This window comes from Cytobacillus kochii, assembly GCF_020171845.1.
Classification (GTDB): Bacteria; Bacillota; Bacilli; order Bacillales; family Cytobacillaceae; genus Cytobacillus; species Cytobacillus kochii.
In genome coordinates, this window is sequence record NZ_JAIVAM010000017.1 from 1 (window position 1) to 56,228 (window position 56,228).

Here is a 56,228-nt window from a genome sequence, read left to right on the forward strand (position 1 = left end):
TTTGAGTAGTTTATTAATCTTATCTGGTTCGTCTGGAAATAAATCCTGTTTCATAGCATTAAATAAAGCCATTTGCTCTGATTTGGTTAGTTCGCTGAACTCTTCATATACATCTTTCCGCATACTTGAACGCCTCCTTAAACCCCATTTATCAACCCTTTATAAGTATGGTCAAGAAAGCAACAATCTATACGAAAACAGCCTAAAACTAAAAGATTAATCGTGCGATTCCACATGTATAAACTTACGATTTTACAAGTAATAAAGTTATTGAATGTCTCTCCATTTAATTATGGTTCATCTAAACGAAAAAAAAATCCATATCTCTGGTATAGTACGAAATTGTACTTCTGTATCGTATTAGCTTTTATTGAACGGTCTTACTTACTGTCTTATTGGTCATTAAATGAGCACAAATAATTTCCGCATAATTAACAACAAGATACTCCACTTTCTTTTTGAGGAATATCGGCAGATTCAAACAATTTTTGCAATCTGATTCAAAGGCACTAATATTTTTCTGACTATCCCTCTTCGTTAGCTCAAAGGTTCTTTAAGTATTCAATTTCGAAACATATAGAGTTTTTTTTGCCATTTCTACTCAGAAATCACCATTACATATTTCTTCTTAACTACCGGAGAACTTCAATCCTTTATCAAAAAAGAGGTAACAATTTCTCGACTCGGTGTTATAAATTCATTATTCATAGTAATTTTCATCATCGTTAAACCTTGTATCGTCGCAAAATAGAAAAGCGCCATTTCCATGGGATCTCCCTTTTTAAATTGATCTAATATCTGACCTTTTTCAATTAATCGGGCAGTTTGATTGAACATAGCTTTACTCTGCATATTAAGCTGCTGTATTTGAGGAGACAGATTCTCTATTGTTGAGGATTGGTTCATAAGCATTTGAAAATAGGCATACTCATCATCATTATCTAAATCATTTAATATTTCCAATGTTAATTGAAGAATTAACTCAACTGGGGATTCATTGCTTTGAAACTTTTTTATAATTCTTTTTAACCCTTCCACAGCGTAAGTAACTAATTCATTAAATAAGTCTTCTTTCTTTTTATAATGACGATACATTAACCCAATGCTAATTCCCGCTTCTTCTGCAATATCCTTCACACCTGTAGCAGCAAATCCTTTCTTTGCAAAAAGCTTTATTGCTGCAGTGTGGATTTTATTTTTTGTCGCAATCCTCATTGCCTCATATTGCTCTTCTGATCTAGGCAATCTTCTTCTCCCCTTTTTGACCATTCTGTTTCCTGATAATAAGTGCTTTAATCTTTCACATATTTCAAAGACAAAAGATGATGAATACCATTTTTCTTAGATATTTTTTCTGGCATAGACTTTCTCTTGTATTCTTTAAAACCCAACTTTTCATATAACTGTATTGCCGGGATATTAGTATCTGCTACTTCGTCAATCACATAATCATCATATAGTGTGTTATCAATGATATGATGAATGATTTGAGATGCCACACCTTGACCACGAAATTTCTGAGCGGTTCCAACAAACTCAATCGATCCAGTGTTTGTTGGTAAGTGTTCGTAAGGAGCTTCAAATTCCTTTTTCAAAAAAACACTGGCTATGCTTCCTTTAAAGAAACCTAAGTGCTTTCTCAACTCTTTTGAATTTAACCTCACAGAATTACTTTTTCTATCTGTACAAGCCGCAAAACCAGCAATTTCACCATTTACTATTGCTACATAAAATTGGTCTAAAACAAACATATGAGCAAAAGCATTGGCTATAATTTTTTTATCCTTTGAAAAATAACCAAGCCATTGCGTAAAGCCTTCCGCGAAGATTTCTCCCATCTGTTTTCTTACATTTAAATCAGTTTCAGCAGCAGGAATGATTTTAAGATTTTGATAAATTGCCCCCATAGAATAACACCCCTTTTTTAATGAGTGAATATATTTTCATTATAAAACAAAAAGGCTACATTGTGAATCCCATAATCTTGTGGATTTACGAAGCTTTGCCCCCTTTGGCTAACTCTTTTTCTAAAAGGGTTTTTGTCTTAAAAGATTATTCCGTTAAAGAGACAGATTCTTCTGGAATCTTGTATAATAAAATCAATAGTTTTTTTCAATTAAAGATAGAGGGTATAAAAATGGATAATGAAACCGCTAAAAATATTAGAGAAAGTTTAACGGCTGATTGTACAAAGTGCTTTGGACTTTGCTGTACAGCACTTAATATCGTAGCATCAAGTGATTTTCGGATTAACAAACCGGCAGGTACTCCTTGTAGGAATTTGCAGTCTGATTACAGTTGCCAAATTCATAGTCAGTTAAGCGATAAAGGATTCAAAGGCTGTACAGTATTTGATTGTTTGGGTGCTGGACAAGTCGTTTCTCAAGTTACTTTTAACGGTCAGAGTTGGCGAGAAAACCCTGACATTGGGGAGAAAATGTTTCAAGTGTTTCCCATCATGGAGCAAATTCATGAAATGATTGCCTACGTGGCAGAAGCTCTGTCTTACGATATACCGGATAATTTAGCTGATCAGTTGAGGAAACAGTTAAAGGAATTGCAGGATTTAACGAAGTTGGACGCAGATAATTTATTGTCACTTGATTTGGTGATTTACCGATTTTCTTTAAATGAACTGCTTACTTCAGCGAGTGATTTTGTTAGGAGAAATACCATTGATAAAATGCCTGGTGATCGAAAAATTAGAGAGTTTGACCATGGAAGAGCTGATTGGATGGGCAAAAAATTAAAGGGAAAAGATTTAAGAGCAACTGATTTTAGGGGAGCCTATTTAATTGCTGCGGATATGAGAAATACGGATTTAGGGGCAGTCAATTTTATTGGTGCGGATTTGCGAGATGTTAATTTCAGTGGCGCTGATCTGTCAACCAGTATGTTTTTGACCCAAATGCAAATTAATTCGACCAAAGGTGATGTAAAGACCATATTACCCTCTCATATACATCGACCTTCTCATTGGATGAATTAATCTTGTTCATGTTTGTTTATTAACAGAGCCTTTTTGAAGATGGTTTTACTATCAGTCTTATTCAAGAAAATGGCGCTTTATCGGAAGAACACTACATAAATGATCAAACTTTTTTATAACAAATACTTCAAAAAAAAGCCCATTTTGATCAATCTTTATTTCAAAATAGGCTTTTTAAGTTAACACAAAATATGGTTTTCGAGATATTTCTTGATCAAACTTTAATCTAAACCACCAGATATATTTTAATCTAGATACAGGCTTTCTATTTCAATATGTGTACTAATAAAGTATATACACTAAATTAATTTACCATTGTAGGTTCGACAATATCTTTTCTTCGATAAACGTTCAGAATAAGGCCTAGTAGTGCAGAGTAAACTAGCAACATGCTTCCTCCATAACTAATAAACGGCAGGGGTACTACCATAATTGGGACGATTCCAAGACCCATTAGAATGTTCCAACAGGCTGGAACAATAAATAATGCAGCCCCACCGATTACTAATAATCTGCCGAATACATCCTTTGTTTTAAAAGCATTTAATGAAATCCGCAAAATAAATACAAAGAGAAGTAGACAAAGGATTATTCCGAATGCCCAGCCAAGAGCATAGACAAGAAATGGGAATACCAAATCTGTATGTGCTTCAGCGAGCTTTAGATCATTGTAAAGTCCCTTGCCGAACCAACCAGCCTCTGTAAGGATATCTTTCAGTGGTATGAGGGTATCTGAGAGAAAGCTATTAGGGAAATAAAGGATCATTGTACTAATGAAAATGATACCTATAAGCAAATTACCCACGGCTACTTTAATGGCAAATTGTTTATGAACATAAGAAAAAACATACATCGCTAATACGCAAAAAAAGTATATTATACTAAACATAAATTGTGGGACCATGATGTAGAGAATGACTGGAGTCCAAAATAGGATTAATAGCATTCCTTGTTTTTTCCAACCCTTAAACTCATTGATTTTGGCAAAAATGCCGGCCCACGCTAAGAAAAATAAAAATAAGGATATAGCTGGACCATCAATCGTCATACCCCCGAAAGAAATCCATCTTTTTGCTCCGTTAAGCTCCATGCCAACTAAAAAAGTTGCGAAAAACAGGATTAAGCCACCTCCATAAAAATACATCCACAAATTTTTCAGTTTCCTGTAATCAAAGAATAGAAATCCTATGAGAGCAAGAATTGCAAGCACGAGCCAGACTACTTGTTTTTTCATTAAAGAAATGCTAGGTTCTGAAAAACCACCAATCAGTGGAAGAAAACTAATGCCCGCAAGAATGACAAATAAAACAATAAGGAGCCAATCCGTTCTCGGTTTATGAAGATGATTCATGTTTTTACCAACGGTAGAGGGATCTCCCATTTCCTCCATTGCCTTTTTATCCGCATCCTTTATAGATACTCCCCTCTCTTGAAAGGATTGGCTGAGCTCTTCCATATGATTACTAAGCTCCTTTTTGATCATACTGTGAGCTTCCTTGGATTTCACTTGAGAGATGACTTTACTTAAATATTCCTCAAATTTGGAAGAACTCATAAAGAAGCCTCCTCAATTAAATAGTTCAGTGATGCGCATTGTTTAGAACCTCTATACTCCCAAGAAGCTACATATTTTTTTCCTTTTGTAGTTAGAGAATAGTATTTCCTGTCTTCAATCCAGTTGGAAGTAATGATTTTCTTATTTTCAAGTAGATGTAAAAGGATATAAAGCTGGCCTTCATTGCTTTTGAAGCTAAGCTCTTTTTTTCGAAATAGTTGAGTGGAAATATCGTACCCATGCTTAGCTCCATCTTGCAGTGACTCTAATATATTTTTTAGGGTTTCTACTTTCCAGTAATGAAGTTCTAGGTGAGATTGTTTCCTACGGATCGTTTCTTTCACCGCATTTTTTCTCTCCTCGGAAAAAGAAAGACCTGCAAAATCTTTTTTTATAGAATTCTTTAAGTTATAGAATGGATCGTCCATGATTAAACCTCCTTTTTCATCTTGTTCTTTAATAATTCTCTGGCATGCTTTAATCTAGTTTTTAATGTATTACGATTGACACCCGTAATCTTGCTGATATTTGCTAATGAAAGCTCCTCGTAGTAATGTAAAAAGGCAACTTCCCTGTATTTTACTGGTAAATCCATCACAGCGCTTGTTAAACTGTCCGCTACATTTCTTGAGATTATTTCCTCTTCCACATGTTTTGACTTGGATGGGATATGGTCCCAAATTTTATCGCTGAATTTTATTTTACGATAATGCCAACTACGCAAGTAATCCTTACAATGATTAATGGCAATTCGATATAGCCACGTTTTTATTGATGACTTATGATTAAACTGACCTAGTTTTTCATAGCACTTAATAAATATCTCTTGTGTTAAATCCTCAGCTGTCGTTCGATTCTTCACATATGAAAAAACAAGATGCAGTACATCATCGCTGTAGTTATCCATTAATTGGCCGATAATTTGTTCAGTATTTTCTATATTATTAACATTTATTGCTATTTTTTCATCAGCCATCTAAGCTTCACCCCTATCACCCATTTTAGACGAAGCAAGTATCATTTTGGTTTGGAAAAATTTAAGGGAAAGTAAAGGAAATATTTATGTTTATATTGGAATTGAAATTTTAAACCTTCATCTTTGGCGTTTGAATTATTTGTACGACTGTACTAAAATAAGTACATGCGTAAAAAAAGTAAATCAACTAACCAAAAAGAAATGTCATTCATTGAAAAAGCCCGTAGAGCTCAAATTGTGGAATGTGCAATTGAAACAATTGCAGAAATAGGTTACGCTCAAGCCTCTTTAGGAAAAATTGCAAAACGTGCAAATATCAGTAAGGGGGTTATTTCTTATCACTTTGCAAATAAAGAGGAATTATTGGAGCAAATACCTATCGAATACTATTTAGCTTGGCAAGCCTATATTTCTCCAAGAATAGAAGCTCAAAAATCTCCTAAAGAAATGCTTCAGGTGTATATTGAATCCAACCTTACATTTATAGATGAAAATCGTCAGCATGTGTTCGCTGTTATAGAAACGGTTTCTAATAAGAGAACTACTGATGGTAAACTTCAGTTTGCAGCAGACCATGATGAAGCTATTTTACTTCCAATTGAAAATATTCTTACCCTAGGGATGCAAAAAGGAGTTTTCAGAGAATTTACCAGATCATCAGCAAGGGTGATGGCGTTAACAATAAGAAGTGCCATTGACGGGTTCACCCTTGAATTAACGAGGAAGCCTCATTTGGATGTTCAGCAATATACGAGAGAATTGGTTACAATCTTCGATAAATCAACTAAAAAGTAAGTGGTCACTTAGGAGGATGATTATGATTTACTATGAGGTACTTTGTTATAGTTGTAGACAAGTATTCAGAGTATACGAAGGTTCACTAAACTATAAACTATTTAAGGAAAATAGGAGTAAAATTTTTTGTTGCGAAGATTGTAGTCATAAGATACGCATTGATGCTATCAAAAATTTCTTTAGGTAACCTAAAGGGACTTTCCTTGTCTTAGAGGCGGAATGAGAAGATACGTCAAACTAATAACTTCCATATTTAGGAAGAAAAAAAGACTAGGACTCTAACATTCCCCTAGTCTTTTTGGTATTTGTAGTTATGGTTCTATTAACATAATCAGTCGAAACATTTTCAAATCACGGGTTTGTGCTTTTATTAATTCCTAGAATATATTTTATACTAAGTAAGTCACTTTTTTGAAATAAAGGTAAATTTAAACATATTCAATGATAAAAATAGTTTAATATTTAATCAATGACAGTAATCCTCTTTTCATAATATCTTACACTATATACCCCGTCTTCATTAACAGAGGAAGAGGTATTTTTGCAAAATATAAAATTAAAAACATCTTACTAATAAACCGTCCGTACTTTTTGGAATAATAATTTCCCTACTGATTTTTTGTATATAATTTAATAAACATTTGTATTCAAAACGTACTTTTATAAACGTAATGTGGTTTTGATTTAAATGATTAACATTTAGCGGAATAGATGATTTTTCAATAGATAAAGTGTTCACTAAAAATAAGGAGATATGGCATGTATTGGAATGAAGCTAAAAAGCTTTATTGTTCCATCAACTTAATATCTTCACCGTTTTTAGACTTAACACTAAGCCCTTCCCCTTTTGTTAATTTTGCTCTAGACGTTAATTCTCCAAATTGAGTAAATCTAATCTTTTCTCTATACTCCTGGGTTGCCCTTAATGTTAAACTTTCTTGCCTGTTTCTAAGACCTGTTACGTAAAGAAGGAGTGAGTATGCCTAACAAAATAAATTATTATTAGCACCTCATTCACTTCCTTGCTGCTTCTTCTTTTCCTTTGCAAAAATATAAAACAAGTACAATCCAATGAGGCTATAAGTAATGAACATGCCAATGATTAGCTTACTAGATTCAGATAGCGCCGTTTCCTTAAGTAAAATATCTGGTAAGAACAGTGCGAGTAAAACAACTGGAATAATGATCGTTTTGCTCCATATGGAGAAGGCGATGATGAGTATGAATATAACGCTCCCCAACACAATACTGCCGATTTCTCCAAAGTTGACGATCGGTGTGTCTATCATTGTATCCAAAAATAGTACTAATAGATAAAACAGCATGCTAACGATGATTGGTAACGATAAGATGATTATTTCCTTTGTGACGGATGTCTGTTTTCTTGACGTATATTTGAATACAATGGAAACACCCATAATAAATAGCAAGGTATAAACAATGATTCCAATGATATTAAATAGACTATAAGCGAGTACTCCGTTATCAAGTAAATCTCCGAATATGGTAAAAGCAATCGGTCCCAGCAAGACAAGTGGAAAGTACTTTGCCCATGACGCAAGATCTGGTTTCATTTCACCTGAAATACTCTCCATATAGGCACTTGGGGAGTCTCCTACAATTTGGTCAATCGATTTACCATTTGCTTCTGCTTCTATTAGATGATCTTCGAGTTCTGTAGTAATCTCCTTAATTTCGTTGAGGTTTTTTCCACTTGATAGTAAATAGATATGCAAGTCCTCAAGAAATTTTCTACTCTTCTGTGTTAATGCCATCAGTTCCACCTCCACTATTCCATTTCTTTTTTTAGGACGGCATTGACGCTTTTCTCTAGCTGTTGCCACCTCAGGATAAATTCTGCTAATGCCTGCTTGCCTTCTTTTGTAAGAGAATAGTATTTTCGCTGTGGTCCAGCTGTCGATGCTCTGCGAACAGAAGTGACTAATCCTTCTCTTTGCATGCGCATGAGTAGCGGATAGATCGTCCCTTCACTCACCGCATCAAAGCCATAATCACCTAGCCGTTCAGCCATTTCATAGCCATAGCACTCATTACCATCAATAATCGCTAACAGACAGCCATCGATAATTCCCTTCATCATTTGTGTTTGCGACATTTCTTTTCCACCCATTTCACTATCTTGTTTTACAAGGTATAGGAACAGTATAAAAGATACTATCTTGTAAAACAAGGGTTATATTATTTATTTTTCAATAAAAGCGTCTCTAAATCAAACGTTTGTTAAACAATTACCCTTTTTCCCTCTATCTATACAGATATCAATTGGATATTATATTACAAAACTTGGGCTATCGTATCTAAATGAAAAATTAGGTCCTTCTGACATTTATACATAACCAATAGAACGATACACTTTTAGTACGTGCAATTATTAAAGGAGATGAAGGATATGAATGGAAAGAAAAAACGGTCCCTCAGTGTGGCGATACTTATGACTGCCATGCTTATGGCTCCAGGTGCAGCATTTGGACATGGTTATGTCGAGCAACAACCTTCTCGTGCCCTTCTATGTGCACAAGGTGTCAATGAAAATTGTGGCGGAGTTCAGTATGAACCACAATCAACCGAAACAACAAAAGGTTTTCCTGAAGCAGGTTTAGCAGATGGCCAATTTGCTTCTGCCAATGGGATATTTCCTGAATTGGACGAACAATCCGAAACGCGATGGGCAAAAGTCGATATGGATGCAGGGGAGCAAACATTTACATGGCATTTAACTGCTGCTCACTCAACAGCCAAATGGCATTATTACATAACAAAAGAAGATTGGGACCCTAATGCACCCTTAACACGGGATCAATTTGAATTAACCCCTTTCTTTGAAGAAAATGATCATGGGGCAGTCCCAGGCTCAACCGTTTCACATGAAGTAACCGTACCTGAGCGTGAAGGCTATCATGTGATCTTAGCTGTATGGGATGTGGCGAATACAAGTAACGCCTTTTATCATGTGATTGATGCCGAATTCTCTGGTGAAAATAATATACCTACACCCGAACCTGATCCTGAGCCAACACCTGAACCGGAAGAACCAAGCACAGACCCAGAACCCGAAACTCCTATTGAAGGCGATACTTGGCAGACAGACACTATTTATGTAGAAGGGGATCGTGTAATTTATAACGGTTTAACATATGAGGCACAGTGGTGGACAAAAGGGGATCAACCTGATAAATCGAGTGTGTGGCAACTTATCAGCGAAGCGGAAAACCGTGAATGGAATAGCGAAGTCATTTACTATGGTGGTGACCAAGTACTGTTTAATGGGCAACTTTTTAAGGCTAAATGGTGGTCAAAAGGGGACGTGCCAGGTGAATCTAGTGTCTGGGAAGAAATTTAAGTAGGTGAATCACTTATTGCTCTCCTAATTATACAAGAGAAGTTGTGTGGGCAGTTCTCATTTGCCCACACTTCTTTTTTCATTTGGCGAAACCGCCTATGTGGACATCTCATTCCTCTTATCTACCAGCTTGCACTGTCTCTCTTCCTTCATTATGGGAGGATCCTTATAATGAAAATGAAAAGAACATAAAGACTAACCACTATCCACGCCCACATTCTCCTAATTCCAGCTGTATATTGAAGACCTATACCCACGAGGATAAGTTCCCATATAAAGAATACTTCGAGTAAATGTAGCGGACTTGACACGTCACTGTTAAACAAATAACCAATACTTGTTACCATAATTAAGCCATCACTACCAACTAGGGCTTGAATAATGACATTCAAGACATCACCAAAAGTCGTTACAATGACAATATATGTATACATGGAAAATAATTGTGTAAAGGTTGCACCTGTTTTGACCACTTTTGTTATGACCCAAATTATTAAGCTCACAACTGTTATAAAAAATATGGGACCAAATAAACTGGCAATAGAGATTGGTACGATACTTAGCCACATACCTCCCATTTCATCCAAACCGACTTCAGAAAATATACTGGATTCTACGTAAAATGCACCGAAAAACATATGAATAAAGGATAAAATAAAGACAATAAATAAGGCACTTTTCACCTTTGGTGTTTGCTTTAACTGTTTAAAGAGCATAGACGGCTCTGATACTAGTGCTTTTAAATCGTTCCACATCACGGTTCCTCCTCTAACAAAAAGAAGTGCAGCTTATCTACTACACTTCTTCTAATTATTCATAACGCAATGATTCAATAGGGTCGAGCTTTGATGCTTTACTTGCAGGTAATATCCCAAAGATGACACCGATTAGCATAGAGAATAGCATGCCTCCAGCAATAACTTGCCAGCTCATGAGAGACGGCCAATCCGCAAATAGACTAATTAATGTTGTCACACCCCAACCAAGCAGAATACCGACTACACCACCAATGAAAGTAAGTGTAATTGACTCTATGAGGAATTGAGTTAATACTTGCTGTCTCGTTGCGCCTAACGCTTTTCTTATGCCAATTTCACGCGTACGCTCTGTGACAGAGACAAGCATGATATTCATGACGCCAATTCCACCGACAAATAATGAGATCCCGGCAATACTACCAATAATCATCGTCATAATTGTTGTGACCTGACCGAGTCCTTCAGCGATTTCTTCCATATTTAACACTTGGTATGCTTCTTCCGTGTTATAGCGATTGTTCATTAGAGAGGCTGCTTTCTCTCCTGCCTGCTGTAGATCATCTGCCGAATCAGTCTGTAATGTCACTTGCGATATATCACTACTGCCATAAATCGTTAACCAAGTCGAACTAGGCAAGTATACTTCCATACTACCGAAGGAGAAAATCCCTGTTGGTTTTTCTAGCACACCAATAATTTCAACCGGTTGAGCACCAAGGCGAATCACCTCACCCACTGCTGCTTCTCCTTCAAATAGCTCTTCCTGAAGTGATTGACTAACAATAACTGCCCGTTTTCCACTTAAGAAATCTGCTGTTGTAAAACCTCTTCCATCTGATAGATTTAACGGGTTCAATTGAAAATAAGATTCGTTAATCCCCATTAAAGTTGCTTCTATCTGCTGATCTCGAAACTGAACAGGGCCGAATTCTAAGCTTGACGCAACGACCCTTTTCACTTCATCAATTTCCTCTAAAGCGCGAATATCCTCTTGTGAAAAAGCCGAGGCATACAATGCATTGGGATTGGCCATTATCTCTTCATCTGACGGTTGATAAAATAAATCAACCGTATTTCCCGGGCCTGTGAGTTGTGATTTCAACATGGCTTCCCCGCCCTGACCAATAGCAACAACAATAATAACAGAGCCAACACCGATAATGATCCCTATCATTGTAAGAATGGAACGCAGCTTATGTGCCATTAACGAACTAAGTGCCATTTTTATACTTTCAAGAAGGCTCAAAGTCATCGCCTCCCTACTTGGCGCTCATTTTCGACAATGATACCATCGCGGACGAGAATTCTACGACTCGCATAAGCGGCGATTTCCGGTTCATGTGTTACCGTTACAATCGTAGTACCTTCTTTATTTAGTTGGGTAAAAAGTTCCATAATATTTTCACTCGTTTTTGTATCGAGCGCGCCAGTCGGTTCATCAGCCAAGATCAACTTCGGTTCGTTCACAAGTGCACGGGCGATGGCTACCCGTTGCTTCTGTCCGCCTGATAACAAACTCGGAAGCTGTTCCATCCGGTCTTCTAAACCTACCTTAATGAGCGCCCGCTCAGCTTTAGCCATTCTTTCCTTCTTATTCAGACCACTATAGATCATCGGTAGTTCAACATTTTTTAAAGCCGTCAGCCTTGGTAGTAAGTGAAATTGTTGAAAAACAAAACCAATGGACCGATTTCTAATTTTCGCTAGTTCCACTTCAGAATATTGCGATATATCTTCACCGTCTAGTTGATAGGTTCCATTCGTCGGTCGGTCTAGACAACCAATAATATTCATTAATGTCGATTTTCCAGAACCAGACGGACCCATAATTGCGAGTGACTCTCCATTTTCAATCGTTAAGTCAATGCTTTGTAAAATATCGACCATTTCATCGCCTATCTGGTAAGATTTTGTGATTTCTCGTAAATGAATCATTCGACTTCCACTTCCAAGCCATCACTCAATTCATCAGAAGGATTAGTAATCACATCATCTTCAGCTATTAAACCATCTAATATCTCTATCTTTTCACCAGTGGCAACGCCTACACTCACGTCTTGACGATGAGCTTTTCCATCTTTTAAAAGATATACATAAGATTCACCATCGGCAGATAACACAGACTCAGATGGGACAGTAAGTGCCTTCTTACTACTTGTCTCCACTTCAATAATTAATTGGAATCCTGTGCGCAGTTCAGTAATATCATCTTCAATTTCAACTGTCATTCCATATTGCGCTGGGGTCGCTTCACCAGCAACAGACTGGTTGTTTTCATCTGGCATTAAACCGATGAAATTAACCTTCCCCTTCCATTCTTTATCAGGTAATACATCTGTCCGAATCGTCGCTTTCATCTCTTTCTCGACCTTTAAAGACTCAAATTCTGATAAAACCCCTCGGGCTACCATTTCATCCGTATTACCAATATGGATGACTGGCTGCTGAGTCATTGAATCCGTTGGTTGGTCTTCATTCACTTGTAAAATTGTTCCGTCTAATTTACTTTTTATCTCTAAATCTTTTTGTTGTGCTTCTATTTCTTTCTTTTCTAGAAGTAACTGACGAACATCTAAATTTGCCATTCTTAAATCTAATTGCAGTTGATCTCTTTCCGGTGCTATTTGCTTAGTGGCTTCTTTTTTGCCGACTTGATCACGCAATTCCTTTTCTTGGTCTGAGAGTCGATCTAATTGTTTGTCCACTTGATTGATTCGTAAATAACCAGATTCAATCTGTAAACTCAACCTTTCAAGCTCCATCGCCACTCGTGTATCATCATACTTGGCGACAGCCGTACCTTTTTCAACAGCATCGCCTTCCTTTACAAGGATTTCAGCAATTTCTTCGCCTTCTACACCAGGATACACTTTCTGTTCATTTTTCAAAGATAATGTACCTGGCACAATTAACGTATCTGTAATTACTTCATTCTCAGCATTTGCAGTCGTTACAGAAGGTCCTTTCGCAAAAGCTTGATGATAGACGCTAGCGCCTATCATCACCAAAACTACACTTATCACTCCAACAATGATCCAAGTTTTTTTCTTCATATTTATCTTAGACCGCCGTAGAAGTAACTAATGCGAAAATCATACTAATAATAAAGAAGGCAATGGCCACACCGTATGCAACACCTTTACTTAATCCCGCCACTTTATGCAAACCTAAACCGACAAGGATTGTTTGCCAGATGGAGAAAACTTCAATACTCGCCCAAACACTCGTAGCTTCTGCATTTAATACAGATGCTAAACTCGTCACATTTAACTCTGGGTTGCCACCAATTATCATACGAATGACACCATTCAAGATGAGTCCAATGACACTGATAACCAGAATGTATGTATTCATTGAGAAAAGCTGCTTAAATGACATATCAGAACTGGCAATTTTACAAATTAATAGATAAATAGCTGAAGAAATTAATACCGTAAAAATGGGTGTAATGATGCCCATAATTACAAACCCAATCAGTGAAATCATATACACCATGTCTTGCTCAGCTGAAGATAACTCATCAATTCCAAGATAAGCCGGGTCCATCGATAAAGCCATAATAATCATACCGACCGTAAATAATAAAGTTACGAATAATAGTGGTACCCAAATTTTTGGACGTTGCTTAATCCGCTCAAATTGCTCTGATGGATTGGCAATCATCCCAAATAAACGCGGTTTCTTTGGTTCCTCCACCTCATGCTTTAATTCAGCTTCCATAAAAAAATCTCCCCTTTTTATAAACTTGCTACAATAATGTATACGTGGTGGCAATTGTAAAGTTTCATTTTTTTGGTAAATATTTTTAATAAAGACGCTGAATATTAACCTATGTTTCGCTCATATCATTAGCAAAGAAATAAAATTGAATAGAAGGAGATTGAAATGGAGTGGAAGATAAGAGAGAACGCTTAAAAGAAGAGCCATTTAGTTTTCAAATAATGAAAAATCAATCAGTTGTGATTTCCTACAACCATAAAGTCATAAAAACAATCAATGGAAAAGAAGCGGCGAAGTTCATAAATAAGATCGAGAACGAAGAGGGAAACATTCAATTATTGTTGGCAAAACTCACAGGTAACTTTAAACGAGGAAATGAAAGGTTGAGTAAGGAGCATCCAAAACAGCAGTAGGGTAACGCCCTTTTTAGGGTGCCTGATGAGATGTTTCATCAGGCACTCTATTTAAAGGATAAGCTTACTAATATAGAAAAGCTTGATTCGAGTACATGAGTTTTTTGTGGCGCTCTTATTGTTCATGCCTAATTTGAGAGCGCCGTATCTAGTTTTACGATGGCATCAATGTCCCATTCTGATTTGAGAGACCGCAATTCACTTCCATGTAATACTCTTAAACCGGATCCCCCGTGCAAGAGCAATGTTTCACATTTTTACATAAAGACATTTAACCTCATTATTGCTCATCATAGTATTCCCCGGCAGTTTGCTCAGCATTAAATGTCCAATTTACACGAAGTTGATCACCTTGAAATTGATTTTGATCTTGTCCATTATCAACAAATTCGAATAACACAAACATTTTTTCTTTCTCCCCTGCTAGGATACCATCGGGTATTTGTCCACCGCCAACGAATGTATCGATAGCCGTTAAATCTGGCTCTGTATTCGATAATTCTGCCAATGTAGTTTCGACAACAGGGACTGTTGCGCTGCTTGTATTATACATAATCGTTACTTTGATATGTTCAGCGAAGTCTTCTACATTATCCCCATTTGCATCCACTACAGAGTAATCTGTTTGTAGCAGAACTTTATGAATATCTAATGTACCATTATTCTCTAAAGTGAATTCTCGATAGATTTCATCACCTGGCTTGATATTATCAATATTCACAACAAAATCCGGATTTACAGCTAAATCTAGTGTTCCTGCTGCAAAAGTATTTTCAGTGGCAAAACTATCACTAAAATAAGCATAAGTGCCTCCGGTAATTAATGATAATCCAAGTGCAGCTGTCATCAGATTCTTTTTTGTTAACTTAAAATTTAATCCCATGTAAACATTCCTCCTAATATATGTTTCACTTCCCCTTAGTAGAGAAGAGAATTACTGCGTATATACCTCTTTTGGTTTTCTCTCCCCTGGTTGCACAAAGGCAGAGAAGAGTAAAATGATGCCTGGAATAATCATTAATAATGCGGCTCCTGCTTTTGTTTGTGCGGTATGCAGAACATAGCCTAGATAGGGGATAGTCACACCTGCATATTCCCCAACCACATGATGTGCTGGGACTTCCCATCTATCAACAGCGTCATTATTATCACCTTTAGTCTTATACGTAATTGCCCCATCTTTTAAAGATGTTTCTACTATTCTATGTGTGATAAGGATCTCATCAAGTTTGAAAGTAATAATATCTCCTGTTTGATAGGTTTGATTTTCTTCTGTTCTGTTAATCGCTATCACTGAACCTGTTTTAAATAATGGCTCCATTGATCCAGAAAGCACTGTTTTAACCTGGTATCCAAAGAGATTGGGTTCATTACCGGTGAATCGAGCAAAAAGCATAATAAATAATAAAACACAGATAAGCAGAAATAGTAGATTACCAATTAAGCGCAGTGTCCATTTTGCTAGACTTAACAATATGAATGACTCTCCTTTCATAAAAAACTTCATCGTTTTTCTCTGCTACCAATAATATAACTGAAATATCTGATAAATAAATTGGGTTATTTTTATCTGTAAATAGACCTAATAAAGCGTGCGATTCCTATAGAAGATGATAGAGTTGAGAGTCCAAAGTCGGGTTTTATTAACCCAATCGCTAACATATTGACGTAGTATTAAATTTTCAGAATAATTGTAATTGTTTACAGAAAATGAATATGAGGTGATTGTTTTGAAGAAGAAAAATTTTACTAAGAAAGTGATTTTACCCACTGCATTAGCCTTGTCCGTCACATTCACGGGGTTTTCTCCATTGTCCACATATGCAGCGATTCAAACAGAGACCAATGAAGTCATCTGGCAAGCACCGAAAGGATTAAATAAAGAGGAGGTTGTACAAGCTTATTTACAGGACCAATTAAAAGATCAGCCCCAACCTAAAGCGCGTTCAAGTAAAATGAATGTGAATCAATTTAAGATCATTGATGAACAGGTTGATAAACAAATAGGAACAACTCATATGAAAACCGTTGAGCAAATTAACGGGGTCCCAGTTTACGGCTCAGGCCAAACAATTTCACTAGATGAGAACTTAAATGTTTATGCTTCTATCGGAGAAGTAAATAACGAGTTAGTAAAAGTAAATATCAATACAACACCTACTATTACTAAGGAAGAGGCAGAGTCTCAGGCGAAAGCTGCGATAGAAAATGAAATTGGTGCGATAAAAGATTATGATGGCATTGAAACAGATCTGATGGTATTTCCAAAGAATGATGAATACCATCTGACCTATTTAGTTAAAGCCTCCACTTCTATTCCTGAGCCTGGTTACTTCCATTATTTTATTGATGCGCATACGGGTGAAGTACAACATCACTTTAATGCCCTTCATTCTGCGGAGCCGGAAACAGAAACTGTCAGTGCTCGTGGATTAGACTTATTAGGAAAAATGCAAAATTTCAATGCGACAAAGAATATGGAAACGGGTAAAACCCATTTATATTCATTAGAAACTGTCAAAAATCGTTCAGTACCCATTCATACGTATGATGCACAAAGAATGGGTGAAACGCCTTTTATCCTTTTGTCTGCCTTACTAGGATTTACAGGTTTTGAAGTAGAGACAGCGTCTAACTTCTTCTACGATCCAGCAGCTATTTCTGCCCAACAAAACTCGATAAAGGTAAACAAATACTATCAAAACGTACATGATCGTAATAGCTTAGATAACGATGGTATGAAGATTATTAGCACCGTGCACATTGGTGATAAGTGGAATAACGCAGCGTGGAACGGGAAACAAATGCTTTATGGAGACGGTGATGGTTCATACTTCAGTTCACTAGCAGGGGCACTTGATGTTGCAGGACATGAAATGACACATGGCGTGATAACAAATACAGCTAATTTAACGTATGAAGGTGAATCAGGCGCACTAAATGAATCCATTGCTGATATTTTCGGTGTGTTAGCAGAGAATCATTCCAAAGCTGAAGAAGATAAAAATTGGGTAATAGGGGAAGATGTATACACTCCTAATATCCCAGGTGATGGAGGGCTTCGCTCCCTAGAGAACCCGAAAGACAACTCACTTCACCCGAACTATGGGATGAAAGATAATGCTTATCCTGACCATTATGATGATCGCTATTTAGGAGAGTTAGATAAAGGTGGCGTCCATATTAATAGTAGCATTAACAATAAAGCAGCCTACCTTATTGCAGAGGGTGGAGATCATTACGGTACGACAGTTAATGGAATAGGATCAGATAAATTAGGCAAAATTCTTTATAAAGCATTAACAGTCTATTTAGTACCATCATCTAATTTTTCCGAGATGAGAGAAGCTATGGTGCAATCTGCACGTGATTTATATCCTGATAGAAATGGAGAACCTTCCGCTGAAACAGCTGCTGTAATGGCTGCCTACGATTCAATTGGAGTATTAGAATAAACATTGAATCTTGTAAGCTGAGTGGTAATCATAACGAACAAACACTATGAATAATAGTCTTTGTTCGTTTTTTTGTGGAAATGACTAGCGTTCAAATTGCGTTGTGCCTTAGGGCCATTTTAGGTTCCCACTCATATTTGGGGGGTTTTCTGATTTATAGACTGGACCTAGAATAGCTCACACACCCTATTTGCCTGGCTTTCGTTTCCGGATTTGAAATTCGAATGACGTGCAAAACGCTTTTGCTGTTCGGCTTTCATTTCGAGTTTTTCCTCTGAGTGACCAATCTTTTTTCTGTCTTTCCTGCGTATACGCCTCTTGGATGTAATTACCTACCTTTTGCTCTCTTTTGCGCGTATATACCTAATGCACGCAGTTCTTTACCTTTTCTTACTCTTTTTTGCGTGTAAACCCCTCTTGCACGCAATTCTCTCTCTTTTTTTACTCTTTTTTGCGCGTAAACGCCTCTTGCACGCAATTCTCTCTCTTTTTTTACTCTTTTTTGCGCGTAAACGCCTCTTGCACGCAATTCTTTACCCTTTTCTTGCTCTCTTTTGCGCGTAAACACCTCTTTCACGCAATTCCCTATCTTTTTTTACTCTCTTTTGCGCGTAAACCCCTCTTTCACGCAATTCTCTATCTTTTTTTACTCTCTTTTGCGCGTAAACCCCTCTTTCACGCAATTCTTTACCCTTTTCTTGCTCTCTTTTGCGCGTAAACCACTCTTGAACGCAATTCCCTATCCTTTTTTACTCTTTTTTGCGCGTAAACCCCTCTTTCACGCAATTCTCTCTCTTTTTTTACTCTCTTTTGCGCGTAAACACCTCTTGCACGCAATTCCCTATCTTTTTTGCTCTTTTTTGCGCGTAAACCCCTCTTGCACGCAATTCTCTCTCTTTTTTTACTCTCTTTTGCGCGTAAACACCTCTTTCACGCAATTCCCTATCTTTTTTGCTCTTTTTTGCGCGTAAACCCCTCTTGCACGCAATTCCCTCTCTTTTTTTACTCTTTTTTGCAACGCGTATACAAGACTTTCGCTCATTCTCAGCTGTGTTCCTCCTGTTTACTATTTTCTTGTTTATAACCTAAGAATATTTCTCTACGCCTATCAGACAAAACACCCATTAAAGTTAGAATATTAAAAATAATATACCAATTCAATAAATCTATATTACAATTGTATACATTAATCATTAAATAGATCTAGGGGGTAAGTACCATTGTCAGTAGGCCATATTATTAAATTTTATAGAGAAAAAGAAGGTATGACTCAATCACAATTAGGTGACGGTATTTGTACCGCAACACATGTGAGTAAAATTGAGAATGGTAAAACCGATTATTCATTAGAAATTATTCAATTGTTTTCGCAAAAGTTACAAATTGATTTACAAAAAGAAAGTGAAAAGTTCGAGGAAATCGAAAAAACATTGCATTCTTTCAATGAAGCTTTGATCTTGAATAAGATTAAACAGGTAGAGTCTTACCGAAGAATTTTAAATAATATACCGTACTTATTATCTACAAAGTATGCCTATTTTTATCAACTGGTAATGTTACGATATTGGTTCGTAAAGGAAGAGAAAAAGGACATTGATGCCCTCTTAGGTTCTTTAGACAAGGTAGAAGCATGGATGAATCCTTATGAAAAAAACTTTTTACTTCATATGAAAGGATGGCATCTCATCCGCTATTCTTCTAAAAAAGATGATCATTATGAAGCCATGGCTATTTTCAATAAAATCCAGATTGCCTATTACCCAAATGAGGAATTCTATTATCATTTAGCACTTGCTTATCAATATGTAGGCAGACAAGTAATGGCATACATGTATGCAGAAAAGGCGTTAAAATACTATAAAGAAATCAATAATTACGCTGATGCAATTAAGGCGGAGTCCTTATTGTTATTACACATATCTGAAGACCCTTATATCGATGTGAAACCTATGTATAACCGATTAATTTATGCGTGTGAATTAATTAATGATAATGACAAAAAAGGGATGTTACTGAACAATCTTGGAAACACGCTTCTCAGAAGAAAAGAATATAATGAAGCTTATCAATACCTGAAGGAATCTATACGCCTATGTAATAAAAAAGGTAAAGTCTACATTCATCGCCTTTTCAATTATATTCTCGTTGCAGTTGAAGGCCATTTAAGTAGTAAAAAAACCTTAAGAAAAAATATTATCGAAGGACAAAGAATAGCACTAGAACTAGAAGAAGATGTTTTTATACACCTTTTCAAATTATTGGAGTATAAATTAGAAGATGAACAAGACAAATACCAACTATACTTAGCAGAAAAGGCATTCCCATATTTCAAAGAACATCAACACTTTGCCTTAATGAAGTCATCTTTGAAGGAATTAGTCGAGATGAACCAAATGAATTCTTCCCCTCAGCTAACAAGTGAATTATTAGAAGAAGCTGTTCAGCTTATTTAATTTTCAAGTGGCACTATAACTGTAAAAAATTTCATCTCCTGGTATCTTATCAAGCTGCACGACAAACAAGAGATTGAAAGTTTTAATAAACAAAGGAAATGAAGTATTTTAAACGAATACCTAAAAAGATAAAAATATACAACACTTCTATTCCATATAGATTATTTTGTAGAAAGTGAGACCCCCATTATCTTTCTATTATTCGAAAGGAGTTTGAAGCATTCTTGCATAATCCAATTTGATTTACCCCTAAAAATCCAACTTTAGATGAACAAAACTTGGGGGAAATAATCATGTTTCGAAACAAAAATTTTGCTTTATTAGTATTCGGGCAGTCTCTTGCGAATATAGGGGATATTCTTTATATTACATCTATCATTAGTATGATGTATCAATGGACAGGGTCAAGCTTTTATACAGCATTTGTTCCTTTTACGATAACATCAGCTATGTTTCTATCAAGTTTACTTTCACCGCTTGTGATGAATCGTTGGAACTTAAAATGGTTACTCACCTTTTCACAAGTGGGGAAAACGATCATTATTATCCTACTCACCCTTCTTGTAACTGAAATGGTTGCTGTACCGTTGATCATTGTCTTTATACTCATTGCTGGCATCGGGTTGCTCGATGGCTGTGCGAATCCGATCAGCCAAACATTGATTCCTCATTATGTTAAGAGTGAACAATTAGTGAAAGCAAATGGGTTTTTCGATACGGTTACACAAATCATTCAAGCTGGCATGTGGTTCATCAGTAGTTTGTTGCTCATTCGTATTGGCAGCAACAGCTTATTGTGGGTAGTGATTGGTTTATTCTTCTTATCTAGTTGTTTCCTTTCTTTTTTAAACAGCGTACAAAGCTCAAACGACAAACAACCGTCTCCGTTTGCCGAAATGAAAGAAGGTTGGCACATCCTGTATCGAACACCGATATTGCGAAAAATGGCCTATATTGAAGGGCTTGATTCCATCGCTGCTACAGTATGGATCGCTGCTATTCTCTATGTATTTGTGAGTGAAAGGCTACAAGCCGACCATCAATGGTGGGGCTGGATAAATGGCGCTTTTTTCCTTGGGCTCATTCTCGGCAGTCTTTATTGTATGAAGTATACAAAACTAGTAGAAAACAAAATACAAAAGGTGTTTCTGCTAGGGGCCATCGCAGCGTTTTTTAGTACTTTCGTATTCGCTTTTAATACGCTACCCGTTCTTGCACTTATCCTTGCCTTTTCATTTGGTGCTTCTATGCAAATAAAAGGCATACCGCAACATACAATGATTCAAACGAGTGTGTCACTTACACAGTTATCAAAGGTCTACGCCGCACTAGGCGCTTTGGGCACAGGTATTTTCGCCCTTTCCTCTTTACTGATGGGATGGCTCGCTGAAACATTTAATGTTCAGCTTGTTTTTCTCCTATCTGCCGCTTTAATGGCCGTGATAAGTATTTTAATAAAAGTTAATCAACAGGTTTTTGTTAAAGGAAATGTGAAACAAACGTAAATGATGAAATGAAAACTTCCCATTAATCGTAAGGGAGGTTTTCTTCTTTTTTTAACTGTAATAGAACGAGAGATTTGACCAAAATTTAATAATTATTTTAAACCATAACCGCTTGTACAAATAAAGCAAAGACAACAAATAAATGAACAACCGCCAATATCCCAATATATAAACCATTTAGCGGAAAGAATAATAAGTGAATCAATATAAGTAAAAAGCACTCCACTGCAAACAAGATAACAGTCAGCCCTATTCGATTGGCTAGCTTCTTTTCATTCCTTACTCTCCCCTCTTTATAACCAGCGATAAAACTGACACTACCCTTACGCTGAATTAATACACCAATGACCACTAAAATACTACAAAGGAATAAAGCAAGAATGATCTCCACCAACCTATGTGACCTCCTACCTTCTATCTATTTTTTAAAAAAATGTATAGGAAAAAGTTTAATTCATGATAAATGAGCCTAAATAGAAACTATATATTTTTGCTAGGGAGTGTGCATATATCGTGTTTGATCTTTTTGATTGGCTTAGACTTTTATTATCTGCCATTATCATTTTGCCATTAACAACAATCGTTCGAGAGTTTGGGTATTACCTAGCAGCGACCATTTTAGGGAGCAAAGAAAAGAAGTTAGTGATTGGAAGTGGGCCGGTATTATTTAAAATACCTACTATCGAAGTGAGAAGATACTTCTTTATGAATAGCTGGATGGAGTATGAAGAATTAAATCCGAGCGGACGCTTTTGGCACGGGTTCATTTATGCTTCTCCTATTTTAACGACAGGTGGTTGCGCGATTATTGCTAATTCGCTTGTATTAGAAGGGGTCTTACCAAATAATATTTTCTGGCAAACATTTATCTTTTATTGCTTTTATTATGTATTTTTTGATATTGTCCCTGTTTATTTGCCAGATGGTCAACCTACTAACGGTCGGGCGATTTTTGACCTTATTTATTACGGGGAGCGCTCCGATTATTTAAGACAGAAAAATAGCCAAAGTAATGAGCAACGAGCTTACACTGATGAACAAGAAGAAACAATGGAGAATAGGGATCGAGATGAAAAAGAACATAGTGACCATACCCAGCCTTAATAATTTCCTTAAGCTGAAGCTGAATCTATCTCACTGTTTTCTACACGTTTACTTAGTTGATGATAAAAAATATTGACCGCCGTGAAATAAATCATAGCACCCATTACCAAAAATATAATGAGTTGGATAACCTTTTCTTCTTTTAATAAATGTTCTGTATGATAAACAAATTGTAATTGCTCGTTCAATGAAATGGGAGAGGTAAATATCGATAAAATAAAACCTAAAATAACGAAAATGCCATAAATATTTAAAGCAAACCTTATCGTTAATTTTTTATCATACACGTTTACCTGCTGTTCCTGTGGTCTTGTGCCCATTTAACCTCCCCTTTCATTCATCATGATTAACACTAGAAAGAATATAAAGAAGCATATCGGTAAAAGAAAACTTAAAAGCGTTGTCTTCGTTTGATAGTTTTCCTGCTTCCTTTTTAACAAACGATCGATAACAAAAAACAACCATGCGGCAATTAAACTAATATGTAGGAGAACGAGTCCAAATATAGTATGGAAGAGAAAGGTAAGGATGATAGCTAACTTATTTTTCTTTTTAGCAAGTAAACTGGCAAGCCAATCACTAACGAGAGAAGTCGCTATTCCATAGATATAAATGACTGGAAGACTATACATCATAACAAACCCAAGGAATTCTATGAAATAGGAATGATCTCCTACTGTAGAAATGAGAGTTAAGGTCAGTGGATAAAGCACGCTTGTAATGGAAGCCGCAATCAATTTTCGTCGAAACATATTGCCACCTCTCATGCAATTGGATACCCTAATTATAACATAATTTTGAAAAATATATGAATTTTACCATTATGAACTTGCGATTCGATCAAGCTTTTTCAATCCCGATTGTTCAAACTCATTGGCTTCCGTCTTTAATCGGTTGATGTCATCCTGTTGATCTAATCCCGTTTCTAAAACTTCTTTCTCTAATTGATGTACCTCCGCCTTTAATGAGAAAGCTGTAGAGAGGTCGGCACTCGCCCCTTCAAAGACGGATAACATACTTTCAGTTAGATTTTCAGGTGGCGGATATTGGCTGTATAAACTTGCTAGCTTCGTTGCCTCTTCATATAAAATTTCTAGTTCCTTTAACATCTCTTCTGCTTGATTATCTTCCTTTGCTTCTTCATATGCCACTACATGAGTTTGATAGGACGATTGTTTAGCTAACATTTCTTCCTTAAATTCTTCAAAAGCGGCTTTCTTTGTGCATCCGAAAAGTAAAACTATCATGAAAATGAACAGACTATATTTAAGCTTCAATTGTATCCCCCTTTGGCAAAATATAAGTACTACAGCTCCAATGCGTATGATGAATCATTCCTTGCCACTGTCGTTTTTCTAACTCTTTAGCAATGAGGCGATTGAATATGCCATGTCCGACTAAACAGATCGATCCTTTTTCTCGCGCTTCATTTATGAGAACATCAGTCGCGGCAATAGCTCTCTCTTTAGCTTCACGATAAGACTCACACCCATGCTTGGCACCTAAAAACCATGCGATTCTTAAAAAGAGTGTCCAATGATTTGGCTTTAACCTTATAAACTTACTTAAGTAAATATGAGGAAGCTCTGCCTCCCGAAAAAGAGCATCAGCTGCATAATTTTGATTGCCAGCTAAATGATGAAGAGTCGCCGTCGCACGTAACAAATCACTCGTCAGCAATGTATGTGCTTTTTGAACCTTTTCGATTGTCAGTGCTGGATATTGTTCCATTGGTTCTACTCCCGATTCATCATAAGCTTCTACCCACGAACGATACTGCTGCCCATTTATTCGTTTATTCTCTTTATGAATGGAGGCGCCATGCCTGATTAAGTTAATTTCCACCCTTATCACTTCTCTTTCCTTGCCTAACTCTACCTATGTCCACCTTCTCATAGGGATCATTCGCATAGTTAAAGCCTCTTATTAAAAAGTTAAATGATACATTCTCTTCTTAAAAATATTCTATTTAGTAAACACAAATTCCTTTTCTTTTTATTCAAAATATATTGAATAAATAATTCTAAAAATATAGAATATAGACAATCTACTTATCCATTATAAGGAAAGGAGCCAATTCATGTTACATACGCGGACATTTAAAATATTATGGTTAGGAAATTTAATTTCTGAATTTGGTGGTGCTATCGGGGGGATTATAAATGGCTTACTACTATATGAACTGACGGGTTCAAAGGAATGGATGGCAACAATGTGGCTTTGTTACTTCCTGCCATCACTATTTGTTCAAAGCTTGAGTGCCCCTTTTTTAAACAATATCAATAAAGAGAAAGTGTTATATATTATCCAACTCTTCCGCTCAGCTGTCTATCTTTTACCTCTATTAGGGAGCATAGTAGGCATAAACGATATAACCATAGTAGTGCTCGTGATTCTGCAATGTACAATCGGTATATTGCAACCCATTTATGCTAGTATTTCATTCTCATTAATCCCAGTATATTGTGAAGATAACAAGCTTGTCTCAGCCAATAGTTCGCTCGATGCAACGATAAGATTAATGAGCTTTATCGCACCAGGAATGGCTTCTTTCTTATTACTCTTCTTACCTTTACACTGTCTTTATCTACTCACAACATTGCTCTTTCTTCTTAGTGCTTTTTCACTTCACCAATTGCCATACTCAACAGCAAGTTCATCAGTCAACAAAAATAAAAAAAGTTGGCGCTCAGCATTCATAGGAGGTTATCAAACCTTCTTTTCCTATCCTTCTTTATGGAAGTTAACCCTTCTCTCTTCAGCGGTACAGTTTGCTGTAGGAGCAACAATGGTGATAAAGATCCCATTTTTTCGTGAAGAATTAAGCGGCACTTCATGGGAGTATGCCCTATTTGCCGCTGCTTTTCCATTTGGTTATGTACTAGGTACGTTCTTGTTAGCGAAGTTGCCTAAAAACGATGTAACGCTGTACCTCGGTTTGTTTGGGGGCGGACTCTCTTTTATGCTTTTGTCTCTTACACCATCCATAACCCTTGCATGGGCTTGTGAGCTATTCGGCGGCTTATTATTCCCATTATTTAACGCACAGGGTGTAGCAAAATTCCAAAGAGTGGCTCCGAGGGATCAATTAGCAGAATTAAGTGCCATCCGCCTCCTTTTTTTAAGAGTAACGATGCCTTTAGGGATTTTATTTGCCTCTTTGCCATTACCAACCAGGAACATTTATCTTTATATTGGTGGGCTCATTACCTTTTTAGCGATTGGTTCCTTCTTAAAAAGCACCCGTGTTTCTAGCAAACACCTTACAGCTTAAGCTTTTTTTCTAATTTATAAATCACTTGCCTTGCTCCAAAACGATCAATATAACAATCAATAGTGAAACCAAGTTTTTCTAAAAGTTGACACGACCGCTTGTTAGCTACTTGTGTTTCAGCGACAACCTTTTGCTCGTTAAGATTAGAAAAAGCAAACACCAACACTTCATGGATGGTCTCTCTTGCATACCCTTTCCCCCAACCATCAGGGAAAAATTGATAAGAGATTTCTATATCCGCCTCACAATGGTGGGGGGTAAGAGCGATGAATCCTAAGTGATGATGTGTATGCTTTTCTGATACGATTCAATAATACGATGATAAGTTCATCAACATATTCTCCATTTGCTCCTTTACTTCTTCAATTGTCCTTAACCCGCCAAGATACTCCCGGACCTTAGCATTCCGATACAATTTCACCATTGTAGGAAGATGCTTCATAGAGAGCGGAGTTAATACACATCTTTCAGTCAATAACGTCTTCATTTACTAATCTCTTCAATCATTTCTACACGATTGCCGAACGGATCTCTAAATTCAAAGCGGTCAAAACCTGGAATAGGGACACCCTCTATTAAACTAATGTTTTGCTGCGATAATACTTCCTTCCAAAAGGATAGATTATCTACTTCATAAGCGATATGTGCCTTTGTAGTCGTTCTGTCAAATCCATTTTCAGTGCCAACATGGACGGCACGGTCACCTACTTGTAACCAAAAACCACCTCTCCCTTTCAATGAAGCTGGTTTTTCAATCTCCTTTAATTGCAGAACTTCGCAATAAAACCGCTTGCCTTTTTCTTCTGCTCCTTTTGGAATTGTTAATTGTACATGATGAATCCCTATAATCATAATTTACCTCCTTTATCATTCTTCTCCGAAAGAATAGCACCATTAGGAAAGTCCATTTTTCTTCGTAAAAACGATGAGCTGCTTTTTCGTGACTAGAGTGATTCAAGACAGATATAGTCGGTTCCATGTTTCACCAATTGCATTAGCTTTCCTCCATACCCTTTTGAACGAACAGTTGCATCCGTGACGCATTCTGACATATACACCTGCTTGCCTCAACCTGACCATGCCATCAGTCTTATCCCTTCTTTTATTAACTTTATATTTCTACTTTTAGAAGAATATTCCTTTCATCTAACGACATAATAAAAAGAATCTAATTACAAAAGGAGCTGTTCACTATGCGTAAAAAAAGAAGAATAGTCATATTACTTTTCATTTTCATCTATATTGGCCTTGTATCAAATGTTAGTGCCCTTACCTTCGACACCTTACCCGTCGAGCAATCATCTCAACGTTGGTCCGTGGAAATAAGTGAGGGTGTGGACGATAATTCAAAACAGCAATCCAAGTTCGGTCATTATGATACACGGTCTCTAAAAGTTGAAAACATGGGAGAGAACAACCTCATAACTGCTGAAATTTCAATGTACCGAAATGAACCAAAATCCACAACAAAGTATGCCCTACAAGGTTGTCCGGAAGCATTGGATTGCAAGCAAATTTCAGAAGATCAAAAGCATACGCTTGCCGCACAATTAAATAATGGCTCCCCATATAATTTCACAGACTTTATCCTAGCTGAAAAAGCAACAGAACTTGAAGTTGAAATCACCTGGACAGAAAAAGGCAATGAAGGACGTCCACTGAAAGAAAGATTTGTTTTTTCTGAGGAATAAATGAGAAAGAAGGTTATTCTTTGCTGATAAAGAGTAACCTTCTTTAGAAATACAATATATGGAAGCACTATTTGATACACTGCCAGGCTGAATCCAAGTATACTGGCTTTTAATTTCGAGGGATGATTTGTTTCCTTTTTTTAAAAAATCAGTGCTTTTGTACTCCTTGTTTATACGACTTATACTGGGGGGTATTTCCAGCTCATGATACCAATCGGTTTTATACAGACTCGAAAAAGTGAGCGTGCTATAAAATCAAAGAAGTAGAAAAGTAATCGCTAGTATATGTAACAAAATGAATTACTTACTCCATATCCGCTCGACACTATATCCATCCTTCTTTTCACTTAATCTATAAACATCAGGATTCGATAATTCTTTCCATTCGTCAAACCCGAATGAAGCATGATACTGTTTTAGTAGTAGAGAAATAATATTTCCGTGGGCTACGATGATTGTGTGCTCGGCCTCACTGCTTCGGATTTCCTCTACGACTTGAGAGATTCGGTCCATCGCTTGTCTGCTTGATTCACCACCAGCAAAATATAAATCTAGATCATCGAAAGTGGCCTTTAACTTATCTTGCCAATCATCTAAGCTTGTTGTACTCAGCACACGTTCGGATAAACGTTTATCCACTTCCACTGTAACGCCGATTTTTTCGGCTAACGGTTCAATCGTTTGTGTCGCACGTAAAAATGGACTAGAGAGGATACGATCAATTGGCCTGTCTTGAAAGAATGCCTCTAACTCTTCGGCTTGTTGCTGACCCCTTGTGGTTAGTTCAGCATCCGGTGCTTGTCCGGTTGCTTGGCAATGTCTGACGATATAGATTTCTTTCACTTTATTCCCCCCCGATTACTTTTGTCATCTTCACAATTTCTTGCGAATATCCGATATGTTCGTAAAATTGGACGGCACGTTGATTGTCGGAAAACACATCTAGAACGAGGACTTTGATTCCTCTTTCTTTTGCCCAAGTTTCTGCAAAACGCATCAACTGCTTACCAACTCCTTTTCCCTCACCTTCAGCAGTGACCGCGATTGCAGATATATACGCTAGCTTTTCTTTTGAAAAATAATCCTCTTCTTCCTTACATTCAATATATCCTAAAAACACACCTTCTCCTTCTGCGACAAATATATTATCACTATTCTCATCAATGGAGGCCTGTGCCATTTCCAACTGTTTTTGCTGCATCTGCTCGGAATCACGGTGTGCTAGAAAAGGAATCTCACTCAAACGAGTTGATAATTGCAAGATTCTTTGTTTATCTTGTTGATTGTACGCCCTTATATTCATACTGTCCTCCTGTTCATATATTCCTCCTGTAATAGACCCATATGGATCATATCAAACCATTTGCCTTCTCTAAATAAACATTGCCTCACACGACCTTCTTCAATAAACCCTAATTTTTCGTATACATGCTGCGCTCTCTTATTTAATGAAAATACCCTCAATGAAAGGCGGTGAAGATTTAACTCCATAAAAGTATATTCTAAGAGGATTTGAACGGCGCTCGTACCAACACCTTTACCCCATTCATTTTTTTCACCAATATCGATTATGAGTTCAGCATTGCGATTTTTCATGTCCATATTCACTAATGAGATCATGCCGATTGGACGTTGATGACTCTTCTCCTCAATGATATAGCATTTAGAATCCGTCGCCCCTAGAATGACTGTCTCAATGAACTCCTTTGTTTCTTCATATGTATATCTATCTAAATCTAAACTCGTAAAAGTCATCACATCTAAATCATTTCGCCATTTATGATAAATGGGTATATCATCCACAGTCATCTTTCTTAAAAATAAAAGTTCATTTGCAAGCATTCCTTATCACACCTTTCATCCTTGACTTTGTTCAAGTATACCGTAACATTAAATATTTTTACTATAAATTACTTTTCTGGAAACAAAAAAAGACAAAGACGTTTTGAAAACGCCCTTGCCCCACTATTTAATATACATAATCCGGATAATCAGTAATAATGCCATCCACTTTCATTTCTTTTAAGAATTGTGCTGCTTCAGGTGTACGAACAGTCCAGGACTGGATTTTCATTTTGTTTTTTCTCACCTTTTTGACGAGTTCTTCATTCACAAGACCGATACTCGGGTTAAAATAATCAGCATATTTCCGAAATGCTTTGAGCGCTTCATCACTAACATCGTTAGGAGAGGAAGTTAATACGCCAATAGGCATTCTTGGTAATAATTTATTTGCCAGTTTCATAGATTCGAAGTTAAAGGATTGGACAATCACTTCTTCTCTTTTCGGTTTATCCATCTTCCGTTTCTTTAATGCTTTCGTCATTTGCTTCTCGATACCAGGATATAACTCGGGCGCTTTCAGTTCAATGAGAATACCGATTTTTCCTTTATAACGATCGAGGACTTCATCGAAACTAGGAATTTTCTCTCCTGCAAATTCCTCCCCTTTCCAGCTACCAGCATCTAGTTGTCTTAACTCCTTAAAATCGAGGTCACCTACTTTGCCAGTTCCATCAGTTGTGCGGTCGACTGTCGTATCATGTAAAATGACTAACTTGCCATCCTTACTTCTTTGCACATCAATCTCAATATAATCTGCACCCATCGCAACTGCTAAATCAAATGCTGCGATTGTATTTTCTGGTGCATAGCCCGAAGCTCCCCGATGCGCTACGTTCGCAATTTCTTTTTCTTTCCTACTTGCCTCAGCCTCACCAAAAGGCAAAGTCACAAAAATCACTGTCGCTAGTAAACAGAAAAGCAATACTTTCTTCAAATTCCCCAACTCCTTTATTTTATCTTTCGAATCAAATGATAAAGGAGGAACTTGAAGAGAATATAAAAAGGGTGTGTAGAAGATATAATATTAAAGTAAAAATATTCAGTCTTATTTACTTATAATTTTTTACAAAGAGAGTAAGTAAAAATACATAGAACGGAGAAAAGGAGAAGTCTTTCACCCTAAAAGGCAGCTTCCCATCATTCTCCGTATCATCTAATCAATCCAATAACCTTCTTCTTAACTTCTCTATAACCTCGCTCTCAACTGAGCATTCCTTCATAAGATAGTCCTCGATTGTATCATGTTTAGAAAATATGGCTTTATAGGCTTGTTCAAGATAGGCTTCTCGTACTTCAAGCACTGGTTGAATATCTGTTTCCTTCAAACGGAAGAGGCTAGCTATCTTTAGTGCTTTTGCGGTTTTCTTCATTCTGGGCGCAATCAATTCATTGGATTGAAGGTATTCTTTCATGACCATATCGTATGGAACATCCGCTGTTAATTGAATTAATGATGACATAAAACCTGTCCGGTCTTTACCTCCTGTACAATGAATAAGCAGTGGAGCGTGCTCCTTTTCCACTATCAGGTCAAAGATTTGTTTAATTTCCCTTTGGCAACCGAACGCCATATGCTGATACATTTTAAGCATCAACTCTTCAAAGTTCATATGCCTCGCACCGGTTAGTAAAAATTTAAGCATCCCTTTTCGCGTTAATTCCCAACTAGGGTCTTGAATAGGAATTTTCACTACTGAGAGATGTTGTTCTTCATGAATTTTCGCTCGCTTTGATTCTCCTTCTGACACCGTTCTTAAGTCACAGATTGTTTTTATATTCAACTTTCGAAAAAGATTCATATCCGCTTCAGTCAAACGAGACAGTTCATCTGATCGGTAAAGCAGACCTGATTTCATTCTTAGTCCGTTGCTCGTAACAAGTCCTCCGATATCTCTGAAGTTATATACCCCTTCTAGTCGTTCCCATTCCATCGTCGTCATCAATTGTTCTCCTAACTACGCTTTTAATAATTCATTTTAACATCTTGAAGTTTAAGAAAACAAAAAAAACCGACTATAAGCCGGCTTCTCCTCAAATCACTCTTTATCTTTTATTTGCAAGTAATCACTATTATTGATTGAAATGGTATATTTACCATCGCCATACTTAAGCATGGCTTTCTCTACTCTCTGTTGTTCATCATATTCATCCTGTTTTTCTGTAAAAACGATATTATTTGGTTCTTTTTCAGAGTTAAGGTCACCAACATCTGATACAACAAGCTCGGCATTACTGTTTTTACTCATGTACACATTCACTGCAGAACTGTTATTCACGTCCCAATCTGCTGTTAGTTGACGAGGCTTCATCGTAATTTCGTTATAATTCCCGTCAATTTCTAGTGTCACATCTTGTGGAATCACGAGTGTCGGATCCAAAGTACTATAATTTTGAAACATTGCGATTGACTCACGTGGTAGTTCCTTAAATGCAATGTATAAGGTATCTCCCTTTACAGTAGTTGTCATATAATCTTCAACATCCGTAATTAATGGTTTTTTCTCTAATTGGGTAGCAGTGTACGTACCAAATACAGACAGTTCCTTTCCTGTCGATCCTTCCACACTTATACCAGTTGAGCCTGAATCAACAACGACTCTTTTCACATCATTATTCATAGCAAAATCGAATGTTGGTAAATCACCTGTTCTATGTTCAAGGTCCATGTTGGCACTCACTTTATCAACAATACCTGTCATACTAAGAAGTGCAATGGTAATACCAACTGTTCCTAACACACCCACAAAGAAAATGCTAAAGATATCATACTTTAAGTAAGGCTTTTCTTGTTTTGAGAAGAATAAATATAGCAAGATTTCGCCACCTAAAATAACAAATATAATCGGCCACCATGAAATAAGTATACTCGAGACATCCAACTTAAATATTTGTGAAAGAAGCAAATATACGCCTAAAAATAAAAGTGATGCCCCCATTGAAAAGGTTCCTACTCTCCATGTCCTCATTTTTTCTTCACCCCTTCTTCATTTTTTTCTTTTCTTTTGTTCCAGATAAGAGCTTTAACCCGCCACCAATTAAAACGATACATACAATAGCTGTTTGGAAATAGCGATTAAACCAGTACCAGACGTCAATATTCAACACTTCAATAATACTTGGTGCAAAAGCCGGCAATAAGACATTTGTTGTCAAATAATACAAACCAACTACAACCAACCCTATGCCTAACCATTTTTGATGATTTTCAAAATAAGAAACAATCGGTACATCTTCTAACTCTTCTTCTCCATAGCGTGAGGATTTTTGTAAACCGTCGAAAAAGCTATAAAACCATATAATTGGTATGAGAAACAGGAAAATCCCTAAACGCAGAACGTCCAAAATATAGATAGAGAAAAGAAATGCAGCCATTAATTGAATCCCTCTTCGCTGTAGTCCTAAATACAAATGACCTGCCCCCGGGAAAATAGATAAGAAAGTAGCAAGTCCTTTACTTTTACGGCCCTCTTCTCTTCCTCTTTCTATATCTTCTAATAAAGTTCTGTCTACGAGCTCTTCCCCTTTTTGCTTTTTATTTAATTGTTGAATCGCATCAAAGAAACTGTATACCCATATTACTGGGAATAGTAAAAGAAAGACCATAAATTCTCCACGATCAGTTAAAAAAGCGACAAACAAAACCATAATACAGAAACCAAGTGAAGCCGTTAGTAAGGTAATCCCTCTATTCATTAATCCCAAATGAAAATGTCCCACTCCTGGAATAAAAGATAAAAGAATAGTACGGAACCGTTCATAATCCAGTTCTTCTCCAACTTTAGAGGACGGGTCTTGTTTATTCTTTAGCAACTTTGAAGCCATAATAGCTGTATCGACGAGATTAATAATATAAAGAATGACACCAGCAAAGACAACAAGTATAATTTCGCCTCCTACCCCAACCGAAAGCATGAAAAACGTAAAGGCAATAAGGGCAAATTCACCTATTAGATAGGCCAACCCGCGGAGGAATACGCCTAAATATAAAAGACCTCCTCCAGGAAAAAAACCTAATAAGAATGCCAATAAAGGGTTTTTCATTTTTTATCCTCCTCCTTCTTTGTATCCATCCAAGCAAATGTTTTATCCATAATTCCTTCTGTTATAGATGCTTTATCTTCTTTAAACTGTTTACTCTCCACATCACCAGCATATTGTGTGAGCGTTTGGAAAAAGCCCGTTGACATAAGTATTAAAGTCATCGCTGCCGCTATCCCATAATGAAAAATTGTTTTTTTATAGAACGCTGTGGCTTTACGAGAGAAATTGTCATTCTTTGTATCTTGTTTATTAATTTCATTTGGCAATTGGGCCATAATGTTGTCGGTAAAAGCTGTTCCATCTATAATATCTGGGAGTTCCTCTGCCTCAATTGCCGTCAGATAGACCTCCAAGCATTGATCGCAGGTATAGAGGTGGTCCTCATAAAGAATTTTATCTTCACCATCTAATTCATTCTTCACATATTTCGTCCATTGTTCATAACTGTAATGTTTCATGAAAAATCGTCCTCCTTCCAATGCTTTTTCATCCATTGACGTGCTCGGTATAATTTTGTTTCGATGGTCTTCACCTGCACATTTTGCTCATCTGCCATCTGTTGATAGGTTTTTTCGTTTATATAAAAATCATAAATGACATGTCGATAGCCTTCTGGCAATTGATGGATACGTTGTCTTACTAACTCAACCGTTTCTTTCCTCAGGAACTTTGTTTCAATATTACCATGTGAAGATTCCCTTCTATCAAAATCAATCACATCCATTATGTCTTCACGCTGTCGTTCTTTTTTTCTTTTCATATCAATGGCGTGATTGACGGCGATTCGTTTCATCCATGTTTTAAAACCTTGATCCTCATATTGGGGGAGAGAGTGATAGATTTTCAAAAACACTTCTTGTGCGGCATCTTCAGCAGCATTCCGATCACGTAATACCGCAAACGTAACTTTAAAAAGTTCATTGCGGTATTTTTCGACAAGTAATCGGAAAGCATGGTCGTTGCCATCTAATATTTTTTGGATAAGAACTTGGTCGCTAATGTCACTCTCCCCCTTTCTTTTTAGCTTCCATCATAATAGACGTTAAACAATCATCTTTCCCCTACACAAAAGATAAAAATAATTTCACTAGCTTTATTCAAGCAAAAATTAGCCTGCTTGACTATACTTATATTTTGCAAAATACGGGGTTCTAGACATTTTCAATCATGAATATTACTTTATCTTCATATTCTTATCTATGAGGTGAGAACAGCATGAGAGTAGCTTATACAAGTTCCGACGTAGATTTAATGGCAAGGATGATGAGAGCCGAAGCTGAGGGTGAAGGAAAGCAAGGAATGTTATACGTAGGCAATGTAATCGTTAATCGTGCAATCGCTGACTGTCTTGATTTTAGAGATGTTCGAACAATCGAGGATGTCATTTATCATGTACAAGGTGGTAATTATTCATTCGAAGCTGTGCAGAAGGGGAACCTCTTTTACAACAGAGCAAGGAGCACAGAAAAAAGACTCGCCGAGAAAAATTTGAAATATTGGCGTGAACACCCTGCTAAATATGCACTCTGGTATTTCAATCCATATGCTCCCTGCCCGCCTACTTGGTATAACCAACCTTTTGCCGGCCAGTTTAAAAATCACTGCTATTATGAGCCAATCGCTAACACATGTGACAGTGTTTATGTGTAAAAGAGAACAACAAAGAACATCCCAAAATGGGGTGTTTTTTTGTTGTTTGTTTAAGTTCGTTGATTTATTTACGAAAGAATCGCCATTTATAACCCTTAGGAATTAATTTTTTTCGCGTAGATTGAAGCAATGTCTTTATCGAGGGTTTAACTTTTGTTCAAGCTACATTTTTATTTAAAATAGAGAATAGCTATTAGTAATCGAAGAACAGATATCATCTGAGGAGAAAAAACGTTTGACGGAACTACTAAGAAACAAAAAAACATAACGTCCCTTTCAAAAAAGAAGCCGGTTACTTAATTGTTATTCCTCACCATGAGGATATCGCAAAAGTTATTCAATCGAAATAACCAATCCCACCCCTGACTTTTAAACAGTCTAGTTGAATGATGTAATTCTCCTAACGAGAATCATTTTTATAATTTTCTGCCATCCCATCTATCACACTGTTATTTTACACTAAATAGCTTCTTTCATTTTGACAAAGATAGACATTATTTTAATATTTATTTATTATTTTATAGGATATTTTCGCATAGACTAATATGGTAAAATTAGTAATGTTAGAATTTTCTTGATAAGGAGATTAGCTATGGACTTATTTATTTTATTACTATCTTATCTCATTGGCTCGATACCTACTGCCTTACTTGTAGGTAAACTTTTCTTTGGCATTGATATTCGTGAATATGGTAGCAACAATCCCGGCGCAACGAATACACTTCGGGTTTTAGGAAAAAGAGCAGGGGTTACTGTTTTAATTATTGATATAGGTAAAGGTGCACTTGCTGCTTCACTCCCTTTGTTACTTCAAACAGGCGGTGATCCACTGATTATTGGTTTGTTTGCAGTTGTTGGACATTGCTTCCCTATTTTCGCTGGTTTTCGTGGAGGAAAAGCCATTGCTACAACTGCTGGTGTGCTTTTGGTCGCGAATATCTGGTTATTTCTAATTGCCTATATCACCTTTGTTGCCGTGGTTTCTATCACAAAATATCTTTACTATGGTTCCATTTCTGTAGGGGTTGCTCTTTTCTTATACGCCACCCTTTCACCACTACAAAAAAATGAATGGATCTTTTTCCTATTTTTATTGTTACTCATTTATTTACACCGTTCAAATATTCGCAATCATTTACTGCAGAGGGAGCCTAAAATTAATGATAAGAAAATTAAAGATGACCGTCTGCCGCCTAAACAAGCTTAAGGAGGTCTGTTATGACTAAACAGTTAGCGAAATTCATCGCTGATTTAAATCAATTAGACAAGCATCATATCGGCTTTTGTGGAGAAAAGGAAGAGGACATTCTCCATGATATACAAGAAATAAAGCCTTATTTTATCACTTATGAATATGAGGGTGAAATTGAAGCTGCCATAGGATTAGATATTGATGAAGCTGACCGGAGTGCAGAAGTATGGGGTCCCTTTGCCAAGAATCATGAGGTAAAAAAAGATTTGTGGAACCAAGTTGTAAACTCCTATGAAAATAAGCTACAGCAATTATCGTTTTTTGTGAACGAAAAGAATAATAGCACCTTACATTTTTTACAATCAATCGATGCCACTCACCAAGGAAATCATGCCATACTCGCAGCAAAGCGAGGGATTTTCCAAAATATCTGTCACAGCTATCATGAGCAGTATCGAAACGATTTTCTGCTACTACACGAAGCAACTTTTCCGCAAACTTATTTGTCAGGAGAAGAGATACTAAAACTGTTGGATCAGCATCATAAACTGCTTCTATTGACAGAAAATGGCCAATTACAGGGCTATGTATATCTCGAAGCTGCACCACACTTTGGTGAAGGGCAGATTGAATTCCTTGCTGTATGTCCTAAAGCAAGAAAAAAAGGAAGAGGGCGACAGCTCATTGAGGCTGCGCTTGAAACACTCTTCCAGTATGAAAACATAGATAAAATCACGTTATGCGTATCGCTTGATAATCATCAGGCGATCAAGTTATATCAATCAGCTGGATTTGAGCTGAGTGCACGGTTAAAATTATTCTCTTATCAATTTTAACTGAGTTAAGTCTTTCACTCTTGCAATGCCAGCTAGGGACATGGTGATTCTCGTTTCTTCTATTAAGTTTTCTAATACTTTTTCAACCCCTGCCTGACCGTCAATACCTAAACCATATACAAACGGTCGACCAATACATACAGCTGCTGCGCCTAGTGCCAATGCCTTTACTATATCCGTCCCGCAGCGAATACCACTATCAAATACTACTGGCACTTTTTGATTAGCTGCTTTAACAACGGCAGGCAATGCATCTAGCGCAGCAACTGTTCCATCTAATTGCCTGCCACCATGATTAGAAACAATAAGCCCTGATGCGCCTGCCTCTATTGCATATTGGACATCTTCTGGATGAAGGATACCTTTAATATAGATAGGTAAGGACGTTCTTTTTGCTAATGCTGCAATATGCGACCAATTCATTTCAGGATAATGAATATTATCTAAAACAGATTGAATAATAGATTCATGGTCAGTCTTCTCACCAAGCGCATGCATAAAGGCTGGATCTGATTCGTAATTTGCTTTACCGTAACCCTCTTTTAGCGGAGAAAATTGTGTAGCGATATCCGTTTCTCTCCAGCCTGTCATGATTGTATCAACAGTCACGACAATCGCTTCATAACCTGCGCTTTCAGCTCTCTCTACCATACTGAATGAAACCTCTTCATTCCTCGACCAATAAAGCTGAAACCACTTTGGACTATCTACTGTTGCCGCCTTGATCTCCTCAATCGAGTAGCTAGAGACTGTACTCTGAATAAAAGGAACTCCGATTGTTTTCGCCGCTCTAGCAGTAGCCAACTCCCCTTCTTCATGTGTCAATTTTTGCATGCCGACCGGGGCAATAAAAATGGGGTATGGGTAAGTATGCTCTCCTAATGTCACACTCATATCTATATCTGCTACATTTCTAAGCATTCGAGGTAGAATTGACCATTTTTCGAAAGCTGTTGTATTCTTTCTTAATGTTTCCTCATTACTTGCTGCCGAGCGGACGTATCCATATGCACCCTTAGACATGATTTTTTTTGCTTCTTGTTCTAATGATTGGTATGAAACAGGGAAAACGGCTGGAACCTCAATATTCATCTGTCTATCTCCTTTTTTTAAACTCATTTGCGGCGCCTTTTTTCACATGCGAAGAGTAGGAATAGTGGGATCCTTTGGCATCTTTTCCACTCTTTTTCTGAAGAGAATGATGATTGATCTGGTGTAGCTTCACTAAGATTTATAATATTAAATTGGCAATCTTGCAATATTTTAAAATACTGTTCGATTGTCCGATAAACCTTCACAACTTTTTCATCAATCCACAGCTCTACCCGCTCACCAATTAGAAAGTAATCATCCACTACCCAATTTCCTCGCTTACCTCCACCGCTAATGAAAGCACTTGTAAGGACCGGATGCTGTACACTAAAGACAAATTCGCAACCCGTTCGCAAACTGTTATAAATATTCTCGCAAATTTGTTTGAAATCTTCAAGATAGTGAAGCGTTAATTGTGATACAATCATAAGTTTCTTTTTTAAAGTCATATGTTTCTAAACTAGCATGAATTAATTTTACATTAGGAATACCTGCGAGGTTTTTTAGAGCCAATTCTAACATTTTTTGCGAACCATCTATCCCTGTATAAGATCGAGTAGATGGTGCCAATTTTTTGCTAAAGTGGCAGCACCACACCCAAGTTCAAGCACATCTTTATTGGTCATGTCACCTAGTAAATTCAAAAGGGCTTTCTTTACGCATTCTTCTTTTCAAATCATTTTGTAATAATTCCTCCTTTTCATAAACGGATGATCCCCATATTCCACTGTATCGCTCCCTTCATTATTTTGTTGGTGCTCCTCGATATCTCGCTTCACGTAGCTCGAGAGCATAGGCTGCAACATTGGGCATCCCCATTATTTCAGCTTGATGTATTTCTCTTTCAATATCATAAGGAATCCTCACTATTTCAATTGAGAAGGGACCTTCTTGTTTAGATTGATAATTCCCATGCATAATCGCAAAAAGTTGCCTGTGGAATATCTAAGGAATTACCGACACTGCCACAATTAAATAATGTTCTTTGCGGTTGAATTGGTTCAATGAGCGCAGCATGAATGTCTCCGAATCCAATTACATCAGGCTTCCTCTCTTGTTCAAGCGGCTTTATCCATTCACTTATTTCAAACATCTCATTTTTCTCTTTGGTCGTGGCCTTCATTGGAATGATTCTGTGATAAACACTTTTTGCTGAAGCATGATAAAGTCGTATATATTTTCCACTCATATAAAAATCATAATGGAAGGGTAAACTCTGTAAATAGTCCATAGCTTCTCCCTCAAGCTGCTTCTGATGCCACTCGATTTCTTCACTATCAATTGGCTTTGTAATAAAATCATCCCAATTCCCTTGCAGTACCACATCACATGTTTCTCTTACTTTATGTACTACCTCTAAACCACTCGGACCCTTACCAATTAAATCACCTAAACAAAAAATCTTATCTATTTTTCTTTCTTTTATGTGATGTAGGACCGCTTCTAAAGCTGTCAAATTACCATGAATATCTGAAATAATTGCAATGGCCATGGTCATTTCCTCCTTCGTGCGTGTTGATTATAGTATTTTGTCATAAATAGCAGTATTATTGTTGAATTGGTTACTCTATTTTGTTCAAGAGGGGCGATTCTTCTTTCTGTGACTATCTCAATTGTACTTCTTTCCCTGAAGTCAGTGATTACTTCTTTTGCGACGATCTCACTTGAGATTCCTTTAAGAGCTCCGCGTCCTTTCATTTGCCACTTCCTCACTTACCACCGAGGAGGGCAATACCTCTCTATTGCCAACAAACGACAATTCATTACGAAAAGTCTACTCCTCTTTCACTGAGCAGTAAAGGGTTTAGCAATTACTAAGAACTCCCCCTCTCTTCCTTCCATTTCTTTTCTACGAATTAAACATGAATGTATTGTGTTCTTGCCATGATTACTGCTAAAATTTATGTTAAAATAGCAATGAATAATCTTTTAATCAAGGAGACGAACGATGTCAAAAGTATATATTTTCGGTCATAAAAACCCAGATACTGATACGATTTGCTCTGCAATTGCCTATGCAGATCTCAAAAAAGAATTAGGTATGGATGCAGAACCAGTTCGCCTTGGCGAAATTAACGGAGAAACACAATACGCATTAGACTATTTCAAGCAAGCGGCGCCACGCTATGTAGAAAAAGTAGCTAGCGATGTAAAAGAAGTCATTCTCGTTGACCATAACGAATTTCAACAAAGTGCAGATGATATTCGTGATGTCCAAATTCTTGAAGTCATTGACCATCATCGTATTGCCAACTTTGAAACAAGCGATCCTCTATACTACCGTGCAGAGCCAGTCGGCTGTACAGCAACCATTTTAAACAAAATCTATAAAGAGAATGGTATAGAGATTAAAAAAGACATTGCTGGTTTGATGCTTTCAGCTATCATTTCTGACTCTTTACTTTTCAAATCACCGACATGCACAGAACAAGATGTAAAAGCCGCTCAAGAGTTGGCTGAAATTGCTGGTGTCAACCCACAAGTATATGGTTTGGAAATGCTTAAAGCCGGTGCAGACTTAAGTGAAAAAACTGTTGATCAATTGATCACACTTGATGCAAAAGAATTTCAATTAGGTGAACACAAAGCTTATATCGCTCAAGTAAACGCTGTCGATTTAGACGATGTCCTTAAACGTAAAACGGAAATAGAAGCCGCAATGATGACAGCGATTGTTGATAAAGAATTAGATTTATTCCTATTTGTATTAACAGATATCCTTAACAATGATTCAATGGCTATTGCTCTTGGATCCCAAGTAAAAGCTGTGGAACAAGCATTTGAAGTCATTTTAGTAGATAATCAAGCTCTACTAAAAGGTGTTGTTTCTCGTAAGAAACAAATCGTACCACCATTAACAAATGTATTAGCTTAATTATTTATAAAAGTATCCTCATTGCAAAAAGAGGATACTTTTTTTATGGAAAAATATATGTATAAAAAAGGATATATATACAAATTTTAATAAAAAGGAGGTAATATGATGAAAAAAATCCTAACATTTATGTCCATTGTTTTTCTTGCAACTAGTGTCATGACTCCTATAGCGAATGCCGAGGGCCACCATAAACACCTAAATCATAAAATGCACGGGATGCATGAGGCATTTAACCAATTTCTATTCGACCAATTCGATGAAGAAATTAATAAAGCCGTCAGCAACTATTACAAAAACAATTCCATGAAGGTGCAGTATCATACAAAAGGTCAGCACCCTCATGCACTGGTAAAAATCGTACAATCTAAAGAAGAAAATAAACTGAGTCACCCCTATATATTAACTTTCATCGTCAATACTTACGAAGGTGATCAGACGGAACCCGCTGGTATTGATAAAATCAGCTTTGGTGTCACACCACTTGATAACAACAAAGTATTTAGCCAGCAAGCTGTGGCAGGTTCTAAAGTTGAATTAATCGAGTTTAAACATCATGACCCTAAAGAAAAAACAGAAACAAACAAAAACGCCGAATAAGGCGTTTTTTTGCATAATAGCCTACACATTTGAAAGAATAAGCATTAAAACATTAGAGGTGATAACCATGCAAGCTGTCACATACCAGGGACCTAAAAAAGTAGCAGTAACAAAGGTAGCCGATCCAAAGATAGAAAAGAAAGACGATCTTATTGTAAAAATAACTTCAACGGCTATTTGTGGATCAGACCTTCACTTATATCAAGGAAATATGCCACTACCGGAAGGCTATATCATTGGTCACGAACCAATGGGAATCGTAGAAGAAGTAGGTCCAGATGTGACAAGGGTTAAAAAAGGCGATCGGGTTGTTATCCCCTTTAACGTATCATGTGGACATTGTTTCTACTGCGAACACCAAATGGAAAGCCAATGCGATCATTCTAACCCTCATTATGATTCAGGTGGATACTTTGGCTATGCAGAAAAATTCGGTAACTATCCTGGAGGACAAGCAGAATATTTGAGAGTTCCATTTGGAAATTTCACCCCTTTTATTGTGCCTAAAGATTGTGAATTAGAAGATGAATCTCTGCTTTTTTTATCTGACGTATTACCTACTGCCTATTGGAGTGTACTTCACTCTGGAGTAAAAAAAGGAGATACAGTAATCGTTCTTGGTTGCGGACCAGTTGGGCTAATGACTCAAAAATTTGCCTGGTTGATGGGAGCCAAAAGAGTAATTGCAATCGATTATTTGGATTATCGAATGAATCATGCAAAAAAAATGAACAAAGTAGAAACATTTGAATTTACAAAGTATCCTGATATGGGGGAGCATTTGAAAGAAATCACCAATGGTGGTGCGGATGTTGTCATCGATTGCGTTGGTATGGACGGAAAAAAATCTCCAGTAGAATTTCTTGAACAGAAACTTAAATTACAAGGCGGTACTTTAGGACCCATCCAAATTGCCACAAAAGCCGTAAGGAAATTCGGAACAGTTCAATTGACTGGCGTATATGGTGGCAATTATAACGCATTTCCACTTGGTTCATTTTGGGTCAGAAATATACAGCTTAAAATGGGGCAAGCTCCTGTCATTCATCTAATGCCAGAACTTTATCAAATGATACAAGAAGAAAAGCTTAATCCTAAAGAGATTATCACACATAAAATCTCTTTAGCAGATGCTAGTCATGGATACCAGATTTTTAATAACCACGAAGATCAATGTATAAAGGTGGTATTAAAACCGTAAATATGAAAATGGAAGCTCTTAGAGTTTCAGAGCATTGAAGCTTAAACATTGTGTTAAACATGGACTGTGCCTATCATTAGTGCCGTAGTTCTCAGTGAACGAAGAATGGAGAAATGGAGTGTTTAAGGGAAAGGTATCCAATAAGCAATCGACGATTCAACTGGATTTCTCCATCGATAAAGTGCATGATGGACATCGTTCAAGAGCATGCATGTCTTTGGGAAAAAGAGGTCGGGACATAAGTATTCTAGTTAAGGATTTATCCGAATGATTAGGTAAGATCTATCATCTAATCATTCGGTTTTTTGCGTGATTTGAATCCTTATATGAAAAGAAATAGTGAAATGGAGCGGAAGACACTCGACTCCTCCGGGAAATAGAGGGAAAGCTGAGACCCCACAGGCAATGCCGAGGAGGCTCAGCCTCTCTCCGAGGAAAGCGAGTGTACGCAAGCGCAATGGAACGGACCTTTTTTGCAAATGATGTTTTTAAGCTCATCAATTGTTATTGTTCACTTTGAGGTTAGCTCCTTTAGTTATGGCCCCACCCCTTTATTTGCTTTCCTATTAATATAAAAAGAAAAAGCCACCTATTGGTAGCTATTCATTTTTTTGTTCTGCTAATTTACTTCTATCTTCAGACAATGGGGATTGTTCGATCCAACGATTCTTAATCATTAGATTAATCCATTCATTACCAATATCTAAATCATCTGCAATTGCTTTCATGTATTTTGGTGATAAATCTCGTCTTGGTGAAGTAGCCCAACCGGTCCCGTAATACACCATTGCTGTTGAAAATAAAAATCCTACTTGGAACATGATGAGTTTTTCAGAGAATGGTGAGTTCGTCGAATCTGTAATTTCAGCATCAAAAATAGACGGATTCGGGAGGTTTTCTGCTAGAAAAACTTCAAAAAACGTCCTTACATGCTTCTCTTTTGTCTTTACAGCTTTCTTTAATAATTTTTTTACATCTTTTGATTTTGCCACTTGATGAGCAAAAACTACAAATGCCTTAGCAAATATGCTTTTCTTTAAATTAAAATAAATATCTGCTATTTCAATGCAGCTTAATGGCCTTTTTTCTCCCAACCATCCCGTTAAATAACTTTTATCATCTATATATTCTGCTCTATCTGGAGGGGTAATCACAGGGGGACGCAAATACAATCCTTTTTCTAAAAGTAAGTTTTTCGTTTGGTTACACAATTCCACCGAAGTAGTTATACATTCACTAAAATAATTTCGAACATCTACTCTAGTACATGTAGTTATTGCACCACTATAACCATTACAACCATGTATGGACATAATGTTTAAATAATTTAAACAAAAAACATCAGAGAAAACGCGAGGTACATTTGGTATGTAATCATTTTCAGAAAATCCAATGGGAATCGGAAAACTTTCACTTTTAAAGAACTCTTTAATTTTTCGTGTATGTTCGTGGCTAAGGGCCATTGCATATTCAAATACACTTCTTATTTCAGTATCCTCTATATGTTCCAACATATGTTTGTGAATACAAATACTTGCCGTTTCGTTCATATACTGTGTCCATAATGCAGCAATCTCAGCAGACGTTAATTTTGCTTTAGATGTATTGTTCATTTTTTACTCCTCGCAGCTTTTACTCATAAGGTGTCCCACTCACCAAGTAATATTCGATGTTAAAGTTACTAAGGATAAAAAGGAAATTCAATTGCATTTTAATAAACCCTGTTTTAAAAAGAATAAAGGTAATAATTAACTTATACTCATAATTTATTGGGAGTTTGAAAATGATAACTCGTAAAGGTGGAACAGCATGAAATATTCTCCACTAGAGAAAATATTATGGAGTATTGCTTTACCAGGACTTGGTCAATATTTAAATGGAAAACTATTTAAGGGCACCGTTTTTCTCATACTAGAAATATTTATAAACATTAAATCACACTTTAATGAAGCCATTATATATAGTTTTAAAGGGGATATTCCTATGGCTATAGAACAAACAAATTATCACTGGCTTATGTTTTATCCTTGTTTATATTTCTATGCGATTTGGGATGCTTATCAAGAATCTGGTGCAGGAAGTAAATATTCATTCATTCCATTTGTGTTTTCGGCTTATCTTGTTACAGCTGGTTTGTTATTTTCAGTAGACTTTACGATTTTCGGTATACTATTGGGACCTGTTTGGTTACCAATGTTATGTGTAATTCCTGGAATAATTATAGGAAATATATTTATGAAGTTAATACTTTTAAGTAATAATTAAATGCTAACGACGTAGAAACATTGTGCCTCCCAATCCACACTTCCGCTTCTGATTTTCCTTCTTCATTGTTAGAAAGTATGGCACAAACACATAATATTTCTTTTATTGACCGTCATTCCAAGTGGCATGAGAATCGGTTTTATCACTACAATATAATACTTATTGTCCTATATTAAATAGAGAGTCAAGACTAAGAAAGAAACTAAAATAGAAAAAAAAGAAAATGACGTGTACCTATTCACACGTCATTTTTTGTAATTTATCAATAAAGCATCCAAGGACAAAGAAATTTTTGTTTATCCTCTTAGTTTTTTAGTTATTATTTAAGTTAATAAACATGGTTTTTAACCCACGAATAATGATACTTTGTCTCCACTCTAGTTCAGACTCGGGGACAGCTAAGCTTACTTTGGGAAAGGTCTGCAATAATATACGTAAAGCGATGTCCCCTTCTAATCTTGCCAATGGTGCACCTAAGCAATAATGAATTCCTTTTCCGAAGGCAATATGTGGGCTCTTCTCTCTTGTAATATCTAACCGCTCTGGATTTGAGAAAACTTGCGGATCGTGATCAGCTGAAGCAAGAGAAACAATGACATGATCACCCTTTGCAATTTCCTGGCCCATAAAGGTAAAAGACTCACTTGCCCAACGGTCCGTACTGAACTCAACTGGCCCGTTATATCGTAAAAGTTCTTCAATTGCCTGTGGCATCAAGTCTGGGTTTTCTTTTAATAATTGTAGCTGATCTGGATGTGACAATAAGGCAAGTAACCCGTTGGCGATTAAATTTACTGTTGTCTCATGCCCTGCTACGATTAATAACATGATGACACCGATTAGCTCACGCTTCGATAATTTATCCCCATCCTCCTCCGCTCGAATTAAATCAGAAAGTAAATCCGCCTGCGGAGAAAGTTTTTTTTGTTCAATTAAATTTTCTAAGTAAACAATGAATTCGCCCATCGCTTCGTCGTGATCTTCGGGATCCATTACATCTACTAACACATGTGACCATCGTTGAAAATCCATTTGATCAGCTTCAGGCACACCAATCAATTCACAGATGACACGAATAGGAATCGGAAATGCATAAGCTTCTATAAAATCAACCGTCTCTTTTCCCTTCATTAGTTCCGCTTGCTCGAGAGCAATCTCTTCTACTCTTCCTTTAAGCGCATTAATTTTTTTAGGCGTAAAGCCATATTGGACAAGATTGCGTAATCTTCTATGGTCAGGCGGGTCAACAAATAACATACTACTCGCAATCGGTGGCATATTCTCATCTGTTATTTCGTCAGGATAGACTTTTCTCATATCTTTAATAAAACGTGGATCTTTCAACACCGCTTCACTCGCTTCATAACTAAATGCCATCCAAGTCTCCATACCACTGAATAACTTCACCTTTGTAAATGGCTGATGTGGTCTAATTTCTTTGTAATAATCATAAGGGTTTTGATGAAACTGATGTGAGAAAATCTCATCTGTTTTTTGTGGCAAATCGCTTCCTCCTTTATTGACTCTGTACTGTATCTATTCTTGGCGATTGTTGAAAACCCTTTAATTTGCGTGTAAACTGATACGATAAATGAACTGATAAATAGCTAACTGACAGGAAAAGCCACCTCGGCCCTCGTCTAAGATATATTTAACACAATCAAAATGAATTCGTTAAACAAAAAAAGCCTCTATTAAAATAGAAGCTTACATTTGCAAAATCCAAACGATGAGTGGTCCGATGATTGAACCGATAATGGCACATATAGACATTGTAATGGAGCTAATTGAAAAAGCGAGCTCATCATATTCAGCCGCTTTTGCCGTACCCATTGCATGTGAAGTGCCGCCAAGTGCAATTCCACGACCAATAGATGTGTATATCCGCAAATATTTAAAAATATAAGGGGAAATAATTACCCCGAAGATTCCCGTAATCGTTACCCCGACAACTGCCATGGAAGCATTACCTTCTAACACTTTAGCTACTTCTATTGCGACAGGTGTTGTAAGTGATTTTGGTAGCATTGAAATGATCAGTGCAGAATCAATACGAAGTGCCTTTCCAAGGAGACCCACACTTAACATCGCTGTTAGAGTTGCAATAAACGCCCCACCTATAATCGTAAAAAGGTATTTTTTCAAAAAATCACGTTGTTTGTATAATGGATAGGCTAGGGCAACGACGGTCGGACCTAATAATGATGTAATGAACTGCCCACCTTCCATGTATTTATCATATGAAATACCTAAGCTTACTAGAATGATAATCATTAGAACTGTACCTGACAAAATTGGTAACAAGATGGGTAGTGGATACCTTTTATATAGCGATGAAACAACGAAGTAGATAACTAAAGTGAGAAGGATCATAGAGATTGAGAAGAAGATGTCTCGCATGCTTGATCCGCCTCTCTTTGTTGTGTCTTTTTCGCAAAATACTGGGTTGTTTTACCAGATACTGCCATTGTAATCATTGTACTCACCAATATCGCAATAATCAGTAATAATCCGTGCACAGATAGTAATTCTGGGTAATCCATAACCCCCACCGTTGCTGGAATAAAAAACAACATCAGAATACTAAGCAGAAACTGCGCACCGCTCTCTATCATTTTGACGGGCACAATGTTAAAACATAAACAAACAAATAATAGCAACATACCAATAATATTTCCTGGTATGGTTAATGAGAAAAAATGCTGAATAGAGATTCCTATAAAGGAAAAAATATATAAAATACTAACTTGTAAAATAACCAATAAAACTTTCATCATTCACGCTGCTCTATTTTCCTGAGCAACTGCCCTTCTTTCTATTAATAGGATGATAGATTGGCCATCATTTCAGAATAAAAATGATCAAGATGTCTAACCATAGCCTTTTTTGTGCGATCAATATCTCCTGACCTTAACCCTTCTATGATCAATTGATGTTCATTATAAACCGTTTCGATACTCACTCTTTTATTTAATATATATAACCCATACCAATTTACATAATCTATTAAATTACGAATAATTTGATACAATCTTTCATTATTTGTTAACTCTGCCAAAAATAAATGAAAGGCAGAATCATGATACATAAATGCGACAGGATCCTCTTTCAATTCAAAAAGTTGCTGGTCCTTTTCCTCTAGTTTATGTAGCATCTCCTGATTTAATAATGGGATTAAAAGTTCAATGACGAGCGCTTCATTCGCTTTTCGCAATTGAAATACTTCATTGACATCATTACGCTCTATCTCTTTCACTGAAATCCCTTTTCTCGGTAATGATTGTACCCAGCCTTCCATTTCTAATTGTTGAAGTGCTAACTTTAAAGGCGTCCGACTAATCCCTAGGCTTTCGCTCAAGGTACGTTCATGAATCGTTGAGCCTGGTGCAATATCATGTTGAATAATCGCCCTTTTTATTTCACGATAGGCATGATCCTTAAAAGAAGGTGGTTGTTCAACCTTTTGAAAAACCATACAATCTCCCCTTTGAAAATTTGGTATCTGCATCTGGTATACCAGATGCCAATTAAGAAAGTATACCAGTTGTTGCAATAAACAACAATAGGTGATTGTAAAGAATATATGCTTGATATCTTTTTATCATCACTATATATTTCACACCCACTTATTATGACAAGAAAAAGACTCCCTAAATGAGAGTCTCAATAAACAAAATATCTTACTTACCATAGATTATCAAGATTGTTTCCATTCCATTGAAATATTTCTTGGTTGGAATCCCAGTGACTCGTACAATCCAATGGCTGGGTTACCGTGATAAGCTGTTAATCGAAATTCTTTGAACTGTTGTTTTCTTAGCTCCTTCATCGCTGCCATCATTAATTGCCGACCCATTCCTTTTCCTCTATTGTTTTCTAGCACATACAATTCATAAATGAAGCCAATTTCTTGCTCGGTCATTTCGTCTCTTTTTCCACCAAGCAGCACCCATCCCATTAATTCATCATGTTCTACAGCAACAAGATATTCTCCCCCGTTACTTCTTATAGATTGAACCATCTCTCTCAGTTTACGCTCTTCTGGTTTAGAACGGTTTAATGTACCTTCATACACTGATTGAACAGATAACTTTAAAATACTTTCTACCTCTTTTTCAGTTGGCTTTCTGATCTCCACTGTGTTTCTCTCCTTTTCTTGCTGGTTTCCAATGCGTCCATTGTCTTATATCTTGGTCAGCTAACCAATCGTAAAATTGCTCACTATTTATGATTCCATCCTCTAAGACTGCTCGATACACAAAAATGGAAGGGTAGGTTAAGTCTCTCTTAGAGAGTTCCTCTTTTATTGATAGGATGTGTGTTCTTGATTCATGTGTTAACGAATATTGCATATCCTTCACAAGATCCCTAGACAAAGGTCCCTTATGACTTTTTGGGAATAACCACATATCGATTTTCCAAATTTCTAGATCATCATACTTATATAAAATCTTAAAATAGAGACCATTAAATGATTCATTCAGGTAATTGTGATATTTAATGTCTACTATTTGTGGGTGGTCAACAACCTCCGCTAACATTCTAAACACTTGATTGGCATTAGGTTCATCACAAAAGACTTCGATATCAATATCACAATCGACCATTAAATCATAAGCATAGGCCCCCACTACATATCCTTCTCCTATTCGAGACCACCTTTCAAGTAAAGAAAGCTCCTTCAATATTTGTTTAGCACGCTCTTTTCGTTTCCCTGCTCTTTCTAATAACATCGTAACCTCCAACTATTTCATTTTTAAAAATTATTTGATTTTATTAAATGTAAGAGGTTTTGTCAAGATAAAAAACGCGTGGTCTCATCTCCCACGCGTGAGTAATATAATCTTTATTCATCATCCAATTGCTGATCCAACCCTGCAACAAGATTATCCATGAGTACTTTTACAGATTGAAGGGTAGCCTTTTGATAACTTTCTCCTGCCCAAAGTGACATGAAGTCGGTCTGATTTTGTTTCGCTGCCACTAATCTTATCGCTTGTGTTAAGTCATTTTGAAGTGGATAAGGTAAGCTAGTTTGGTTTTTCATTTGTTCCATAAAACGGTTGTGAATCCCTCTTGCCCATTTACCCGAAAAGGCTTCTGTCAAACTTGTTTCCTTATTAGAAGAGACAAGCATTTTCTTATAAGCGGGATGAATGCCACTTTCTTCTGTTGCTAAAAAAGCAGTACCCAATTGGACACCCTCAGCTCCTAAGCGAAAGGCAACTTCTGCATCCGACGCATCCATTATGCCACCCGCCGCAATGACTGGAATACTGATCTCATCCGTAACTGCTGGAATAAGGTCAACTAACGGAATAAGGGAATGAAGTGCATCACCGATAAAAGTACCACGATGACCGCCTGCTTCTTTCCCTTGTACAACAAGAAGGTCAGAACCTCTCTCTTCCCAGAGAACAGCTTCTTCTACTGATGTTGCTGTACCGATTACTTTTGTTCCCTCTTTTTGTAATTCTTTTATCACTGCTTCTTCTGGAATACCAAATGTGAAACTACATATCGGAACAAGAGATTTCATCACAACTTCTAATTGCTGTTCATAAAATAAGCGGTGATCTTTTCTTGGTAATTGAAGCGGTGCATCAATTTGAAGTTCGTTACGGAATACTTCTAATGATTCAATCGCCCTTTCTTCCTCTTCTTTTGTGAAAGCGATATCATTCTCAGGTATAAATAAGTTGATGCCAAAAGGGTGATTGGTTTTTTGACGAATATCATGAATCATCGTTTCCATATCCATTGGGCTCATATAACCCGCACCGATATTTCCAACACCACCATACATCGAGGTTCTACTAATTAAATCAACAGTCGTCGCTCCTCCTGCCATTGGTGCCTGGAATATTGGGTATTTCGCCTTTAACATATCTGTTATTCTATTTTGGTTCCAACTCATTTCCCCTCACCTCTTATTTTAATTTTGCAATAATGCTCTCAGCCACACTATGCCATAAACTTGGATCAGATTGATAGGTTTCTCCAATGCTTTTATAAAGCTCTTTTTGAGCCTGTTCAAAGCTTGGATCTTCCTTAGCAGGTAGGGAGGTTCTTCTCTCCATCACATAATCTTGTAATCTTGGTGCACGGGGGCCCCATACAGCTTGTTCTAAACCTGCTCCATCGATAAATACAAAAATAGGAATTGCTCGTGCTGTTCCGTTTGTTAAGTATTGATCCATTAATTCTAAGTTGCTATCTCTTAGAATAAACCGTACTTCCATACCGATTTCCTCAGCAATTTTTAATAGAACAGGATTATTAATCATCGCATCGCCACACCAAGCCTCAGTAAGGACAATCGCTTGCAGATTTTTTTGCTTGACCTCTTGTAATGCTTCCTTTTCTTCTTCACTAAGTGAAAAACCTTCATAAATGGTAAGCATACCTTCTTTGTTTACTTGCATATGATGAAGATATTGCTCTTTCGTTAAACCCTTTTCAAACCATTCTCTTAATTCCATTTCAGTTTGCACATCCCTCTTACGTTTTTATCCAATCATATCATACCATTGAACGATTAAAGTATGGCACTAATTTGCTTCATATGATGTTCGTCATGTGCAGCAAGCCCGATGAGATAATCATATAGGCTTATTTTCTTATTGCCAATGATTAATGGTTTATGCCAATACGAATCTGGAATTTTAGAGATTCTTTTTATTATTAGTTTTCTTTTTACAAGCAATTCTGCAATGATTGTCTCCTGTGATTGATTTCTTGCTGCTTCCGCGGCTGTTGGATTCATTTCTTCTGCAGAAGGAGCTTTCGGTAGAGGAAGGTCTAATAAAACAAATGGTAGACGCTTTTTTAAAATAAATTCATCCCATGGAATAAAATGACCTACCACTTCAGCGACCGACCATTTTCCTTCATTTATTTCTTTTCGCCAATGGCTTGTTGGGATTGATTCTATAAATTGAATAAACTGTTCATGATGGCGGATCATCGCTTGTTTTTGCGATTGCACGGTATCACCCCTCATCAGTCATTTATAGCCAAATCTCATCACCAAGCTTTACCTTCCCCGTTTGAATCACTTTTGCATAAACACCAAAATGATTATGATTGGTTCTAATAATCTCTTTATGTATGGCAGGCGTCCTTTTTCCATTTTTCGGATCTACAGTAATAATCATGCAACGTTCGCAAGGCTTAGTTATCTCTATCACCACTTCTTCTCCTATTTTCATTTGGTTGGAGATCCAATTATGTTCCGAAAATGGCCTATCGTAATCAGTATGGATAATAAAGTTGGGACGGAAACGCTTCGGATCGATTTCACTTTTTCCAAGTTGCTTACTTAAATATTGTAGTGATGAATGGGTTACTAACAAAAGGGGAGCTTCTTCAATAGCCCCAATGGGTACATAGGATGGCGTAAAAGAATGAAAAGATAAATCCCTTCCACTTTTCAGACGAAGATCTTGCCTCCACCTCTCATCATTCCATCCGTACCTCTCTCCATTTGCTGTATGTATTTGTAACTCCGGGTATGTATCTTCTTTTTCCTCACTGACAAAAGTTGCTTGATATGCTGCCATTTCTTGATATTGAGTGATCGTAAGGTATTTTCCTTGCCTACTCTTATCTATAATGACGTGGCTTCGGTCACCATACACACCGTATGGTAAAACCCTAGTGGACTCAACATTTTCACCGCCAAATGACTTGACAGGATAACGTAATAATGACGAAAGAACACCAATTCTTTGCATGCTCTTACACCTCCTCTATGACCTGGTGTCGAAACTTGGACCTTCTTCTATTCCTCTCCGACATAATTCCTCTTATTTCCCAGGAAAGTATCTGATTAACGACATTTCCCTCATGATTATCGCTTCAATTCAGCAAATCTCTCAATTGTGAAAGGGGAAATATCCACTGACGAAGTTTTTCCTCGGATTAGTTCGCTTAAAACATGACCAACTACACTACTAAATTTAAATCCATGACCGGAAAATCCCGCTGCGATTGCTACATTCTCATATTGAGGATGTTGATCAATAATAAAATGCTCATCTGGCGTCATCGTGTACATACAGGTTTTACCAAATTGTACATTTGTTTTTTCAGTGAAATATCTCCCTAGAAATGTTGTAAGCTCTTTCTCATCATCCTCATTAAAAGGCTGCACTTCTTGTTTACTCTCTATTCTCTGAACAGCCCCATCATGTCTTCCTAGTTTCAATCCTGAACCGTCTATACTAGGAAAGCCATAATAATGACCTAATGGCGATTCAAATGTAAAAGCTGGAAACTGTTTCGCCTCATAAACATCCTCTTGTGCTTCATACCAGGCGAAAGTTTTCCGAATCGGATTTAATGGAAGCTGCAAGCCCAGATAACTAAGGATGGAATTTGTGCCAGCTCCTGCTGATACAATTAACGAGTCTCCTGAATAATGGCCATCCTGTGTAGCAATATTAACAATCCCTTCTATAATAGATAAGTCAGTAATTACACTATCAGTCACGATTTTAGCACCATAGGACAAAGAAAGTCTCCGGTATGCCTCGATACAATCTTCACACTTCAAAACCCCAGATGTCGGCTCATGATAAGCAACCATTCCTTCATCTAAATGTAATGCACTCCATTTAGTATTGACCGTTTCATGTGTGTAAACATCAAGTGGTAATTGATATTTCTCCGCACTTGTTTTGACCTCCTTCATAAAAAGAGAAGTCTCGCTACCAATATTTAAAACACCTGTTTGTAAAAACAACTCCATTTCGGATTCTTTCTCTACTTCTTCCCATAGTTGTTTAGCCTTTAACAAGAGTGGCACATAAGCATGTCCTTCACCATAAGCATATCTAATGATTCTCGTCTCACCATGATGACTTCCTTTCTGATGAGGTGGCCTATTCGCATCAATAAGCAAAACCTTTTTGCCCTCTTTCGCTAAATAATAGCCTGCCGCCATCCCCATCGAACCTGCGCCGATAATAATTGTATCGTAATGCAATTTTTATCCCCTCCAAGATGCTAAACTATAAGTGTTTTTTTATTTAATTTTCTAAATACTATCACCATTAGCCAATATACCACAGGAACGGGAAGACTTTTGTCGAAATTTGTTGCAATTGTTTAACAATCTCTTCAAAGAAGGGGTCGTGCATACAAAAAGCAGGAAAAATTAACAAAAAAAGATTGATTCTATAAAATATAAAACTCCTCAACAATCAAAGTGTTTTATTTTATAAACCAATCTGTTATCCGAAGAAATCATTAAATGACCATATAATAAGAAAGATACTTACGATACCCCAGGCTACTGTAGCTAAAATCCAGTATATAATTGCTTGCATATCTCTATCTCTTTTGTACGCCCCATTTTCACCTTGAGCCACTAGCCTCGCGAGTTTATTCTCCATCCTTTTTTTCATAGAAGCAACTGTGATAAAACCGGAAACAATGATGAATAGAATCATCCAATGCAAAAGGTTCACACCTTCCCTCCGCTTCGTTTTAACCATAATAACATAAACTAGCGAGGTACTCTTATGCGTGGGTTAAGAAAGAAAAAATATCAAAAGAGATATAGAATATCTGCAAGTTGTTTCTATAAACTGCATTTTACCTTAAGTAAAGTGGTTGTAAGTCAAATTATTTCGATAAAAACGATCGTTGAACTAAGTTAAAAACGGTCAATTACTTGCAAGGTTGTTGGGAAAGCTGTAAGAACTTCAGCGGTTCCTTCTTCGTTTATATAGACATCTTCTTCAATTCTCACCCCACCAAATCCAGGTATATAAATCCCAGGTTCTACCGTGAAAAGTAAACCTTTTTCAACTAAACGATTGTTCTTTTCATGAATAGAAGGCTCTTCATGAACATCAATACCTAATCCATGGCCCACGCGATTATTAAAATATTGTCCATAGCCTGCCTCTTGGATCACTCGGCGAGCCGCTTTATCAATTGAGCCGATTGGGATACCTGCACGGGCTGTTGAAACACCCGAAAGTGTAGCCTGCCTTACAATTTCATAGATATTCTTTTGCTTAGTCGTTGGTTCTCCTAAAACAAATGTACGTGTGATATCGGAACAATACCCATCCGCAACAACCCCCATATCAATTAAGAGAAAGTCACCTTTTTCGAGCTTGTTCTGATCAGGGTGCCCATGTGGTAAAGATGATTTTGCACCTGAGAGGACCGTTGTAGAAAAAGAAGGACCATCGGCACCGAATTTTCTCATTAAATAATCAAACTCTGATACTAAATCGAGCTCTGTCATCCCTTTTTCAATTTTCTTCAATCCCTCAGCGAGTACTTTTTCAATAATTGTTACTGCATGTAAAACCTTTGTCCGTTCAGCTGGCGTTTTCAGCATTCTTTGGTTTGCTATGAACCTACTTATATCTTGATAATTAAAATGCGAAAAACCGTTTTTAAGTTGTTCTTGTTGATAAAGAGTGATCTCTTTTATTTCCAATCCTACTAATTGATTATTCACTTGGATGACTGATTTTAATTTTTCATATGGATTTTCATCATCACTAATCGGAATAATGTTTTTCACATACGAATGCTCGCTAGCTGCTTCATAGTCTAA

Annotated in this window: 70 protein-coding genes and 2 pseudogenes (2 of these 72 only partly in view); 18 read left to right on the forward strand and 54 right to left on the reverse strand. The window is 36.9% G+C overall.

From position 1 onward, the window contains the following. The 3 genes and pseudogenes from LCM23_RS23065 to LCM23_RS23075 form a co-directional block, all read right to left on the reverse strand. Positions 1–123, reverse strand: a pseudogene (locus tag LCM23_RS23065) (IS1595 family transposase); the annotation flags it as partial. Between the two features lie 522 nt (positions 124–645). Then, on the reverse strand, positions 646–1,245 hold the full coding sequence (locus LCM23_RS23070; protein ID WP_224938936.1) for a TetR/AcrR family transcriptional regulator: 600 nt from the start codon (positions 1,243–1,245) through the stop codon (positions 646–648). A 47-nt stretch (positions 1,246–1,292) separates the two neighbouring features. After that, the gene (locus LCM23_RS23075; protein ID WP_224938937.1) at positions 1,293–1,907 is read right to left on the reverse strand and encodes a GNAT family N-acetyltransferase; all 615 of its coding nucleotides are present in this window, start codon (positions 1,905–1,907) and stop codon (positions 1,293–1,295) included. Positions 1,908–2,137: 230 nt separating this feature from the next. On the opposite strand from LCM23_RS23075, the gene LCM23_RS23080 reads away from it, so the two are divergent. Next, positions 2,138–2,989: a pentapeptide repeat-containing protein gene (locus LCM23_RS23080; RefSeq protein WP_224938938.1), complete on the forward strand. Its 852-nt coding sequence runs from the start codon at positions 2,138–2,140 to the stop codon at positions 2,987–2,989. A gap of 304 nt (positions 2,990–3,293) precedes the next feature. Here LCM23_RS23080 and LCM23_RS23085 read toward each other — a convergent pair whose 3' ends face one another. From LCM23_RS23085 to LCM23_RS23095, 3 genes are read right to left on the reverse strand one after another with little or no spacing between them, the layout of a single operon-like run. Continuing rightward, on the reverse strand, positions 3,294–4,544 hold the full coding sequence (locus tag LCM23_RS23085; RefSeq protein ID WP_224938939.1) for an FtsW/RodA/SpoVE family cell cycle protein: 1,251 nt from the start codon (positions 4,542–4,544) through the stop codon (positions 3,294–3,296). Continuing rightward, positions 4,541–4,972, reverse strand: coding sequence for a PadR family transcriptional regulator (locus tag LCM23_RS23090; RefSeq protein WP_224938940.1), 432 nt, complete (start codon positions 4,970–4,972; stop codon positions 4,541–4,543). The genes LCM23_RS23085 and LCM23_RS23090 overlap by 4 nt, the downstream gene beginning before the upstream one ends. Before the next feature lie 2 nt (positions 4,973–4,974). Further along, positions 4,975–5,520, reverse strand: coding sequence for a sigma-70 family RNA polymerase sigma factor (locus LCM23_RS23095; RefSeq protein WP_224938941.1), 546 nt, complete (start codon positions 5,518–5,520; stop codon positions 4,975–4,977). Between the two features lie 165 nt (positions 5,521–5,685). Between LCM23_RS23095 and LCM23_RS23100 the strand changes: the two genes are divergently transcribed. Next, positions 5,686–6,315 (forward strand): TetR/AcrR family transcriptional regulator, encoded by a 630-nt coding sequence (locus LCM23_RS23100; RefSeq protein ID WP_224938942.1) that lies wholly within the window; start codon positions 5,686–5,688, stop codon positions 6,313–6,315. Positions 6,316–6,337: 22 nt separating this feature from the next. Next, positions 6,338–6,502, forward strand: coding sequence for a DUF2197 domain-containing protein (locus tag LCM23_RS23105; RefSeq protein ID WP_224938943.1), 165 nt, complete (start codon positions 6,338–6,340; stop codon positions 6,500–6,502). An 823-nt stretch (positions 6,503–7,325) separates the two neighbouring features. Here LCM23_RS23105 and LCM23_RS23110 read toward each other — a convergent pair. Both LCM23_RS23110 and LCM23_RS23115 read right to left on the reverse strand, forming a co-directional pair. Then, positions 7,326–8,090 carry an HAAS domain-containing protein gene (locus LCM23_RS23110; RefSeq protein ID WP_224938944.1) on the reverse strand — a complete coding sequence of 255 codons (765 nt, stop codon included), beginning with the start codon at positions 8,088–8,090 and terminating at the stop codon, positions 7,326–7,328. 14 nt (positions 8,091–8,104) lie between these two features. Beyond that, the gene (locus tag LCM23_RS23115) at positions 8,105–8,431 is read right to left on the reverse strand and encodes a PadR family transcriptional regulator (protein WP_224938945.1); all 327 of its coding nucleotides are present in this window, start codon (positions 8,429–8,431) and stop codon (positions 8,105–8,107) included. Positions 8,432–8,725: 294 nt separating this feature from the next. Here LCM23_RS23115 and LCM23_RS23120 point away from each other — a divergent pair, with 294 nt between their 5' ends. Continuing rightward, the gene (locus tag LCM23_RS23120; protein WP_224938946.1) at positions 8,726–9,676 is read left to right on the forward strand and encodes a lytic polysaccharide monooxygenase; all 951 of its coding nucleotides are present in this window, start codon (positions 8,726–8,728) and stop codon (positions 9,674–9,676) included. 152 nt (positions 9,677–9,828) lie between these two features. Here LCM23_RS23120 and LCM23_RS23125 read toward each other — a convergent pair whose 3' ends face one another. The 5 genes from LCM23_RS23125 to LCM23_RS23145 are packed head-to-tail and all read right to left on the reverse strand — an operon-like array spanning position 9,829 to position 14,154. Next, positions 9,829–10,431: a YIP1 family protein gene (locus LCM23_RS23125; RefSeq protein WP_224938947.1), complete on the reverse strand. Its 603-nt coding sequence runs from the start codon at positions 10,429–10,431 to the stop codon at positions 9,829–9,831. A 55-nt stretch (positions 10,432–10,486) separates the two neighbouring features. Continuing rightward, entirely contained in the window at positions 10,487–11,680 is a 1,194-nt protein-coding gene (locus tag LCM23_RS23130) for an ABC transporter permease (protein ID WP_224938948.1), read from the reverse strand. Positions 11,681–11,682: 2 nt separating this feature from the next. Beyond that, positions 11,683–12,369 (reverse strand): ABC transporter ATP-binding protein, encoded by a 687-nt coding sequence (locus tag LCM23_RS23135; protein ID WP_095370626.1) that lies wholly within the window; start codon positions 12,367–12,369, stop codon positions 11,683–11,685. After that, the gene (locus LCM23_RS23140) at positions 12,366–13,487 is read right to left on the reverse strand and encodes an efflux RND transporter periplasmic adaptor subunit (protein WP_224938949.1); all 1,122 of its coding nucleotides are present in this window, start codon (positions 13,485–13,487) and stop codon (positions 12,366–12,368) included. Before LCM23_RS23140 ends, LCM23_RS23135 begins: the two co-directional genes overlap by 4 nt. A 7-nt stretch (positions 13,488–13,494) precedes the next feature. Next, complete coding sequence (locus LCM23_RS23145) at positions 13,495–14,154, reverse strand: Yip1 family protein (RefSeq protein ID WP_224938950.1); 660 nt, start codon at positions 14,152–14,154, stop codon at positions 13,495–13,497. Between the two features lie 221 nt (positions 14,155–14,375). On the opposite strand from LCM23_RS23145, the gene LCM23_RS23150 reads away from it, so the two are divergent. Further along, complete coding sequence (locus tag LCM23_RS23150; RefSeq protein ID WP_224939011.1) at positions 14,376–14,567, forward strand: hypothetical protein; 192 nt, start codon at positions 14,376–14,378, stop codon at positions 14,565–14,567. A gap of 280 nt (positions 14,568–14,847) precedes the next feature. Here LCM23_RS23150 and LCM23_RS23155 read toward each other — a convergent pair whose 3' ends face one another. Together LCM23_RS23155 and sipW are read right to left on the reverse strand one after the other, a co-directional pair. Further along, on the reverse strand, positions 14,848–15,450 hold the full coding sequence (locus LCM23_RS23155; protein ID WP_224938951.1) for a TasA family protein: 603 nt from the start codon (positions 15,448–15,450) through the stop codon (positions 14,848–14,850). Positions 15,451–15,501: 51 nt separating this feature from the next. Next, positions 15,502–16,062: a signal peptidase I SipW gene (gene sipW, locus LCM23_RS23160; RefSeq protein WP_404826636.1), complete on the reverse strand. Its 561-nt coding sequence runs from the start codon at positions 16,060–16,062 to the stop codon at positions 15,502–15,504. Positions 16,063–16,297: 235 nt separating this feature from the next. Here sipW and LCM23_RS23165 point away from each other — a divergent pair, with 235 nt between their 5' ends. After that, a complete protein-coding gene (locus LCM23_RS23165) occupies positions 16,298–18,022 on the forward strand; it encodes a M4 family metallopeptidase (protein WP_224938953.1) in 1,725 nt (574 codons plus the stop codon). A gap of 328 nt (positions 18,023–18,350) precedes the next feature. Here the strand turns inward: LCM23_RS23165 and LCM23_RS23170 are convergent, their stop codons facing one another. Further along, the gene (locus LCM23_RS23170; RefSeq protein WP_224938954.1) at positions 18,351–18,599 is read right to left on the reverse strand and encodes a hypothetical protein; all 249 of its coding nucleotides are present in this window, start codon (positions 18,597–18,599) and stop codon (positions 18,351–18,353) included. A 324-nt stretch (positions 18,600–18,923) separates the two neighbouring features. Beyond that, a complete protein-coding gene (locus tag LCM23_RS23175) occupies positions 18,924–19,064 on the reverse strand; it encodes a hypothetical protein (RefSeq protein ID WP_224938955.1) in 141 nt (46 codons plus the stop codon). A 178-nt stretch (positions 19,065–19,242) separates the two neighbouring features. On the opposite strand from LCM23_RS23175, the gene LCM23_RS23180 reads away from it, so the two are divergent. Continuing rightward, positions 19,243–20,475: a helix-turn-helix domain-containing protein gene (locus LCM23_RS23180; RefSeq protein ID WP_224938956.1), complete on the forward strand. Its 1,233-nt coding sequence runs from the start codon at positions 19,243–19,245 to the stop codon at positions 20,473–20,475. A gap of 293 nt (positions 20,476–20,768) precedes the next feature. Further along, complete coding sequence (locus LCM23_RS23185; RefSeq protein WP_224938957.1) at positions 20,769–21,980, forward strand: MFS transporter; 1,212 nt, start codon at positions 20,769–20,771, stop codon at positions 21,978–21,980. Between the two features lie 97 nt (positions 21,981–22,077). Here the strand turns inward: LCM23_RS23185 and LCM23_RS23190 are convergent, their stop codons facing one another. Beyond that, entirely contained in the window at positions 22,078–22,374 is a 297-nt protein-coding gene (locus LCM23_RS23190) for a DUF3784 domain-containing protein (RefSeq protein ID WP_224938958.1), read from the reverse strand. 119 nt (positions 22,375–22,493) lie between these two features. Here LCM23_RS23190 and LCM23_RS23195 point away from each other — a divergent pair, with 119 nt between their 5' ends. Next, complete coding sequence (locus tag LCM23_RS23195) at positions 22,494–23,084, forward strand: hypothetical protein (protein ID WP_224938959.1); 591 nt, start codon at positions 22,494–22,496, stop codon at positions 23,082–23,084. 8 nt (positions 23,085–23,092) lie between these two features. Here the strand turns inward: LCM23_RS23195 and LCM23_RS23200 are convergent, their stop codons facing one another. The 4 genes from LCM23_RS23200 to LCM23_RS23215 all read right to left on the reverse strand — a co-directional run bounded on the left by LCM23_RS23200 (position 23,093) and on the right by LCM23_RS23215 (position 24,929). Continuing rightward, positions 23,093–23,404, reverse strand: coding sequence for a hypothetical protein (locus tag LCM23_RS23200; protein ID WP_224938960.1), 312 nt, complete (start codon positions 23,402–23,404; stop codon positions 23,093–23,095). After that, on the reverse strand, positions 23,405–23,836 hold the full coding sequence (locus LCM23_RS23205; RefSeq protein ID WP_224938961.1) for a hypothetical protein: 432 nt from the start codon (positions 23,834–23,836) through the stop codon (positions 23,405–23,407). It abuts the gene before it with no gap. Positions 23,837–23,905: 69 nt separating this feature from the next. Continuing rightward, complete coding sequence (locus LCM23_RS23210; protein ID WP_224938962.1) at positions 23,906–24,361, reverse strand: hypothetical protein; 456 nt, start codon at positions 24,359–24,361, stop codon at positions 23,906–23,908. After that, a complete protein-coding gene (locus LCM23_RS23215) occupies positions 24,351–24,929 on the reverse strand; it encodes a histidine phosphatase family protein (RefSeq protein ID WP_224938963.1) in 579 nt (192 codons plus the stop codon). The genes LCM23_RS23210 and LCM23_RS23215 overlap by 11 nt, the downstream gene beginning before the upstream one ends. Before the next feature lie 235 nt (positions 24,930–25,164). Here LCM23_RS23215 and LCM23_RS23220 point away from each other — a divergent pair, with 235 nt between their 5' ends. Next, entirely contained in the window at positions 25,165–26,358 is a 1,194-nt protein-coding gene (locus tag LCM23_RS23220; protein WP_224938964.1) for an MFS transporter, read from the forward strand. Here LCM23_RS23220 and LCM23_RS23225 read toward each other — a convergent pair. Genes LCM23_RS23225 through LCM23_RS23235 form a run of 3 tightly spaced genes read right to left on the reverse strand, consistent with a single transcriptional unit; the run spans position 26,348 to position 27,210 of the window. Continuing rightward, positions 26,348–26,665: a GNAT family N-acetyltransferase gene (locus tag LCM23_RS23225; RefSeq protein ID WP_224939012.1), complete on the reverse strand. Its 318-nt coding sequence runs from the start codon at positions 26,663–26,665 to the stop codon at positions 26,348–26,350. The two genes, LCM23_RS23220 and LCM23_RS23225, sit on opposite strands and share 11 nt — an antisense overlap. Next, complete coding sequence (locus LCM23_RS23230) at positions 26,666–26,845, reverse strand: hypothetical protein (RefSeq protein ID WP_224938965.1); 180 nt, start codon at positions 26,843–26,845, stop codon at positions 26,666–26,668. It abuts the gene before it with no gap. Next, positions 26,842–27,210, reverse strand: a complete 369-nt coding sequence (locus LCM23_RS23235) for a VOC family protein (RefSeq protein WP_224938966.1) — start codon at positions 27,208–27,210, stop codon at positions 26,842–26,844. Before LCM23_RS23235 ends, LCM23_RS23230 begins: the two co-directional genes overlap by 4 nt. A 341-nt stretch (positions 27,211–27,551) precedes the next feature. On the opposite strand from LCM23_RS23235, the gene LCM23_RS23240 reads away from it, so the two are divergent. Next, positions 27,552–28,049: a hypothetical protein gene (locus LCM23_RS23240; protein WP_224938967.1), complete on the forward strand. Its 498-nt coding sequence runs from the start codon at positions 27,552–27,554 to the stop codon at positions 28,047–28,049. A gap of 300 nt (positions 28,050–28,349) precedes the next feature. On the opposite strand, the gene LCM23_RS23245 is transcribed toward LCM23_RS23240, so the two are convergent. From LCM23_RS23245 to LCM23_RS23285, 9 genes are all read right to left on the reverse strand, one after another. Continuing rightward, on the reverse strand, positions 28,350–28,892 hold the full coding sequence (locus LCM23_RS23245; RefSeq protein ID WP_224938968.1) for a histidine phosphatase family protein: 543 nt from the start codon (positions 28,890–28,892) through the stop codon (positions 28,350–28,352). A gap of 1 nt (position 28,893) precedes the next feature. Then, entirely contained in the window at positions 28,894–29,352 is a 459-nt protein-coding gene (locus LCM23_RS23250) for a GNAT family N-acetyltransferase (protein WP_224938969.1), read from the reverse strand. Beyond that, positions 29,349–29,891 carry a GNAT family N-acetyltransferase gene (locus LCM23_RS23255; RefSeq protein ID WP_224938970.1) on the reverse strand — a complete coding sequence of 181 codons (543 nt, stop codon included), beginning with the start codon at positions 29,889–29,891 and terminating at the stop codon, positions 29,349–29,351. Before LCM23_RS23255 ends, LCM23_RS23250 begins: the two co-directional genes overlap by 4 nt. 127 nt (positions 29,892–30,018) lie before the next feature. Beyond that, on the reverse strand, positions 30,019–30,828 hold the full coding sequence (locus LCM23_RS23260) for a glycerophosphodiester phosphodiesterase (protein WP_095370651.1): 810 nt from the start codon (positions 30,826–30,828) through the stop codon (positions 30,019–30,021). Positions 30,829–31,051: 223 nt separating this feature from the next. Next, the gene (locus LCM23_RS23265; RefSeq protein ID WP_224938971.1) at positions 31,052–31,834 is read right to left on the reverse strand and encodes a tyrosine-protein phosphatase; all 783 of its coding nucleotides are present in this window, start codon (positions 31,832–31,834) and stop codon (positions 31,052–31,054) included. Between the two features lie 96 nt (positions 31,835–31,930). Then, complete coding sequence (locus tag LCM23_RS23270) at positions 31,931–32,860, reverse strand: hypothetical protein (RefSeq protein ID WP_224938972.1); 930 nt, start codon at positions 32,858–32,860, stop codon at positions 31,931–31,933. Positions 32,861–32,867: 7 nt separating this feature from the next. Further along, positions 32,868–33,935, reverse strand: a complete 1,068-nt coding sequence (locus tag LCM23_RS23275; RefSeq protein WP_224938973.1) for a hypothetical protein — start codon at positions 33,933–33,935, stop codon at positions 32,868–32,870. Continuing rightward, positions 33,932–34,393, reverse strand: a complete 462-nt coding sequence (locus tag LCM23_RS23280; RefSeq protein ID WP_224938974.1) for an anti-sigma factor — start codon at positions 34,391–34,393, stop codon at positions 33,932–33,934. Before LCM23_RS23280 ends, LCM23_RS23275 begins: the two co-directional genes overlap by 4 nt. Continuing rightward, the gene (locus LCM23_RS23285; protein ID WP_095370656.1) at positions 34,390–34,935 is read right to left on the reverse strand and encodes an RNA polymerase sigma factor; all 546 of its coding nucleotides are present in this window, start codon (positions 34,933–34,935) and stop codon (positions 34,390–34,392) included. The genes LCM23_RS23280 and LCM23_RS23285 overlap by 4 nt, the downstream gene beginning before the upstream one ends. Before the next feature lie 215 nt (positions 34,936–35,150). Between LCM23_RS23285 and LCM23_RS23290 the strand changes: the two genes are divergently transcribed. From LCM23_RS23290 to LCM23_RS23300, 3 genes are all read left to right on the forward strand, one after another. Further along, on the forward strand, positions 35,151–35,585 hold the full coding sequence (locus tag LCM23_RS23290; RefSeq protein ID WP_224938975.1) for a cell wall hydrolase: 435 nt from the start codon (positions 35,151–35,153) through the stop codon (positions 35,583–35,585). A gap of 592 nt (positions 35,586–36,177) precedes the next feature. Next, positions 36,178–36,792, forward strand: a complete 615-nt coding sequence (gene plsY, locus LCM23_RS23295; RefSeq protein ID WP_095370658.1) for a glycerol-3-phosphate 1-O-acyltransferase PlsY — start codon at positions 36,178–36,180, stop codon at positions 36,790–36,792. Between the two features lie 11 nt (positions 36,793–36,803). Continuing rightward, complete coding sequence (locus LCM23_RS23300; protein ID WP_224938976.1) at positions 36,804–37,613, forward strand: GNAT family N-acetyltransferase; 810 nt, start codon at positions 36,804–36,806, stop codon at positions 37,611–37,613. On the opposite strand, the gene LCM23_RS23305 is transcribed toward LCM23_RS23300, so the two are convergent. The 5 genes and pseudogenes from LCM23_RS23305 to LCM23_RS23325 all read right to left on the reverse strand — a co-directional run bounded on the left by LCM23_RS23305 (position 37,593) and on the right by LCM23_RS23325 (position 40,403). Then, positions 37,593–38,705 (reverse strand): alpha-hydroxy-acid oxidizing protein, encoded by a 1,113-nt coding sequence (locus LCM23_RS23305; RefSeq protein ID WP_224938977.1) that lies wholly within the window; start codon positions 38,703–38,705, stop codon positions 37,593–37,595. The genes LCM23_RS23300 and LCM23_RS23305 overlap by 21 nt on opposite strands. A 23-nt stretch (positions 38,706–38,728) precedes the next feature. Beyond that, the gene (locus tag LCM23_RS23310; protein ID WP_224938978.1) at positions 38,729–39,133 is read right to left on the reverse strand and encodes a hypothetical protein; all 405 of its coding nucleotides are present in this window, start codon (positions 39,131–39,133) and stop codon (positions 38,729–38,731) included. After that, the gene (locus LCM23_RS26270; protein WP_404826634.1) at positions 39,099–39,227 is read right to left on the reverse strand and encodes a class I SAM-dependent methyltransferase; all 129 of its coding nucleotides are present in this window, start codon (positions 39,225–39,227) and stop codon (positions 39,099–39,101) included. Before LCM23_RS26270 ends, LCM23_RS23310 begins: the two co-directional genes overlap by 35 nt. A gap of 222 nt (positions 39,228–39,449) precedes the next feature. Further along, positions 39,450–40,197 (reverse strand): annotated as a pseudogene (locus tag LCM23_RS23320) (metallophosphoesterase family protein). 2 nt (positions 40,198–40,199) lie between these two features. Next, entirely contained in the window at positions 40,200–40,403 is a 204-nt protein-coding gene (locus LCM23_RS23325) for a hypothetical protein (RefSeq protein WP_224938980.1), read from the reverse strand. Between the two features lie 250 nt (positions 40,404–40,653). On the opposite strand from LCM23_RS23325, the gene LCM23_RS23330 reads away from it, so the two are divergent. From LCM23_RS23330 to LCM23_RS23340, 3 genes are all read left to right on the forward strand, one after another. After that, positions 40,654–41,580, forward strand: a complete 927-nt coding sequence (locus LCM23_RS23330) for a manganese-dependent inorganic pyrophosphatase (RefSeq protein WP_224938981.1) — start codon at positions 40,654–40,656, stop codon at positions 41,578–41,580. A 108-nt stretch (positions 41,581–41,688) separates the two neighbouring features. Then, positions 41,689–42,180 (forward strand): DUF3888 domain-containing protein, encoded by a 492-nt coding sequence (locus tag LCM23_RS23335; protein ID WP_224938982.1) that lies wholly within the window; start codon positions 41,689–41,691, stop codon positions 42,178–42,180. 67 nt (positions 42,181–42,247) lie between these two features. Next, positions 42,248–43,381 (forward strand): zinc-dependent alcohol dehydrogenase, encoded by a 1,134-nt coding sequence (locus tag LCM23_RS23340; protein WP_224938983.1) that lies wholly within the window; start codon positions 42,248–42,250, stop codon positions 43,379–43,381. 599 nt (positions 43,382–43,980) lie between these two features. On the opposite strand, the gene LCM23_RS23345 is transcribed toward LCM23_RS23340, so the two are convergent. Then, positions 43,981–44,994, reverse strand: a complete 1,014-nt coding sequence (locus LCM23_RS23345) for a DUF3231 family protein (protein ID WP_224938984.1) — start codon at positions 44,992–44,994, stop codon at positions 43,981–43,983. 196 nt (positions 44,995–45,190) lie between these two features. Between LCM23_RS23345 and LCM23_RS23350 the strand changes: the two genes are divergently transcribed. After that, entirely contained in the window at positions 45,191–45,646 is a 456-nt protein-coding gene (locus LCM23_RS23350; protein WP_224938985.1) for a hypothetical protein, read from the forward strand. Positions 45,647–45,958: 312 nt separating this feature from the next. Here LCM23_RS23350 and LCM23_RS23355 read toward each other — a convergent pair whose 3' ends face one another. Further along, on the reverse strand, positions 45,959–47,149 hold the full coding sequence (locus LCM23_RS23355; protein ID WP_224938986.1) for a cytochrome P450 family protein: 1,191 nt from the start codon (positions 47,147–47,149) through the stop codon (positions 45,959–45,961). Between the two features lie 204 nt (positions 47,150–47,353). After that, entirely contained in the window at positions 47,354–48,046 is a 693-nt protein-coding gene (locus LCM23_RS23360) for an LrgB family protein (protein WP_224938987.1), read from the reverse strand. Beyond that, positions 48,016–48,423, reverse strand: a complete 408-nt coding sequence (locus LCM23_RS23365) for a CidA/LrgA family protein (RefSeq protein WP_404826635.1) — start codon at positions 48,421–48,423, stop codon at positions 48,016–48,018. Before LCM23_RS23365 ends, LCM23_RS23360 begins: the two co-directional genes overlap by 31 nt. A 41-nt stretch (positions 48,424–48,464) precedes the next feature. Continuing rightward, positions 48,465–49,121, reverse strand: a complete 657-nt coding sequence (locus tag LCM23_RS23370) for a GntR family transcriptional regulator (RefSeq protein WP_224938988.1) — start codon at positions 49,119–49,121, stop codon at positions 48,465–48,467. Positions 49,122–49,343: 222 nt separating this feature from the next. Next, entirely contained in the window at positions 49,344–49,784 is a 441-nt protein-coding gene (locus tag LCM23_RS23375; RefSeq protein ID WP_224938989.1) for a GNAT family N-acetyltransferase, read from the reverse strand. Beyond that, positions 49,762–50,379: a hypothetical protein gene (locus LCM23_RS23380; protein ID WP_224938990.1), complete on the reverse strand. Its 618-nt coding sequence runs from the start codon at positions 50,377–50,379 to the stop codon at positions 49,762–49,764. Before LCM23_RS23380 ends, LCM23_RS23375 begins: the two co-directional genes overlap by 23 nt. Positions 50,380–50,492: 113 nt before the next feature. Continuing rightward, positions 50,493–51,563, reverse strand: coding sequence for an NAD(P)H-dependent flavin oxidoreductase (locus LCM23_RS23385; RefSeq protein ID WP_224938991.1), 1,071 nt, complete (start codon positions 51,561–51,563; stop codon positions 50,493–50,495). Positions 51,564–51,576: 13 nt separating this feature from the next. After that, positions 51,577–52,128, reverse strand: coding sequence for a thioredoxin family protein (locus LCM23_RS23390; RefSeq protein WP_224938992.1), 552 nt, complete (start codon positions 52,126–52,128; stop codon positions 51,577–51,579). Positions 52,129–52,184: 56 nt separating this feature from the next. Continuing rightward, complete coding sequence (locus LCM23_RS23395) at positions 52,185–52,634, reverse strand: DinB family protein (protein WP_224938993.1); 450 nt, start codon at positions 52,632–52,634, stop codon at positions 52,185–52,187. Between the two features lie 22 nt (positions 52,635–52,656). After that, positions 52,657–53,382 (reverse strand): MOSC domain-containing protein, encoded by a 726-nt coding sequence (locus LCM23_RS23400; protein WP_224938994.1) that lies wholly within the window; start codon positions 53,380–53,382, stop codon positions 52,657–52,659. Positions 53,383–53,498: 116 nt separating this feature from the next. Next, on the reverse strand, positions 53,499–54,635 hold the full coding sequence (gene solA, locus LCM23_RS23405; protein ID WP_224938995.1) for an N-methyl-L-tryptophan oxidase: 1,137 nt from the start codon (positions 54,633–54,635) through the stop codon (positions 53,499–53,501). 247 nt (positions 54,636–54,882) lie between these two features. Then, positions 54,883–55,119, reverse strand: a complete 237-nt coding sequence (locus tag LCM23_RS23410) for a hypothetical protein (protein WP_224938996.1) — start codon at positions 55,117–55,119, stop codon at positions 54,883–54,885. 188 nt (positions 55,120–55,307) lie between these two features. Next, positions 55,308–56,228, reverse strand: the 3' portion of a protein-coding gene (locus tag LCM23_RS23415; protein ID WP_224938997.1) for an aminopeptidase P family protein. Its footprint extends 54 nt past the window's final position; 921 of the gene's 975 nt are visible here — the last part of the coding sequence; the start codon falls outside the window, past its right edge; it ends in the stop codon at positions 55,308–55,310. Further along, positions 56,225–56,228, reverse strand: partial view of a hypothetical protein gene (locus tag LCM23_RS23420; protein WP_224939015.1) — the 3' end only. It continues 188 nt past the right edge of the window; the window shows 4 of its 192 coding nt (coding positions 189–192); its start codon lies off the right edge, out of view; its stop codon occupies positions 56,225–56,227. Before LCM23_RS23420 ends, LCM23_RS23415 begins: the two co-directional genes overlap by 58 nt.

Excerpts from the sequence above, each read along its gene's own strand:
- LCM23_RS23075 (WP_224938937.1), bottom strand. The coding sequence starts at position 1,907 with ATGGGGGCAATTTATCAAAATCTTAAAATCATTCCTGCTGCTGAAACT.
- LCM23_RS23080 (WP_224938938.1), top strand. The coding sequence starts at position 2,138 with ATGGATAATGAAACCGCTAAAAATATTAGAGAAAGTTTAACGGCTGAT.
- LCM23_RS23085 (WP_224938939.1), bottom strand. The coding sequence starts at position 4,544 with ATGAGTTCTTCCAAATTTGAGGAATATTTAAGTAAAGTCATCTCTCAA.
- LCM23_RS23090 (WP_224938940.1), bottom strand. The coding sequence starts at position 4,972 with ATGGACGATCCATTCTATAACTTAAAGAATTCTATAAAAAAAGATTTT.
- LCM23_RS23095 (WP_224938941.1), bottom strand. The coding sequence starts at position 5,520 with ATGGCTGATGAAAAAATAGCAATAAATGTTAATAATATAGAAAATACT.
- LCM23_RS23100 (WP_224938942.1), top strand. The coding sequence starts at position 5,686 with ATGCGTAAAAAAAGTAAATCAACTAACCAAAAAGAAATGTCATTCATT.
- LCM23_RS23105 (WP_224938943.1), top strand. The coding sequence starts at position 6,338 with ATGATTTACTATGAGGTACTTTGTTATAGTTGTAGACAAGTATTCAGA.
- LCM23_RS23110 (WP_224938944.1), bottom strand. The coding sequence starts at position 8,090 with ATGGCATTAACACAGAAGAGTAGAAAATTTCTTGAGGACTTGCATATC.
- LCM23_RS23115 (WP_224938945.1), bottom strand. The coding sequence starts at position 8,431 with ATGTCGCAAACACAAATGATGAAGGGAATTATCGATGGCTGTCTGTTA.
- LCM23_RS23120 (WP_224938946.1), top strand. The coding sequence starts at position 8,726 with ATGAATGGAAAGAAAAAACGGTCCCTCAGTGTGGCGATACTTATGACT.
- LCM23_RS23125 (WP_224938947.1), bottom strand. The coding sequence starts at position 10,431 with ATGTGGAACGATTTAAAAGCACTAGTATCAGAGCCGTCTATGCTCTTT.
- LCM23_RS23135 (WP_095370626.1), bottom strand. The coding sequence starts at position 12,369 with ATGATTCATTTACGAGAAATCACAAAATCTTACCAGATAGGCGATGAA.
- LCM23_RS23140 (WP_224938949.1), bottom strand. The coding sequence starts at position 13,487 with ATGAAGAAAAAAACTTGGATCATTGTTGGAGTGATAAGTGTAGTTTTG.
- LCM23_RS23145 (WP_224938950.1), bottom strand. The coding sequence starts at position 14,154 with ATGGAAGCTGAATTAAAGCATGAGGTGGAGGAACCAAAGAAACCGCGT.
- LCM23_RS23150 (WP_224939011.1), top strand. The coding sequence starts at position 14,376 with ATGAAAAATCAATCAGTTGTGATTTCCTACAACCATAAAGTCATAAAA.
- LCM23_RS23155 (WP_224938951.1), bottom strand. The coding sequence starts at position 15,450 with ATGGGATTAAATTTTAAGTTAACAAAAAAGAATCTGATGACAGCTGCA.
- sipW (WP_404826636.1), bottom strand. The coding sequence starts at position 16,062 with ATGAAAGGAGAGTCATTCATATTGTTAAGTCTAGCAAAATGGACACTG.
- LCM23_RS23175 (WP_224938955.1), bottom strand. The coding sequence starts at position 19,064 with ATGAGCGAAAGTCTTGTATACGCGTTGCAAAAAAGAGTAAAAAAAGAG.
- LCM23_RS23185 (WP_224938957.1), top strand. The coding sequence starts at position 20,769 with ATGTTTCGAAACAAAAATTTTGCTTTATTAGTATTCGGGCAGTCTCTT.
- LCM23_RS23200 (WP_224938960.1), bottom strand. The coding sequence starts at position 23,404 with ATGGGCACAAGACCACAGGAACAGCAGGTAAACGTGTATGATAAAAAA.
- LCM23_RS23205 (WP_224938961.1), bottom strand. The coding sequence starts at position 23,836 with ATGTTTCGACGAAAATTGATTGCGGCTTCCATTACAAGCGTGCTTTAT.
- LCM23_RS23220 (WP_224938964.1), top strand. The coding sequence starts at position 25,165 with ATGTTACATACGCGGACATTTAAAATATTATGGTTAGGAAATTTAATT.
- LCM23_RS23230 (WP_224938965.1), bottom strand. The coding sequence starts at position 26,845 with ATGAAGACGTTATTGACTGAAAGATGTGTATTAACTCCGCTCTCTATG.
- LCM23_RS23235 (WP_224938966.1), bottom strand. The coding sequence starts at position 27,210 with ATGATTATAGGGATTCATCATGTACAATTAACAATTCCAAAAGGAGCA.
- LCM23_RS23240 (WP_224938967.1), top strand. The coding sequence starts at position 27,552 with ATGCGTAAAAAAAGAAGAATAGTCATATTACTTTTCATTTTCATCTAT.
- LCM23_RS23250 (WP_224938969.1), bottom strand. The coding sequence starts at position 29,352 with ATGAATATAAGGGCGTACAATCAACAAGATAAACAAAGAATCTTGCAA.
- LCM23_RS23255 (WP_224938970.1), bottom strand. The coding sequence starts at position 29,891 with ATGCTTGCAAATGAACTTTTATTTTTAAGAAAGATGACTGTGGATGAT.
- LCM23_RS23265 (WP_224938971.1), bottom strand. The coding sequence starts at position 31,834 with ATGACGACGATGGAATGGGAACGACTAGAAGGGGTATATAACTTCAGA.
- LCM23_RS23270 (WP_224938972.1), bottom strand. The coding sequence starts at position 32,860 with ATGAGGACATGGAGAGTAGGAACCTTTTCAATGGGGGCATCACTTTTA.
- LCM23_RS23275 (WP_224938973.1), bottom strand. The coding sequence starts at position 33,935 with ATGAAAAACCCTTTATTGGCATTCTTATTAGGTTTTTTTCCTGGAGGA.
- LCM23_RS23280 (WP_224938974.1), bottom strand. The coding sequence starts at position 34,393 with ATGAAACATTACAGTTATGAACAATGGACGAAATATGTGAAGAATGAA.
- LCM23_RS23290 (WP_224938975.1), top strand. The coding sequence starts at position 35,151 with ATGAGAGTAGCTTATACAAGTTCCGACGTAGATTTAATGGCAAGGATG.
- plsY (WP_095370658.1), top strand. The coding sequence starts at position 36,178 with ATGGACTTATTTATTTTATTACTATCTTATCTCATTGGCTCGATACCT.
- LCM23_RS23300 (WP_224938976.1), top strand. The coding sequence starts at position 36,804 with ATGACTAAACAGTTAGCGAAATTCATCGCTGATTTAAATCAATTAGAC.
- LCM23_RS23305 (WP_224938977.1), bottom strand. The coding sequence starts at position 38,705 with ATGAATATTGAGGTTCCAGCCGTTTTCCCTGTTTCATACCAATCATTA.
- LCM23_RS23310 (WP_224938978.1), bottom strand. The coding sequence starts at position 39,133 with ATGATTGTATCACAATTAACGCTTCACTATCTTGAAGATTTCAAACAA.
- LCM23_RS26270 (WP_404826634.1), bottom strand. The coding sequence starts at position 39,227 with ATGTTAGAATTGGCTCTAAAAAACCTCGCAGGTATTCCTAATGTAAAA.
- LCM23_RS23325 (WP_224938980.1), bottom strand. The coding sequence starts at position 40,403 with ATGAAAGGACGCGGAGCTCTTAAAGGAATCTCAAGTGAGATCGTCGCA.
- LCM23_RS23330 (WP_224938981.1), top strand. The coding sequence starts at position 40,654 with ATGTCAAAAGTATATATTTTCGGTCATAAAAACCCAGATACTGATACG.
- LCM23_RS23335 (WP_224938982.1), top strand. The coding sequence starts at position 41,689 with ATGAAAAAAATCCTAACATTTATGTCCATTGTTTTTCTTGCAACTAGT.
- LCM23_RS23340 (WP_224938983.1), top strand. The coding sequence starts at position 42,248 with ATGCAAGCTGTCACATACCAGGGACCTAAAAAAGTAGCAGTAACAAAG.
- LCM23_RS23345 (WP_224938984.1), bottom strand. The coding sequence starts at position 44,994 with ATGAACAATACATCTAAAGCAAAATTAACGTCTGCTGAGATTGCTGCA.
- LCM23_RS23350 (WP_224938985.1), top strand. The coding sequence starts at position 45,191 with ATGAAATATTCTCCACTAGAGAAAATATTATGGAGTATTGCTTTACCA.
- LCM23_RS23360 (WP_224938987.1), bottom strand. The coding sequence starts at position 48,046 with ATGCGAGACATCTTCTTCTCAATCTCTATGATCCTTCTCACTTTAGTT.
- LCM23_RS23365 (WP_404826635.1), bottom strand. The coding sequence starts at position 48,423 with ATGATGAAAGTTTTATTGGTTATTTTACAAGTTAGTATTTTATATATT.
- LCM23_RS23370 (WP_224938988.1), bottom strand. The coding sequence starts at position 49,121 with ATGGTTTTTCAAAAGGTTGAACAACCACCTTCTTTTAAGGATCATGCC.
- LCM23_RS23380 (WP_224938990.1), bottom strand. The coding sequence starts at position 50,379 with ATGTTATTAGAAAGAGCAGGGAAACGAAAAGAGCGTGCTAAACAAATA.
- LCM23_RS23385 (WP_224938991.1), bottom strand. The coding sequence starts at position 51,563 with ATGAGTTGGAACCAAAATAGAATAACAGATATGTTAAAGGCGAAATAC.
- LCM23_RS23390 (WP_224938992.1), bottom strand. The coding sequence starts at position 52,128 with ATGGAATTAAGAGAATGGTTTGAAAAGGGTTTAACGAAAGAGCAATAT.
- LCM23_RS23400 (WP_224938994.1), bottom strand. The coding sequence starts at position 53,382 with ATGCAAAGAATTGGTGTTCTTTCGTCATTATTACGTTATCCTGTCAAG.